The organism is Dongia sp. (genome assembly GCF_041910485.1).
Classification (GTDB): Bacteria; Pseudomonadota; Alphaproteobacteria; order Dongiales; family Dongiaceae; genus Dongia.
The window spans coordinates 1-55127 of record NZ_JAYRQR010000042.1 but is presented as its reverse complement, the minus strand read 5'-3'; the positions used below and the strand labels follow the sequence as shown (position 1 = coordinate 55127).

Annotated in this window: 61 protein-coding genes (1 of these 61 running past the window's edge); 53 read left to right on the top strand and 8 right to left on the bottom strand. The window is 62.8% G+C overall.

What is annotated here, in order from left to right; all coding sequences use genetic code 11:
- Window positions 1-618: the 3' portion of a hypothetical protein gene (locus ACE3PP_RS13115; RefSeq protein ID WP_374382974.1), read on the top strand. The gene continues 54 nt to the left of window position 1, outside the view; only the last 618 of its 672 coding nucleotides appear in the window; the start codon falls outside the window, past its left edge; it ends in the stop codon at window positions 616-618.
- A gap of 76 nt (window positions 619-694) precedes the next feature.
- Here ACE3PP_RS13115 and ACE3PP_RS13110 read toward each other — a convergent pair whose 3' ends face one another.
- Window positions 695-895 carry a YdcH family protein gene (locus tag ACE3PP_RS13110; RefSeq protein ID WP_374383150.1) on the bottom strand — a complete coding sequence of 67 codons (201 nt, stop codon included), beginning with the start codon at window positions 893-895 and terminating at the stop codon, window positions 695-697.
- Window positions 896-1097: 202 nt separating this feature from the next.
- Here ACE3PP_RS13110 and ACE3PP_RS13105 point away from each other — a divergent pair, with 202 nt between their 5' ends.
- Genes ACE3PP_RS13105 through ACE3PP_RS13095 form a run of 3 tightly spaced genes read left to right on the top strand, consistent with a single transcriptional unit; the run spans window position 1098 to window position 4619 of the window.
- Window positions 1098-2441, top strand: a complete 1344-nt coding sequence (locus ACE3PP_RS13105; protein WP_374382972.1) for a dihydroorotase — start codon at window positions 1098-1100, stop codon at window positions 2439-2441.
- Window positions 2442-2445: 4 nt separating this feature from the next.
- Complete coding sequence (locus ACE3PP_RS13100) at window positions 2446-3609, top strand: acetyl-CoA acetyltransferase (protein WP_374382970.1); 1164 nt, start codon at window positions 2446-2448, stop codon at window positions 3607-3609.
- 23 nt (window positions 3610-3632) lie between these two features.
- The gene (locus tag ACE3PP_RS13095; protein ID WP_374382968.1) at window positions 3633-4619 is read left to right on the top strand and encodes an MDR family oxidoreductase; all 987 of its coding nucleotides are present in this window, start codon (window positions 3633-3635) and stop codon (window positions 4617-4619) included.
- On the opposite strand, the gene ACE3PP_RS13090 is transcribed toward ACE3PP_RS13095, so the two are convergent.
- Together ACE3PP_RS13090 and ACE3PP_RS13085 are read right to left on the bottom strand one after the other, a co-directional pair.
- On the bottom strand, window positions 4616-4900 hold the full coding sequence (locus tag ACE3PP_RS13090) for a hypothetical protein (RefSeq protein WP_374382966.1): 285 nt from the start codon (window positions 4898-4900) through the stop codon (window positions 4616-4618). The genes ACE3PP_RS13095 and ACE3PP_RS13090 overlap by 4 nt on opposite strands.
- Before the next feature lie 141 nt (window positions 4901-5041).
- A complete protein-coding gene (locus ACE3PP_RS13085) occupies window positions 5042-5728 on the bottom strand; it encodes an XRE family transcriptional regulator (protein WP_374382964.1) in 687 nt (228 codons plus the stop codon).
- A gap of 196 nt (window positions 5729-5924) precedes the next feature.
- Between ACE3PP_RS13085 and ACE3PP_RS13080 the strand changes: the two genes are divergently transcribed.
- The 28 genes from ACE3PP_RS13080 (at window position 5925) to ACE3PP_RS12945 (ending at window position 27471) form a co-directional block, all read left to right on the top strand.
- The gene (locus ACE3PP_RS13080; protein WP_374382962.1) at window positions 5925-6140 is read left to right on the top strand and encodes a hypothetical protein; all 216 of its coding nucleotides are present in this window, start codon (window positions 5925-5927) and stop codon (window positions 6138-6140) included.
- Window positions 6127-6453, top strand: coding sequence for a hypothetical protein (locus ACE3PP_RS13075; RefSeq protein ID WP_374382960.1), 327 nt, complete (start codon window positions 6127-6129; stop codon window positions 6451-6453). Before ACE3PP_RS13080 ends, ACE3PP_RS13075 begins: the two co-directional genes overlap by 14 nt.
- Window positions 6450-6989 carry a hypothetical protein gene (locus tag ACE3PP_RS13070; RefSeq protein ID WP_374382958.1) on the top strand — a complete coding sequence of 180 codons (540 nt, stop codon included), beginning with the start codon at window positions 6450-6452 and terminating at the stop codon, window positions 6987-6989. The genes ACE3PP_RS13075 and ACE3PP_RS13070 overlap by 4 nt, the downstream gene beginning before the upstream one ends.
- A 13-nt stretch (window positions 6990-7002) precedes the next feature.
- Window positions 7003-7239, top strand: a complete 237-nt coding sequence (locus ACE3PP_RS13065) for a hypothetical protein (RefSeq protein ID WP_374382956.1) — start codon at window positions 7003-7005, stop codon at window positions 7237-7239.
- A 319-nt stretch (window positions 7240-7558) separates the two neighbouring features.
- Window positions 7559-8194 carry a hypothetical protein gene (locus ACE3PP_RS13060; protein ID WP_374382954.1) on the top strand — a complete coding sequence of 212 codons (636 nt, stop codon included), beginning with the start codon at window positions 7559-7561 and terminating at the stop codon, window positions 8192-8194.
- A 208-nt stretch (window positions 8195-8402) separates the two neighbouring features.
- Complete coding sequence (locus ACE3PP_RS13055) at window positions 8403-9662, top strand: terminase large subunit domain-containing protein (RefSeq protein ID WP_374382952.1); 1260 nt, start codon at window positions 8403-8405, stop codon at window positions 9660-9662.
- A gap of 7 nt (window positions 9663-9669) precedes the next feature.
- A complete protein-coding gene (locus ACE3PP_RS13050; protein ID WP_374382950.1) occupies window positions 9670-10194 on the top strand; it encodes a hypothetical protein in 525 nt (174 codons plus the stop codon).
- Window positions 10136-10360, top strand: coding sequence for a hypothetical protein (locus tag ACE3PP_RS13045; protein ID WP_374382948.1), 225 nt, complete (start codon window positions 10136-10138; stop codon window positions 10358-10360). The genes ACE3PP_RS13050 and ACE3PP_RS13045 overlap by 59 nt, the downstream gene beginning before the upstream one ends.
- A gap of 34 nt (window positions 10361-10394) precedes the next feature.
- Window positions 10395-12014 carry a portal protein gene (locus ACE3PP_RS13040; protein WP_374382946.1) on the top strand — a complete coding sequence of 540 codons (1620 nt, stop codon included), beginning with the start codon at window positions 10395-10397 and terminating at the stop codon, window positions 12012-12014.
- Window positions 12011-12298 (top strand): hypothetical protein, encoded by a 288-nt coding sequence (locus ACE3PP_RS13035; protein WP_374382944.1) that lies wholly within the window; start codon window positions 12011-12013, stop codon window positions 12296-12298. The genes ACE3PP_RS13040 and ACE3PP_RS13035 overlap by 4 nt, the downstream gene beginning before the upstream one ends.
- Complete coding sequence (locus ACE3PP_RS13030; RefSeq protein WP_374382942.1) at window positions 12288-13076, top strand: hypothetical protein; 789 nt, start codon at window positions 12288-12290, stop codon at window positions 13074-13076. Before ACE3PP_RS13035 ends, ACE3PP_RS13030 begins: the two co-directional genes overlap by 11 nt.
- A 231-nt stretch (window positions 13077-13307) precedes the next feature.
- Window positions 13308-14165: a phage capsid protein gene (locus ACE3PP_RS13025; RefSeq protein ID WP_374382940.1), complete on the top strand. Its 858-nt coding sequence runs from the start codon at window positions 13308-13310 to the stop codon at window positions 14163-14165.
- A gap of 80 nt (window positions 14166-14245) precedes the next feature.
- Window positions 14246-14671, top strand: a complete 426-nt coding sequence (locus ACE3PP_RS13020) for a hypothetical protein (protein WP_374382938.1) — start codon at window positions 14246-14248, stop codon at window positions 14669-14671.
- 63 nt (window positions 14672-14734) lie between these two features.
- Window positions 14735-15310, top strand: coding sequence for a hypothetical protein (locus ACE3PP_RS13015; protein ID WP_374382936.1), 576 nt, complete (start codon window positions 14735-14737; stop codon window positions 15308-15310).
- A 6-nt stretch (window positions 15311-15316) separates the two neighbouring features.
- Entirely contained in the window at window positions 15317-17584 is a 2268-nt protein-coding gene (locus ACE3PP_RS13010) for a hypothetical protein (protein WP_374382934.1), read from the top strand.
- Window position 17585: 1 nt separating this feature from the next.
- Complete coding sequence (locus tag ACE3PP_RS13005; RefSeq protein WP_374382932.1) at window positions 17586-18002, top strand: hypothetical protein; 417 nt, start codon at window positions 17586-17588, stop codon at window positions 18000-18002.
- An 11-nt stretch (window positions 18003-18013) separates the two neighbouring features.
- Window positions 18014-18520 carry a hypothetical protein gene (locus ACE3PP_RS13000; protein WP_374382930.1) on the top strand — a complete coding sequence of 169 codons (507 nt, stop codon included), beginning with the start codon at window positions 18014-18016 and terminating at the stop codon, window positions 18518-18520.
- Window positions 18517-19149 (top strand): hypothetical protein, encoded by a 633-nt coding sequence (locus ACE3PP_RS12995; protein ID WP_374382928.1) that lies wholly within the window; start codon window positions 18517-18519, stop codon window positions 19147-19149. Before ACE3PP_RS13000 ends, ACE3PP_RS12995 begins: the two co-directional genes overlap by 4 nt.
- A 12-nt stretch (window positions 19150-19161) precedes the next feature.
- The gene (locus ACE3PP_RS12990) at window positions 19162-20667 is read left to right on the top strand and encodes a hypothetical protein (protein ID WP_374382926.1); all 1506 of its coding nucleotides are present in this window, start codon (window positions 19162-19164) and stop codon (window positions 20665-20667) included.
- Complete coding sequence (locus ACE3PP_RS12985) at window positions 20664-21185, top strand: hypothetical protein (protein ID WP_374382924.1); 522 nt, start codon at window positions 20664-20666, stop codon at window positions 21183-21185. Before ACE3PP_RS12990 ends, ACE3PP_RS12985 begins: the two co-directional genes overlap by 4 nt.
- Before the next feature lie 8 nt (window positions 21186-21193).
- A complete protein-coding gene (locus ACE3PP_RS12980) occupies window positions 21194-21400 on the top strand; it encodes a hypothetical protein (RefSeq protein ID WP_374382923.1) in 207 nt (68 codons plus the stop codon).
- A gap of 13 nt (window positions 21401-21413) precedes the next feature.
- Window positions 21414-21662 carry a hypothetical protein gene (locus tag ACE3PP_RS12975; protein WP_374382921.1) on the top strand — a complete coding sequence of 83 codons (249 nt, stop codon included), beginning with the start codon at window positions 21414-21416 and terminating at the stop codon, window positions 21660-21662.
- Entirely contained in the window at window positions 21662-22033 is a 372-nt protein-coding gene (locus ACE3PP_RS12970; RefSeq protein WP_374382919.1) for a hypothetical protein, read from the top strand. The genes ACE3PP_RS12975 and ACE3PP_RS12970 overlap by 1 nt, the downstream gene beginning before the upstream one ends.
- Entirely contained in the window at window positions 22030-22221 is a 192-nt protein-coding gene (locus tag ACE3PP_RS12965; RefSeq protein ID WP_374382917.1) for a hypothetical protein, read from the top strand. Before ACE3PP_RS12970 ends, ACE3PP_RS12965 begins: the two co-directional genes overlap by 4 nt.
- 132 nt (window positions 22222-22353) lie before the next feature.
- On the top strand, window positions 22354-23148 hold the full coding sequence (gene cysD, locus ACE3PP_RS12960) for a sulfate adenylyltransferase subunit CysD (RefSeq protein WP_374383148.1): 795 nt from the start codon (window positions 22354-22356) through the stop codon (window positions 23146-23148).
- The gene (cysC, locus tag ACE3PP_RS12955; RefSeq protein ID WP_374382915.1) at window positions 23148-25040 is read left to right on the top strand and encodes an adenylyl-sulfate kinase; all 1893 of its coding nucleotides are present in this window, start codon (window positions 23148-23150) and stop codon (window positions 25038-25040) included. The genes cysD and cysC overlap by 1 nt, the downstream gene beginning before the upstream one ends.
- Before the next feature lie 357 nt (window positions 25041-25397).
- The gene (locus ACE3PP_RS12950; protein WP_374382913.1) at window positions 25398-27017 is read left to right on the top strand and encodes a peptidoglycan DD-metalloendopeptidase family protein; all 1620 of its coding nucleotides are present in this window, start codon (window positions 25398-25400) and stop codon (window positions 27015-27017) included.
- Window positions 27001-27471: a polymer-forming cytoskeletal protein gene (locus ACE3PP_RS12945; RefSeq protein ID WP_374382911.1), complete on the top strand. Its 471-nt coding sequence runs from the start codon at window positions 27001-27003 to the stop codon at window positions 27469-27471. Before ACE3PP_RS12950 ends, ACE3PP_RS12945 begins: the two co-directional genes overlap by 17 nt.
- A 24-nt stretch (window positions 27472-27495) precedes the next feature.
- Here the strand turns inward: ACE3PP_RS12945 and ACE3PP_RS12940 are convergent, their stop codons facing one another.
- Together ACE3PP_RS12940 and ACE3PP_RS12935 are read right to left on the bottom strand one after the other, a co-directional pair.
- Window positions 27496-28500, bottom strand: a complete 1005-nt coding sequence (locus ACE3PP_RS12940; protein WP_374382909.1) for a threonine/serine dehydratase — start codon at window positions 28498-28500, stop codon at window positions 27496-27498.
- Window positions 28501-28531: 31 nt separating this feature from the next.
- A complete protein-coding gene (locus tag ACE3PP_RS12935) occupies window positions 28532-30580 on the bottom strand; it encodes a lytic transglycosylase domain-containing protein (RefSeq protein WP_374382907.1) in 2049 nt (682 codons plus the stop codon).
- Between the two features lie 270 nt (window positions 30581-30850).
- Between ACE3PP_RS12935 and dapA the strand changes: the two genes are divergently transcribed.
- Entirely contained in the window at window positions 30851-31729 is an 879-nt protein-coding gene (gene dapA / locus ACE3PP_RS12930; protein ID WP_374382905.1) for a 4-hydroxy-tetrahydrodipicolinate synthase, read from the top strand.
- Window positions 31730-31739: 10 nt separating this feature from the next.
- On the top strand, window positions 31740-32216 hold the full coding sequence (smpB, locus tag ACE3PP_RS12925) for an SsrA-binding protein SmpB (protein ID WP_374382903.1): 477 nt from the start codon (window positions 31740-31742) through the stop codon (window positions 32214-32216).
- 122 nt (window positions 32217-32338) lie between these two features.
- Here the strand turns inward: smpB and ACE3PP_RS12920 are convergent, their stop codons facing one another.
- Both ACE3PP_RS12920 and ACE3PP_RS12915 read right to left on the bottom strand, forming a co-directional pair.
- Window positions 32339-32992, bottom strand: a complete 654-nt coding sequence (locus ACE3PP_RS12920; protein ID WP_374382901.1) for a uracil-DNA glycosylase — start codon at window positions 32990-32992, stop codon at window positions 32339-32341.
- A gap of 5 nt (window positions 32993-32997) precedes the next feature.
- Complete coding sequence (locus ACE3PP_RS12915; RefSeq protein ID WP_374382899.1) at window positions 32998-33606, bottom strand: NYN domain-containing protein; 609 nt, start codon at window positions 33604-33606, stop codon at window positions 32998-33000.
- A gap of 195 nt (window positions 33607-33801) precedes the next feature.
- Here ACE3PP_RS12915 and folK point away from each other — a divergent pair, with 195 nt between their 5' ends.
- The 15 genes from folK (at window position 33802) to ACE3PP_RS12840 (ending at window position 49002) form a co-directional block, all read left to right on the top strand.
- A complete protein-coding gene (gene folK, locus ACE3PP_RS12910) occupies window positions 33802-34317 on the top strand; it encodes a 2-amino-4-hydroxy-6-hydroxymethyldihydropteridine diphosphokinase (protein ID WP_374382897.1) in 516 nt (171 codons plus the stop codon).
- 136 nt (window positions 34318-34453) lie between these two features.
- Window positions 34454-34843 (top strand): DNA-directed RNA polymerase subunit omega, encoded by a 390-nt coding sequence (rpoZ, locus tag ACE3PP_RS12905; RefSeq protein ID WP_374382895.1) that lies wholly within the window; start codon window positions 34454-34456, stop codon window positions 34841-34843.
- Between the two features lie 108 nt (window positions 34844-34951).
- A complete protein-coding gene (locus ACE3PP_RS12900; RefSeq protein ID WP_374382893.1) occupies window positions 34952-37093 on the top strand; it encodes a bifunctional (p)ppGpp synthetase/guanosine-3',5'-bis(diphosphate) 3'-pyrophosphohydrolase in 2142 nt (713 codons plus the stop codon).
- A 19-nt stretch (window positions 37094-37112) separates the two neighbouring features.
- On the top strand, window positions 37113-37520 hold the full coding sequence (gene acpS, locus ACE3PP_RS12895) for a holo-ACP synthase (RefSeq protein WP_374382891.1): 408 nt from the start codon (window positions 37113-37115) through the stop codon (window positions 37518-37520).
- Window positions 37521-37696: 176 nt separating this feature from the next.
- The gene (gene lepB, locus ACE3PP_RS12890; protein ID WP_374382889.1) at window positions 37697-38494 is read left to right on the top strand and encodes a signal peptidase I; all 798 of its coding nucleotides are present in this window, start codon (window positions 37697-37699) and stop codon (window positions 38492-38494) included.
- A 5-nt stretch (window positions 38495-38499) separates the two neighbouring features.
- Complete coding sequence (gene rnc / locus ACE3PP_RS12885) at window positions 38500-39282, top strand: ribonuclease III (RefSeq protein ID WP_374382887.1); 783 nt, start codon at window positions 38500-38502, stop codon at window positions 39280-39282.
- 32 nt (window positions 39283-39314) lie between these two features.
- Entirely contained in the window at window positions 39315-40238 is a 924-nt protein-coding gene (gene era / locus ACE3PP_RS12880; protein WP_374382885.1) for a GTPase Era, read from the top strand.
- A gap of 6 nt (window positions 40239-40244) precedes the next feature.
- Complete coding sequence (gene recO / locus ACE3PP_RS12875) at window positions 40245-40970, top strand: DNA repair protein RecO (protein WP_374382883.1); 726 nt, start codon at window positions 40245-40247, stop codon at window positions 40968-40970.
- A gap of 76 nt (window positions 40971-41046) precedes the next feature.
- A complete protein-coding gene (locus tag ACE3PP_RS12870; RefSeq protein WP_374382881.1) occupies window positions 41047-42528 on the top strand; it encodes an RNase A-like domain-containing protein in 1482 nt (493 codons plus the stop codon).
- Between the two features lie 40 nt (window positions 42529-42568).
- Window positions 42569-42871: a hypothetical protein gene (locus tag ACE3PP_RS12865; RefSeq protein ID WP_374382879.1), complete on the top strand. Its 303-nt coding sequence runs from the start codon at window positions 42569-42571 to the stop codon at window positions 42869-42871.
- Between the two features lie 155 nt (window positions 42872-43026).
- Window positions 43027-43452 carry a hypothetical protein gene (locus ACE3PP_RS12860; RefSeq protein ID WP_374382877.1) on the top strand — a complete coding sequence of 142 codons (426 nt, stop codon included), beginning with the start codon at window positions 43027-43029 and terminating at the stop codon, window positions 43450-43452.
- Window positions 43453-43545: 93 nt separating this feature from the next.
- Window positions 43546-44787 (top strand): NAD(P)/FAD-dependent oxidoreductase, encoded by a 1242-nt coding sequence (locus tag ACE3PP_RS12855; RefSeq protein ID WP_374382875.1) that lies wholly within the window; start codon window positions 43546-43548, stop codon window positions 44785-44787.
- Window positions 44788-44801: 14 nt separating this feature from the next.
- Window positions 44802-45344, top strand: a complete 543-nt coding sequence (locus ACE3PP_RS12850; protein ID WP_374382873.1) for a GNAT family N-acetyltransferase — start codon at window positions 44802-44804, stop codon at window positions 45342-45344.
- A 108-nt stretch (window positions 45345-45452) separates the two neighbouring features.
- Window positions 45453-47699, top strand: a complete 2247-nt coding sequence (parC, locus tag ACE3PP_RS12845; RefSeq protein WP_374382870.1) for a DNA topoisomerase IV subunit A — start codon at window positions 45453-45455, stop codon at window positions 47697-47699.
- A gap of 133 nt (window positions 47700-47832) precedes the next feature.
- Entirely contained in the window at window positions 47833-49002 is a 1170-nt protein-coding gene (locus ACE3PP_RS12840; RefSeq protein WP_374382868.1) for a chloride channel protein, read from the top strand.
- Window positions 49003-49027: 25 nt separating this feature from the next.
- Here ACE3PP_RS12840 and ACE3PP_RS12835 read toward each other — a convergent pair whose 3' ends face one another.
- Window positions 49028-51340: a PAS domain S-box protein gene (locus ACE3PP_RS12835; protein ID WP_374382866.1), complete on the bottom strand. Its 2313-nt coding sequence runs from the start codon at window positions 51338-51340 to the stop codon at window positions 49028-49030.
- A 646-nt stretch (window positions 51341-51986) separates the two neighbouring features.
- Here ACE3PP_RS12835 and rpsL point away from each other — a divergent pair.
- The 4 genes from rpsL to ACE3PP_RS12815 all read left to right on the top strand — a co-directional run.
- Window positions 51987-52358 carry a 30S ribosomal protein S12 gene (rpsL, locus tag ACE3PP_RS12830; protein WP_133613816.1) on the top strand — a complete coding sequence of 124 codons (372 nt, stop codon included), beginning with the start codon at window positions 51987-51989 and terminating at the stop codon, window positions 52356-52358.
- Between the two features lie 13 nt (window positions 52359-52371).
- Window positions 52372-52842, top strand: a complete 471-nt coding sequence (rpsG, locus tag ACE3PP_RS12825) for a 30S ribosomal protein S7 (RefSeq protein ID WP_374382863.1) — start codon at window positions 52372-52374, stop codon at window positions 52840-52842.
- Window positions 52843-52861: 19 nt separating this feature from the next.
- Window positions 52862-54937, top strand: a complete 2076-nt coding sequence (gene fusA / locus ACE3PP_RS12820) for an elongation factor G (RefSeq protein ID WP_374382861.1) — start codon at window positions 52862-52864, stop codon at window positions 54935-54937.
- A gap of 49 nt (window positions 54938-54986) precedes the next feature.
- A partial coding sequence (locus ACE3PP_RS12815) for a GTP-binding protein (RefSeq protein WP_374383146.1) occupies window positions 54987-55127 on the top strand: 141 nt, incomplete at its 3' end.

Sequence of the window (55127 nt, the reverse complement as noted above, 5' to 3'; positions counted from 1 at the left end):
CTTTTGATCGGTGGGGGTCTGGTTCTGGGCGTAAAACTATGGTCCACAACGGCAACCCCATTGCCTTTGGTCAAACAAAGCGCTTCGGATGAAGGTAAGCGGCTCCGCCTGGAAGAAGCCGAGAAGGTCGGTGATACGGATACTTATTATGCCGTGTTGGTTTCCGACGCCGACACCAAATTCATTTCATCCGGCCCCTATGGACGTGTGGGCAGGAACATACTGTTCATTCAGAATGGCGCCGGATCGGCTTCGTGGCTCTTCCCAGCGAACGCGCAGATCTTGCGCAAGATCAAGCCGCTTCCCGAGGCCAAGGATGCCCAAACACCCTCGTCGCCGAAGGCGCTTTACATGGAAGTCGTCAGTGCCGATACAGATGGCGATGGTGGAATGGGGTGGAGCGACGCCATCGATATCGCCTTTACCAAGCCGGACGGGACGCAGTTTACGAAAACGCTTGCAGGCGTTTCGAGAGTGCTTGCATTCGATACGGCGATAGAAAATGAAATGAGGATCATCTACCAGATCGGCACAGAACTGTGGCAAGGCCAAATCTCCCTCGACGACTTCAAGCTCCTGTCGAGCCAGCGGGTCGCCGCCGTGCCGGAATCCCTCTAGGCGCATAGCGCGCCCATCAATGCCCGGGCCCTGCCGGGGCATGACGGTGGGAGAATGGGGGGCGTGAGTCAGCGTCTTAAGCGATAATGTCCGGGAGCAGTTTGCTCTCCAGTTTGATGATCTGGTCCTTCAAGGACAGCTTGCGCTTTTTGAGGCGCTGGATCTGCAGCTGGTTGAAGGGCGAAGCCTCGGCCATGGCGCGGATGGCCTCGTCCAAATCGCGATGTTCGGAGCGCAATTCTTCCAGCTGCACCCGCAGCTCGTTCAGGCCGATCATCACGGTCAGCTACACTCCCCAACCAGAGGCGATTCCAAGGGCGCCAAGCTTACCGCAAAATCGAACCGGCGTCACGGTTTAGCGGTGCCCAGGGTGAAGATTGCCCCAATCCGCCCGAAAGCGGGCGGTCCGGTCTTGCGCCCTTTTGCCTCAAAGGGATAGAGATCGTGGGAGAGCGTCTTTTGCGAAGAGGAATACCGTCATGCCGGGCTCGTTCGATCTCGTCCTTCGGGGCGGGGAGGTCGCGACACCCAATGGGGTGGAAAGGATCGACGTCGGGGTACGGGGCAGCCGAATCGCGGCCTTGGGGCTCCTGGGTGCCGACTTGGCGGCCGAGACGATCGACGCCACAGGTCTCACCATCCTCCCCGGCGTTATCGATACCCAGGTTCATTTCCGCGAGCCGGGGCTGACGCATAAGGAGGATCTGGCGAGCGGCACGGCCGGAGCGGCGCTGGGCGGTGTCACCGCCATCTTCGAAATGCCCAACACCAATCCCAATACGCTGACCGAGGCCGACCTCAACGAGAAGCTGGCGCGGGCCAAGGGGCGGGCCTGGGTCGACCATGCCTTCTTCATGGGGGCGTCGGACGAGAATGCCGACAAGCTCGGCGAGCTCGAACTGCTGCCTGGTTGTGCTGGCGTGAAGATCTTTATGGGTTCCTCGACCGGCTCGCTGCTGGTCGCCGACGACCAGACGCTGGAAGCGGTGCTGCGCCACGGCAGGCGGCGCGTCGCCATCCATTCCGAGGATGAGATGCGCCTGCGCGAGCGCCTGGCTTTGGTGAAGGACAGCAACGATCCGGCCTTGCATCCACATTGGCGCGACGTTGAAACCGCCGTGCGCTCGACCAACCGCCTTTTGAAGATCGCGCGGAAAGCCGGGCGGCGCGTCCATGTGCTGCACATCTCGACCGCCGATGAAATGGAGATCTTCCCGCATCACAAGGACATCGCGACGGTCGAGGTGCTGACGCATCACCTCACGCTCGCAGCCCCCGATTGCTACAAGCGTTTGGGCACCTTGGCGCAGATGAACCCGCCGGTCCGCGACCAGCAGCATCAGGACGGGATCTGGCGCGCGATCCGCAACGGAACGGTCGATTGCATCGGCTCGGACCATGCGCCGCACACGCTGGAGGAAAAGGCGCGACCCTATCCGACCAGCCCCTCCGGCATGCCGGGTGTGCAGACCCTGCTCCCCGTGATGCTCAACCATGTGCATGAGGGGCGCCTGACACTGCAGCGGCTTATCGATTTGACCAGTGCCGGACCGGCGCGGATCTACAATATCCGCAGCAAGGGCCGCATCGCGCTTGGCTACGATGCCGATTTCTCGCTGGTGGATCTGAAGGCGCGACGCACCATCACCAACGATTGGATGGCCACCAAAGCGGGGTGGACGCCCTATCACGGCATGGAGGTGACGGGCTGGCCGATCGCCACCATCATCCGCGGCCGGGTGGTGATGCGCGACGGATCCTTGATCGGCCAGCCCATCGGCGCGCCGGTCAGGTTCCAGGAAACGATCCAGCCGCAGGAATAGGCCGGTGGCATCGGGCGCGATCATCGGCTGGCATCATCTTCCCTTCGTCAAGGAAGAGGTGCGCAGCCTTGAGGAGATGATCGTCGCCGCGGGCGCTGGCGCACTGGATCACGCGGGCATTGCGGCCAGCGACATCGACGCGATCTTCATCGGCCATTTCAATGCCGGCTTCTCGAACCAGGATTTCCCATCATCGCTCGCACTCGGCATCGACCCCGCTTTGCGTTTCAAGCCGGCGACGAGAGTCGAGAATGCGTGTGCGACGGGGAGTGCCGCGATCCATCAGGGCCTCATGGCGATCAGGGCAGGTGCCGCACGGCACGTGCTGGTGATCGGGGCCGAGCAGATGTCGCGCGTGCCCCCCAAGGAGGTCGGCGCCAATCTTCTCAAAGCCAGCTACGTTGCCGAGGAAGGGGCGATTCCGGGTGGCTTTGCGGGTGTTTTCGGGCGCATTGCGGAGCTCTATTTCCAGCGCCACGGCGACCAGTCGGAAGCCTTGGCCGCCATCGCCGCCAAGAACCACAGAAACGGCGTCGCCAACCCGCTGGCGCAGATGCGCAAAGATCTGGGCCGCGATTTCTGCCGGACGATCTCGGAGAAGAATCCGCTGGTGGCGGGCCCTCTGAAGCGCACCGATTGCAGCCCGGTTTCCGACGGTGCCGCCGCCATCGTATTGGCATGCGACGATATTTCCGCCCCGCGCGCGATCAGCTTCCGTGCCGCGGTGCAGGTCAACGATTTCCTGCCCATGTCGAAGCGCGACGTGATCCAGTTCGAGGGCTGCCGGCTGGCCTGGTCGAAAGCGCTGGGCGAAGCGGGTGTCCTGCTTTCGGACCTGTCCCTCGTTGAGACGCATGATTGCTTCACCATCGCTGAGCTCATCGAATATGAGGCGATGGGGCTCACGCCAACGGGCGAGGGCGCCCGCGCGATTTTGGAAGGTGTGACCGAGATGGGCGGCAGCCTGCCGGTCAATCCGTCGGGCGGCCTCAAGGCCAAGGGCCATCCGATCGGCGCCACTGGCGTTTCCATGCATGTGCTCGCTGCCATGCAACTGATGGGCGAGGCGGGCGGCTTCCAGGTGAGGGATGCGGCGATGGCCGGCCTCTTCAACATGGGTGGCACAGCGGTTGCGAATTATGTGAGTATCCTGGAACGCACCAGGTAATCGAATCCAAGGGGAGTTCAGTTATGTTCAAGGCGCTGCTGCTGCAGGAGAAGGACGGCAAGGTCGTAAGCCAAGTCGAGGATCTGCCGGACGATAGGCTGCCCGCGGGCGATGTGCTGGTGCGCGTCCATAACAGCACGCTCAACTACAAGGACGGGCTGGTTCTCAACGGCCTCGGCAAACTGGTGAAAACCTATCCGCATGTGGGCGGCGTCGATTTCGCCGGGACCGTGCTGGAAAGCCAGCATGCCGATTTCAAGGCCGGCGACCAGGTGATCCAAACCGGCTGGCGCGTCGGCGAAGTGCATTGGGGCGGCTATGCCGAGAAGGCGCGCGTCAAGGGCGAGTGGCTGGTGCCGCTGCCCAAGGGCCTCTCTACCGAACGCGCGATGGCGATCGGCACGGCGGGCCTCACCGCCATGCTGTGCGTGATGGCGTTGGAAGAACATGGGCTGCGCCCCGACCAGGGAGAAGTGCTGGTGACAGGTGCGGCCGGTGGCGTTGGCTCAGTCGCGACGGCGATCCTCGCGCGCCTCGGCTACCGCGTGGTCTGCTCCAGCGGCCGCGCCGACCAAGCGGATTATCTCAAAAGCCTGGGGGCGGCCGAGGTGATCGACCGTGCCACGATCGCGCAGCCTTCCGGCAAGCCGCTGGAGAGCGAGCGCTGGGCGGGTGTCGTCGACAGCGTCGGCGGTGCCACGCTTGCCGCCATCCTGCCGCAGATGAAATACAAGGCGGCGGTCGCGGCCTGTGGCCTTGCCGGCGGCACCAAACTGGAAACCACTGTCATCCCCTTCATCATTCGCGGCGTCAGCCTGCTGGGCGTCGATTCGGTGATGGCGCCCTTGATGCGCCGCAAGGTCGCCTGGGCGCGGCTCACCAAGGATCTGCCGATGGAGAAGCTCGACGCGATGATCCAGCGCGTGACGCTGGAGGAACTGCCCGCCCTCGGCAAAGCGATCCTCGAGGGCAAGGTGCGTGGCCGCGTGGTGGTCGATCTCGGCGTCTAGGCGGCGCGCGAAAGCGTTGCGGGCTCGCTGGCGGCGACGAGATCGAGCGTGATTTGCCCCGGCGCGTCGATGCGCCGGACGACGAATTGGGCAAGGCCCGTCCCCGCCGGCGCGCCAAGATTGGCGGTGATCTGGTCGCCCGCCCGCAGCATGTCGGCGGCGGCTGAAAAATAGCCCGGTTGGCCGAGGATCTCGGCGAGCCGATCGTTTGTCCGGTAATGCCAATGGGTGAAGCCGTTGGCGTAGGCGAGGACGGCGAAATCGGTGGCGCGGAAGCTCATCTTTCAGGCCCTTTCCCTGAATTCCTGCCTATAGCTTACGCGATTATCGGGGATTTGTCAACGTAATTTACGTTATTTCGCGTCAAGGCAAAGGTCTGGCGTTCGCCCGGAACGCCGGCATCGGACCGTCACCTGGATGGGTCAGCCGGCCTCGCCGGAGCCGGTGATGCGGTAGATCCGCTTCACGTCATCGGCCTTGAGGGTGATGTCGCGGGACGGGTTGAACTGGTGCAGCACCACTTCTTCGTCGCTGCGCCGCACGAACTGCTTGATGAGTCCTTGCCCGTCATTGAGCTCGACCGCGACGAAGCAATTCTTGGTCACGGGGCGGTTCGGGTTGACGTAAAGCAGTTCGCCCGCGAAATAGCGCGGCTCCATCGAATCGCCGTCGACATAGAGCGCGAACGCGTTGAAGGCACCCTTCAGATTGGCCGGGCGCTCGACGAATTCCTTGGCCTCGCCTTCGTTGAAATAGAAGCCCTCGCTGCCGCCCTTCACCGCGCCGATGACCGGTAGATCGCGCTGGCTTTGCGCAGCACCGGCCGAGGTCGGGCGCGGCGTCACGGGCTCGCGCCGATGCGTCACCTGCTGGCCCTGCTCGATACCGGCGAGCTGCAGCACGGCGCCGGCCTCGGTGCCATGCTGGCTGAACAGGGCGTCAAGCTCGCGCGCCAATTCAAAGGGCAGGAAGCGGCGCTTGTAGCGGTCTTCGTAATGCTGATAGCGCGTCAGGCTCCAGCCCAGCGCCTCCGAGACGGAGCGCATGGTGAGGCCAGCTTGTTCGCGCAGTTCCTTCAGCCGTCGGGCGGCCTCAGAGATTTCGGTCATGGTGGAACTCCTCGCCTTGCTCCGCTCTGCCCCGGAAACGGGGGCCAAAGGCGGGCGGCCAAACTTCCCGACAATATATGTACGAATAATACGTTTTTAAAGCTTGACGGCGTAACCAAATTATGCGTATTATCGCCTAATTCCATAACGCGCAAAGCATGTCGCCGGCAATGACCGCCGCCCTCGGGGAGGAAAAATGGAACAAAACAGCAACAAACGCAAGATTGCGCGGGTCGGCATCGGCCATCCCGGCCGCATCCAGCGCCGCTGCCTGCAGTGCGGCGGCAGCTTCGTGACCCTCAGTCCTTTCCTGCGCGTCTGCCCGCTCTGCAAGGAGAGCGAGGAGTGGCAGAGCGGCAATGACGATGTCCCGTTCAATCATCCGAGGAGGCCAGCCAATGACAATGAATGAAGCTGTTGGGAATGACGCTGTTGGGAATGAAGCTGTTGGGAATGAGCCTGTTGGGAATGACGCAGCCGGAAATACCGGCACCGGCGGCGCCGAGATCTTCGACTTTCCGCCGCGCCCCACCATGCGGCCCGAACAGGCGGTTGGTACCTGCCAGAAGGCGCGCTGGTCGCAATTCATCGGCCTCGGCATCACCGAGGAAGGCGAGTTCGAGGTGATCAACAGCGACATGACGGCCGAGCGCGCCCTGTGGCTCATCAAATGGGCCGAACGCTGGGCGATGGGTCTCGATGAAATCGAAGAGGTGGAGGCATGAGGGCCTTCCAACCCACGCGGCGCGGCCGTCCACCCAAGCGGGGGAGGGGAGAAGCCGCCAACGACAATGAGCCGGATCGCGGCACGGCGGAAGCGCGCGCACAGCGTGCGCAGATGGCGCAAGGGGCGCGTTTGGAGGCAACCGCGCATCCCCTGGATCTGTTGCTGGCCCATGCGCTCATCGACGCGGGCCAGCATCGCGCGGGGATGCGCTATGCGGGCCTCTACCGGCGCCTCGTCGGCCGCACGGATGTGAGCTATCAGCGACTCTATGAAGGGCTTGCCGGCAGGATGGGGCGCGAGACCGGGGATGGCCCCGAGAATGTTGAAGAGGGGGCCGATCGGCAGCAGATCTTCCGTGCGGCGCAGGCAGCGCTCCGCGCCGAAGGGGCTGTCGTTGCCGGCATTATCGAACGGCTTGCCGTCTTCGGTGCCTTTCCCGATTGGCTTCTGGCGAAGACCGCCATCGCCCAGCGCGAGCGGGCACTGCTTGCCCGCGGTCTCGATGCGCTTGCCCGCGGCTTTCGCAATGCTTGATGGAGATGAGACGATGACTGAGAGAATTCCCCTGCCGCTGGAGAAGTTGGAAACGTTGGCGCAGCGCAATGCCAGGCGCGCCATCGCGGCCCTGGTCGCCGTGGTCGAAGACGAGGCGGCGACGCATGCGACACGTATCTCGGCCGCGACCGCGATCCTGCAATGGGGCTATGGCCGGCCCGGCGGCAAGGCGAAGCCCGGCGAGGGTGGCGAACAGATCGTCCGCCTGGTCTGGGGTTCTGAAGAGTAGGCACAGGCTGACTTACCGTTTGCAGTTTGGGTCGGTCATGACTTCGCCTGGCTTGACGGCAGATAGCGCAACGTGCCGAAGCGGGTAACACTTTTTGAGGCTATTTGGCAGATAAGTTGATGTCGCAGCGGGATCGCTGCGCTAGGCAAAAGCTGCCGAGACAACCGCCTAAATCTACATGTATTTCGACAACAAGTGCTCGAATGCGGTCACGACAACGGTACGCCTATTTAGTGTTTCGTTAAAGTTGAACGGTCATGATAGGGCTTGTGATCGAACGTCTCGAAATTGAACCAATCTGTCGCGTGGGAGAGCAACGATGGGCGGCGTTGAGAACAGCATCGCATCAAATACCGAAGTCAGCCGCGGCCTGTCGCGGATCTATGCGCAATTGCGTGAGGATGCGCAAAAGAACGATGGGAAGATTCAAGGTGGCTTCGAGCAAAGCTTCACCTCTGCCGATGGGTTGGTCACACTCACGCTCAGCGCTCAGGGTCTCGGCGCCTATGAAGGGAGCAAGGCCGACGATGTCGGGCTTGTGCTCACGACCTTCGTTCGATCCGGAACCGGTGCAGACGCCGCCACCTCTCTGGGACAATCGAGTACTGAAGCCATTGACAGCTTGGATGAGCTGAAAGCCTCCGAAGCCTTCTGGCAGCAGAATGTCTCGATCACGAAGTTCGTCGATAACAGGGGCAGCGATGCCGAAGCATTGCCGCAACCTTCCGCCGATACGCTTGAAGAAAAGGCCGCGGGCATTTCACGGGCGTCGACCGATGCTATTGCTGCGAAACAGCAGGAAGCCAATCGCCTGATCGATGCGCTGACGGCCTTTCTGCAAAGCCTCAAGAGCGACCGGTCGACCGCAACCAAATCCGCCCTCGATGATACGGCCACGAAAGATGGCGCGGCCAGGTCCAAGTCCCTGACCATCCGGGTCGATGTGAGGGCCTGAACCAGGGCGGTTCGCCTGTTCGATCGTTGAGGCGTCAAAAATAGAGCTTGACAAACTAGGAATATTTTGCTATTCTGCAAATATAGACTGCGATATCACGCCCCGGCCGCTTCAGCGCGCCGGGGTTTTTTGTTGGCGCGATTGCGCGCCGACACCCTTTCATCATCGGATCGAGGCGAGCATGCCGGCAGCGCGGACAGAGAAGGCCGTGAGCGTCCAGCTCTACGCGCCGCGTCCGCATCAGGCGGTGCTGCATCGGCGCCTGCAACGCTTCAACGTGCTGGTGGCGCATCGGCGGTTCGGCAAGACGGTCTTCTGCATCAACGAACTCATTGCCAAGGCCGCAGCCAATCCGAAGAAGGATGCGCGCTATGGCTATGTGGCGCCGCTGCTCAGCCAAGCCAAGGACATCGCCTGGGACTATCTGAAACGGTTCACGGCGCCCATTCCCGGAATCACTGTCAGCGAGAGCGAATTGTGGGTCGAGCTCCCCAACGGTGCGCGCATCCGGCTTTACGGCGCCGACAATGCCGACCGTTTGCGCGGTCTTTATTTCGACGGGATCGTGCTTGATGAATATGCGCAGATGAGCCCGCGCGTCTGGCCGGAGATCATCCGCCCAATGCTCGCCGACCGGCAAGGCTGGGCGCTTTTCATCGGCACGCCGCTGGGGCGCAATCATTTCTGCACGCTTTATGAACAGGCGAAGGCGGATCCCAGCTGGTTCGCGGCGAGCCTGCCCGCAAGCCAGACCGGCATCCTGCCGGAACCTGAGATCGCGGCGGCGCGGCGCGCCATGTCGCCGGAGACCTTCGCTCAGGAATTCGAATGCAGTTTCGCCGCCGGCGTGCCCGGTGCCTATTACGCGCGGCTGATCGAGACGGCGGAGCATGAGGGCCGCCTGGGGCGCGTGCCGTGGGAGCCGCGTCTTCCCGTGGTGACGGCCTGGGACCTCGGCATCGGCGATGCGACGGCGATCTGGTTTGCGCAAGCCTTGGGGCCGGAGGTGCGCATCATCGACTATTACGAAGCGAGCGGTGCCGCCCTGGCGCATTATGCCAAGCAGCTGGCCGACCGCCCCTATGTCTATGGGGAACATCTGCTGCCGCACGATGTGAGTGTGCGGGAGTTGAGTTCGGGCACCAGCCGGCTGGAGACGCTGCGCGGCTTCGGCCTCAAAGTGCGGGTGCTGGGAGCACAGCCGGTCGCCGAGGGGATCGAGGCGGCGCGCAATCTCATCCCGCGCTGCTGGATCGATTCGGAACGCTGCGCGCGCGGTCTTGATGCCCTGCGCCTCTACCGCCCCGATTTCGATGCCAAGCGGCAGGCCTTCAGCCAGCGGCCGCTCCATGATTGGACCAGCCACGCCGCCGATGCCTTCCGCTATCTGGCCCTGGGATTGCGGCGCCCGCTGCACCCTGTGGGCGAGATCGACCAGACGAGCCTCTATTCGCCCTTCACCTGGTAGCGTCGCGATGGACATCCGGAACCTCAACCGCGCCGATCTTCTGTCGGTCGCGGAACGCATGCGCATGGCCGACCATGACGAGATCTTCGCGACCCGCTTCGACGACGATCCCGATGCCCTGGTCGACGATCTGCTGGCGGGCGATCCGCTCGGCGTCGTCTTCGCCGATTCGAGCGGGCGACCCGTCGCCGTGCTGGGGGCCACCGAAATGTGGCCGGGCCTGTGGTCGCTGTGGATGTTCGCGACCGACGCATGGCCGCGGGTCGCGATGCCGGCAACGCGGTTTGCGCGCAGGCGTTTCTGGCCGCTGTTGAAGCGCTGCGGCCTCAGGCGCGGCGAATGCAAATCGGCGGCGGCGCATCACGCGGCGCATCGCTGGATCACCCATCTGGGCGGGCGGGCAGAGGCGGTGCATCCCGCCTTTGGCCGCGACGGCCAGGATTTCATCACCTTCGTCATTCATGGAGAGAAAGATGTGTGCAACACCCATGCGCCGGCGCCGGCCGACCAGCAGCAGCAACAGCAAGGCTGAGAGCAGCACCGTCCCGCAGACCACCGACATGGTGGCGGATGATGCGGCCGAGCAGGAGCTGCGGCGCCTGCGCGCCCAATATGGCCGGCGCGCCACGATCCTGACGCCGGAGCGCAACGCGCTGGGTCAGGCACCGACGGCACAGAAGAATTTGCTGGGCGCCTGAGAGTTTTCAGCAGAGCGAGAGGAAAGCGACCTTGATGCAGGATATCGCGGCCGATCTCATCCGCCGGCAGGAATCGCTGGCCGGCGAGCGCGCGACGCTCGATCAGCTGTGGCAGGAGATTGCCGAGCTGATGAAGCCGATGCGCGCCGATTTCACCTTTCAACGCGTGCCGGGCGACAAGCGCACGCAGAAGATCTTCGATGCGACGGCCGGTCTTGCCGCCGAAAATCTGGCGGCGGGGCTTTGGGGCATGATCACCAATGCCGCCAATGACTGGTTCACCCTGCGCTCGGATCTGCCCGAGGGCGAGGAGACGCAGGAGACGAAGGAATGGCTGGATGCGGTGACGCGGCGCATGCAGGGCGCCTTTGCCGCCAACGGCCAGCGCTTCTATGCCCGGGTCATGGAGCTCTATGCCGATCTCGTCACCTTCGGCACCGGCATCTTCTATTCGGAAGAGGATCTGGCGACGGGACGGGTGCATTATTCCTGCCGGCATCTCGCCGAATGCTTCATCGCCGAGAATGAGCGCGACGAGGTGGACACGGTCTTCCGCCGCTTCAGCTTCACCGCGCGCCAGGCGCAGAAGCGCTGGGGCGACAAATGCCATCCGAGCCTGCTGCGCATCGTCGAGAAGGAACCGGACCGGCGCTTCACCTTCCTCCATGCGGTGATGCCGCGCGACGATCTGGGAAGGGCGCGGCGCGAGGCGGGCGGAATGGCGTTCGCCTCCTTCTATGTCGATGTCGAAAATCGCTGGCTGCTGTCGGAAGGCGGCTATCACGACTTTCCCTATCAGGTGCCGCGCTGGTCGACCGCCTCGCGCGGGCTCTATGGCGACAGTCCGGCGATGCTGGCGCTCCCCGACGTCAAGATGCTCAATGCGATGTCGAAGACGACCATCGTCGCGGCGCAGAAGGCGGTCGATCCGCCGCTCCTCGCCGTCGACGAAGTGGCGGTGCGGGGTCTTCGGACCCATCCCGGCGGCATCATCTATGGCGGCCTCGATGAGAATGGGCGCCGGCGCTATGAGCCGCTGCATGCCGGCGGCAATGTCGGGCTGGGGCTGGAACTGGAAGAACAAAGGCGCGAGGCCGTGCGCCAGGCCTTCTATTTCTCGCTCCTCATGATGGTGCAGCAGCCCAACCAGACGGCGACCGAAGTGCTGGCGCGGCAGGAGGAAAAGCTGCGCCTGATGGGGCCGCATCTGGGGCGTATCCAGGCCGAGTTCCTGGACCCGCTCATTCGTCGCCAGTTCGGCATCATGCGGCGCGCCGGGCAATTGCCGGCGGCACCGAAGCAGCTGCGCGACGGTGGCATCCGCATCGAATATGTCTCGCCGCTCGCTCGCGCGCAGCGGGCGGGCGAAGGGGCCGCGATCGTGCGCGCCCTGGAATCGCTCGCCCCCCTGGGCGCGGTGAAGCCGGAGATCTACGACAATATCGATGCCGATGCGGCGGCAAGGCTGCTCGCGCAATCCTTCGGCATTCCCAACAATTTGCTGCGCACCAAGGCCGCCGTGGAGAAACTCCGCAAGGAGACAGCGAAGGCGGAAGCCAAGGCCGGACCGGGCGCTGCTGCGGGCGGCGGCATGGAAGCGGCGATGGCCGGCTTAGGCGATCTCGGCGCGATGCTGGGTGGGGGGCAGGCATGAAGGCGGGGATCGGGTGGCTCATCAGATTGCATGGCCGTCCGCGGGCGCGGCGGGTGGCGGCGGCTTATCGCGACATCTTTGCCGATGAGAGACAAGCGCGGCTCGTTCTTTCCGACCTCGCGCATTATTGCCGGGTGGGGCAGAGCAGCTTCATCGCGGGCGATCCGCACCAGACCGCGTTCAACGAAGGGGCGCGCGACGTCTTTCTGCACATTGCTGAGATGAGCGGCGTGACGCCGCAGGATTTTGCCGGCTTGGTCGAAGAGGTGATCCATGAACGATGACGCGATGAAGCAACTGCCGCCAGTCGAAGCCTGGCGCGACGGGCTCGATGACGGTCTTGCCGCCCTGGTGCAGCAGAAGGGCTGGCGCTCGGCCAAGGATGTGCTGAGTTCCTATCAGAATCTCGAAAAGCGGATGGGGGCGGAGCGGCTTGCGCTGCCGCCGCGCGATGCCGGGGCGGAGGCCTGGGGACCGGTCTGGGAGAAGCTCGGCCGGCCGAAGGAGGCCAGTCTCTATCAGCTGCAGGCGCCGGAAGGGCGGCCCTATGATGCCGATACTGCCGATTGGTACCGGCAGACGGCGTTCGACCTGGGCCTGACGCAGGAGCAGGCGGCAAGGCTCCACGATGCCTTGCTGGCACGTTTTCCGGCCGGGACTGGGGAGGCGCCGATTGAAGCTGCGGAACCGCCGCTCGATCTCAAGCGGCAATGGGGGCCCGATTTCGAGCGCAACCTCGCCGCCGCGCGGCGGGCCTATGCGACATTCATGGACAAGGGCGATGCGGAGTTCCACGCCATCGCTGACCAGCTGGGCGATGGGCCACTCATGGATCTCCTTGCCCGCGTCGGCCGTGCCACCGCCGAGGACAGCATCACCGCGCGGGCCGAATCGCGTAGCGGCGGTCCACGCTCGGCCGCCGAGGCGCGGGCCGAGATCGCCAAGCTGCAGCAGGCGGCGAAGAGCGACGCGCGGCATCCCTATATCAACAAGACCCACCCCGAACACGCCGCCACGGTGAAGCGCATGGAGGATCTCTTTGCGCAAGCCTATGGCGGCTGAGGGCCAACGATAGAGACCGGACAACCGCGTGCGATTCAATCGCCGCGCGGCCCGGCTGACGGCTCGGAAAGACGGCCGCGTCAGGATGCGCGACGGCATCCAGGTTTGAGGTCCTGATAAACGCCGCGGGCGACAGCCGCGACGCCAACCCTGTCGCCCGCGGCGAAACGGGGCAACCTCGCCGATCCAATCGAACCATCGACAATCAGAGACGAAAGGAAACGTGGACCCATGTCCTCGCAGATCCAGGTTGCGTTCAACAACCTCTACAGTGCCAACATCATGCTGCTGGTGCAGCAGAAGGGCAGCCGCCTCAAGGATGCGGTGCGCCAGGAAGTGGTCGAGGGCGAAATCGCCTATTTCGACCAGATCGGTGCCGGCAGCGCGGTGAAGCGCCAGTCGCGCCATGCCGACACGCCGCTTACCGAAACGCCGCACGCGCGGCGCCAGGTGATGCTGGAAGATTACGAATATTCCGACCTCATCGACCGCCTCGACCAGGTGAAGACGCTGACCGATCCGACCAGCGCCTACAGCCAGGCCGCGGCGCATGCGCTGGGCCGCGCCATGGACGATGTCATCATCGCCGCAGCGAACGGCACGGCGCGCACCGGCAAGACGGGCCAGAACAGCATCGCCCTTCCGTCGGGGCAGAAGATCGCCGCCGGCGGCACGGGCCTGACGCTCGCCAAGCTGCTGCAGGCGAAGGAAGTGCTCGACGCGGCCGAGAACGATCCGGACGAGCCGCGCTATGTCGCCTGTCCGGCCAAGGATATCACCGTGCTCCTTTCGACGACGCAGGTGACGTCCTCCGACTACAACACGGTGAAGGCGCTGGCGGCAGGGCAGATCGATACCTTCCTCGGCTTCAAGTTCGTCCGCACGCAGCGATTGGGCCTCACCGGTTCCGACCGGGCGTGTCTCGCCTGGCGCCAGTCGGCGCTGCTCCTCGCCATCGGCCAGACGCCGAAGGTGAAGGTCACCGAACGGCCCGACAAATCCTATGCCACCCAGGTCTATTGCGCGATGTCGGTCGGCGCCACGCGCATGGAAGAGGAAGGCATCGTCGAAATCGGGACGCTGGCCTGATTTTTAGCGTGGGCAACAGCCGCCACGCCAACCCTGTTGCCCACGCCAAGTTGGAGTCTGAAATCTAACAGGAGAAATATATGGCTACTCAATACGGCACCCAGATGGGGCGCCTGCGCAATACGCTGCCGGTCGATCTGCCGATGGCTGGCGACATTCACGGCCGCGTGCGCGTGTTCAATGAAAAGGTCGTGCTGGCGGCCCAGCCGACCAGCGACATCGTCGAGGTGGCGCGCCTCCCCAAGGGTGCCCGTGTGCTCTATGGGCTGCTCAACAGCACCGTGTCGCTGGGGTCGGCAACGCTCGCCGTCGGCATCGCCGGCAATACCGGCAAGTACCGAGCCGCCGCGGCCTTCACCGCGGTCGACACGCCGACCTTGTTCACGCCGGCCGCCGTTGCCGGCGAGGCGCTGACGAATGAGGAGATTGTCATCCTCACCATCGCCGCCGCCGCTTTGCCGGCCAGCGGCACGCTGCGCGTGATCCTGTTCTACACGCTGGATTGAGTGATCGCGCGGGCAGTCGCCGCCAGTCGGTGACCGCCCGCGCGATAACACTGGAGGGTGATCATGTCCATTTCGACCGTATCGATCTGTAACCGCGCCCTGGATCTTCTCGGTGCCGATCCGATCACCTCGCTGGAGGACGGATCGAAGGCCGCCAATTTGTGCCAGCGCAATTTCGAGCCGTCGGCGGATTCGGTCCTGCGCCTCTATCCGTGGAACGCTGCCTTGCGCCGGGCGCGCCTGCCCGCCCTCGCCGAAACGCCGGCCTGGGGCTATCGCTATCAATATCAGCTGCCGCAAGGGCCGGAGCCGGCCTTCTGCCTGCGCCTCCTGGAGGTCGACAGCGACGCGGATTACCGGGTCGAAGGGCGGCGAATCCTCTGCGACAGCGCGGCACCGCTCGACATTCTCTATATCGGCCGCATCGTCGACGCGGCGAATTATGACCCGCTGCTGGCGGAAGCCGTGGCAGCAAAGCTCGCCGTGCAACTCGCTGGCAATCTCACCGAAAGTGCGGCCCGCATCGAGGCGGCACGCGATTATCTGCGTGCGGTCCTCGCCGAAGCCAAGGCGACCGACGCGCAGGAAGGGTCGAGCGGCGATCTTGTCGTCGATGCCTGGCTCGTGGCGCGGAGCTGACCTGCCATGCCGCGCGCCTCTCATCTGCTCTCGACCTTCAATGCCGGCGAATGGTCGCCCGAACTCTATGGCCGCATCGATCTCGACAAATACCGCAATGCCTGCCGGCGGATCGAAAACTTCGTTCTGCTGGCGCAAGGGCCAGCGGCGCGCCGGCCGGGCACGCGCTTCGTCGCCCATACCAAAGCAGACGGTTCCGTGCGCCTGCTGCCGTTCGAATTCTCGACCGAGCAGGCCTATGTGATCGAAGCCGGGGACAATTACTTCCGCTTCTACATGAATGGTGGGCGGATCGAAACGGCGCCGAATGTCCCTTATGAGATCGCGACGCCCTATGGTGTGGGCGATCTTTCCGGCCTCAAATGGGCGCAGTCGGCGGATGTCCTTTATCTGACCCATCCCAATTATCCCCCGCACAAGCTGGCGCGGAGCGGTCATACCAGCTGGTCGCTCGGCCCCATCGACTTCCAGGACGGGCCCTATCTCGACGAGAATGTCGGCACGATCACCCTGGCCCCGGCCGCCGCGAGCGGCAGCAACATCACGCTCACGGCTTCGGCCAGTCTTTTCTCGGCCGGTGATGTGGGCCGGCTGGTGCGCTTGAAGCATGCCAGCAGCTGGGGTTGGGCGAAGATCGTCACCTTCACCAGCGCCACCCAGGTGAAGATCGACATCAAGAGCGCCTTCGGCGGGACCGGCGCGGTCACGGCCTGGCGGCTTGGCGCCTGGTCGCCGGGAACCGGCTGGCCGGGCACGATCACCTTCCACGAGGAGCGCCTGTTCCTCGCCAATTCGAAGCTGCAGCCGCAGACACTGTGGGCCTCGGTCGCCGGCGCCTATGAAAGCTTCCAGTCGACGGGCACGGATGGCGTGGTCAAGGACGATCATGCTCTCAATTTCACCATTGCCGACGACCGGGTGAATGCCATCCGCTGGATGAGCGCCGGCAAGACGCTGGCACTCGGCACGACGGGCGGCGAGTTCAACCTCACCGCAAGCTCGCTCAATGAGGCGCTGACGCCCGCCAACGTCACGGTGCGGCGCGAAACGACGAACGGCAGTGCCGATATCCGCCCCGAGCGGATCGGCGCCGCCGTCCTCTATGTGCAGCGCGCGGGTCGCAAGATCTATGAGATGGCCTACAGTTTCGAGAATGACGCCTTCAATTCACCCGAACTCAGTTTGCTGGCGCGGCACCTGTCACAGAAGGGCATCAAAGAGATCGCCTACCAAGCCGAGCCCTGGTCGATCGTCTGGGTGGTGCGCCACGATGGCGTGCTGCTGGGGCTCACATATATGCGCGGCCAAGATGTGGTCGGCTGGCATCAGCATCGCATCGCCGGCAAGAATGCCCGCGTCCTGTCGGTGGCATCGATCCCCGGCGACGGCCAGGACGAGGCATGGCTGGCCGTCGAACGCGAGATCGGCGGCGTCACCCGGCGCTCGGTCGAGCGCATGGCCGCTGCCTTTGCGCCGGACGACGCTTTCGACAAGAAGCAGGCGTTCTTCGTCGATGGCGGCCTGACCTATGACGGGTCGGTCAACGCGACGCTGGTTCCAGGACCCGCCGCCGCAACCACAGGCGCGGTCAACGTGCCGTTCGCAGCGGGTGCTGCTGCCTTTGCCTTAGGCGACGTGGGGCGCGACATCCACCACGCCTACCCGGCCCCGGGTGGCGGGTACAATGTGGCGCGGGCACGGATCACGGGATTTGTCGACGCGCTCAATGTGACGGCAACCATCCTGGCACCCTTTCCGGATGCCGCACCGCTTACCACTGGCAATTGGTCGCTGTGCAGCACAAGCATCGGCGGGCTCGACCATTTGATTGGCGAGACGGTGACGATCCTCGCCGATGGGGCAACCCATCCGACCCGCGTGGTTGCCCCTGACGGGTCCGTCGCGCTGGAGCGGCCGGCGGCACTGGCGCATATCGGGCTCGGCTTCACCAGCCGCCTCACCACGATGGATATCGAGGCAGGCGGCATGGACGGAACGGCGCAGGGTAAGCGCCGGCGTGTTCACCGGGTCATCGTGCGCCTCGATGCCAGCCTTGGCATGCGCGTGGGCACCGAAGGCGGCGCCACTGAGGACGTCATTTTCCGGGCCGCGGCGACGGCGATGGATCAGAGCCCACCGCTTTTCACCGGCGACAAGGTCGTCGCCTTTCCCAAGGGCTGGGACAGCAACGCCACCGTGACCGTGCTGCAGGAGCAACCGCTCCCCTGCACGATCGTCGCCCTCATCCCGCAACTGACAACGATGGATGGTTGAAATGTGCAACCCCACTGCTGCGTTGGCCGTGACCTCGATCGTCTCGGCCGGCGCCAAGATGGCGAGCGATGCGCAAGCGGCGCGCTATCAGAGCAACGAAGCCGAGCACGACGCCAAGCTGCTGCGCGCCCAGGGGCTGGAGCAGGAGCGACAGCTTCGTCAGAAATCCGCCCGCGAGCAGGCGCAACGCCGCGTCGCCATCCTCAAAGGCGGCGTCACCACCGAAGGCTCACCCACCGACATGCTGGTCGATGCTGCGCGCGAGGACGATGTCGCCGCGCGCTGGGCTCGGTTCGATCGGACCGAGGCCGCAAGAGCCAAGGAACGCGAAGCCGGCTATCGACGCCGCCAATCGGTTCTCGACCAGCTCAACAACACCAACGCGTTGGGCGCCGATCTCATCCGCCTCAAATCCTGAAAGGACAGAACATGAAAGACCTTGAAGCCGCCATGCGCGCGGCATTGCAGGCGCGTGGGCTCGCCGCGCCGGAAGCGCCTCAATCATCGACCCCGATGACACAAGCGGAATGGGGCGGGGCTCTCAGCGCACCGCCGGACCCGGCTTCCTACCAGATCAACGTCCCCAAGGGCTTCGACCGCGACGATGCATTGGAAGCCAAGGCGCGGCAATGGTTCCACCGGGCCGGATTGCCGCAAGGCGCCGTCAGCGGAATCGTCGATGCCTATTGCCGCAGCCTGTGCGGTGAGGAAGGCGGGGCCGATGCCGGATCCCGCACCGAGGCCGAACTGCGTCAAGAATGGGGCCCCGACTATCCGCGCAAGATTGCCGCGGTGCAGGCACTCATCGACAAATGCGGCGGGGCGGAGGAGATGGGCCATCTCCTCAGCGGGACGGGTCTTGGCAACGATGCCTGGCTGATCCGCACGCTGGCGGCGATTGCCGAGATGCAGCCGCAGACCGGTGGGTCGCGATGAGCGGGAACCAGATGGTGCCGGCAATACCGGCCAGCCTCGATGAATGGCGGCAATGCGTCGCCGATTTGATGCAGCGGCAGGCGCGCAATATCGGCGACAGAGAACAACTGGCGCAGCAGCGGCGCGGGCTCGACCTTTCCGCAGCACGGGGCGATCCGCGCGCCCAGCGGAAGGTCGCGCAATATTCCACGCAGGACGCGGTGTTGGCCGACGAGGCCCGCAATATCGAAGCCGCCCTGGAGCGCGGCCACCGCGAAATCGCCGCTGCCGAAGCGACGGCCGCGGCAGTGGCGCGAGCAACGGCGCGCGATCGCTATCGCCGGCACTTGGACGATCGGCTGGCGCTGGTAGCGGGTATCGAGGATGCCTTGCGCCAGATCGTGCCACAGCTTTCGGCGCTGGAAGCGGCAACCCGCGATATCGAAGCGTCGCATCAGGCATTGGGTGGAGCGCGGGCAACTTTGCCGCCGCTGGCGGCAGAAGCGGTCGGTGGGCGCCTGGCCGAATTCATGGCGGGCATCGGCTTCTCGCATTTTCTGCCGATTGCGCGGCCCGAGATCCGGCCGGCCATTGCCTCCTGGGTCGAGGCCGAGGCGCTGGCGCAGCGGAACTATCAACTTGGCGATTGAGGAGGTCAGGCCATGACGATCTCTACCACCTTGTCCCGTATCACCTATGCGGGTGACGGGCTGACCGTCAATTTCGCCGTGCCCTTCATCTTTTTCGGCGCCGACGAAATCGATGTCATCGAGCGCAGTCTGGCGAGCGGCGCCGAAGCCCAGAAGATTTTGAGCAGCGACTACACGGTGAGCGGCGGCAACGGTGCTGGCGGAACGGTGACGGCCGCAAGCGCGCCTGGTGCCGACAAGAGCTGGACCATCGCGCGACGCACCAACCGCACGCAGATGGTCGATTATACGCCGAACGATCCTTTTCCGGCGGAAACCCATGAACGGGCGCTCGATCGGCTGACGGCCCTGGTGCAGGAGCTTGACGACAAGGTCGGCCGGTCCGCGTCGCTGAGCCCCACCAGCCCAGCGGCGAGCATCACGTTGCCCGATCCGGAGGCCGGCCGCTTCCTGAGTTGGAAGAGCGATCTCAGCGGCCTTGAGAATCGCAATGTGCCGGCCGGCACCACGGTGTATGCCAGCATCTCGACCGCCCGCGATGGCGTTGTCGGCAACGAGGCGGTGACGCCGCTGGCGCTTGCCGCGCTGTGGCGCAAGGGCAGCGATATCGGCAGTGCCGCGACTTTGGCAAAGCCAAGTGATGCCGGACTTGGCGGATATCATCTGGTGACAGGCACCACGAGCATTGCGGCCCTTTGGACGGGTGAGGCGGCAGGCGCGGAAGTCGAACTGCGCTTCTCCGCCGCGCTGACGCTCATCCACAATGTGGGCAGCCTGATCCTGCCCGGTGGCGCCAACGTCACGGCGACGGCCGGAGATGTCGCTAGATTCCGCTGCGAAGGCAGCAATGTTTGGCGCTGTGTCTCAGGTCCGCCCGGCTGGTTCGGCGGGGCGGCTGGCGGTGTTTCCCTGCCCGTCGGCACGAAGACGACCAGTTATACGATGCTGGCGGCAGATCGGGGCGGCGAGATCCAGTTCACGACCGCGGGCGCTACGTTGAGTCTGCTGCCGGCGGCGACGGCCGGCAATGGCGCCGCCTTGTTCGTGCGCAACGCGGCCGCGAGCGGCGATGTCACCATCGACCCCAATGGCAGCGAGACGCTGGACGGGCTGGCGACCCGCGCCTTGCGGCCCGGCGACCGCGTACTGATCCGCAGCGACGGTGCCAATTGGGCGACGGTCCTGGGTGAGTACAGCTATACGACCGCAGAGGTTTCCATTGCGATCGGAACGGCCAGTGTGGACGCGCACGGGCTGGGCGGTCTGCCCGACCGCATCAAGACCATCATCCGTTGCAAGACGGCGGATCTCGGCTATGGCGTCGGGGACGAGGTCGAAGTTGCCTACGCCTTCTACAACGGCTACGAAAGCAACAACGTTCAAATATCTGCCAACGCCACCAACCTGCGCGCCTCACAAGGTGCAACGCGCTGGTGGATTGCGCACGCCACGACGGGGGCTGTGACGCTGATCACGCCCGCCAGTTGGAAGCTGGTCGTCAAAGCCTGGAGGAAATGATGCGCGCTTTTTATGCAGATGCAGCCAGCGGTCGCTGGCTTGGTGTCTATACCGGAGGTCTGGAGACGCCGCCCGGCGCTATTGCCGTGCCGAGCGGACCCGATGATGGAAGGCAGGTCTGGAACGGGACTGCCTGGGAATGGCCAGTCGATATCATCCGTGCCGAGAAAATCGCGGCGATCGAGCGGCGCTTTGAGAGGGCGCTGGAAGCAGGCCTGGCCTTTGGCGGGAAGGCCCTGCAGATCCGGCCGCAGGACCAAATCAACCTGACGACGATGGGCAATGAAGCACGCTGGTCGGTGGCGGCGAATGCGCCCTGGCCGGCGGGGTTTGCCTGGCGCATGGCGGACGATTCGTTTCTGTCCGTGCCGGACGCGGCGACGATGATCGCACTCGCCGAGGCGGAGAAGGCCGAGGTCTATCGGCTCAATCAGGTGAAGTGGCAGCACATCGACGCCGTGCGTGCCCTGACCGAGGCCGGTGTGATCGCCGACTATGACATCAATGCTGCATGGTGAGGCGCATCATGGGTGGATTGCATGAAACGTCCCAGGCGATCGGCCGCTTGCAGGCCAGCGTCGAAAAGCTGGAGCACGCCGTGGCGCGGCTCAGCGAGCGTATCGAGGAATTGCAGCGCCTGCGTTGGCTGATGATCGGCGCGCTGGTCGTGCTGTGTGGCCTGTCGGGGGCGAGTTCCGGCTGGTTTGCCAGGCTGATCGACCTCCATGTCTGAAGGGGATAGAGAGATGGCTCAAGAAGGTACTCTGAAGCAAAGCGTGCTGGCGCTGGGAGGCCTCAACAAGGCCTGGGCCGCCGCCGTGGCGGCGCCGCTGGCCGACTGGCTGATCGGCATTATTGCGGATCAGCTGTGGGCGCAATGGCATATCGCCATGCCCGACAGTGCGGCGATGGCGTTGACCTCACTCATCGTCGGCCTGATCGTCTACCGTGTTCCCAATCTGCCGCAACCGTCGACAGAAGCGGGGGGCGTCTGATGCGCCGGGTCATTCTTGCGGCGGTGGTGAGCATCGCCCTATCGGCCTGCATGGTGGAAGGCGAAGGGGTGCAGAACGCGCTGTGGGCGCGGCTGGCCGCTGCCAATCTCCTGGCTGGCAGTGTTGCCCAGGGATTGGCGAGCAGCATTGGAACGGAGGACGGCCAGGTGGCCTTGGATCCCTCCCGGGCGGCCCTCATCGCCAAATCGCTCGACGCCGTCGAACTTTCATTGGATGCCGCGGGCGATGCTTTGCGCGGCGGATTGCCGGCGGTTGCAGCGGGTCAGATCGGCGCCGCGGAAAGCCAGCTCGACGATCTGGTGCCGCTGCTGCCAGCCAAGGCAGATTCCACGACGGGAGAAACCGAATGAACGCAGCCACGATTGCCGTCATCCTGCAGGGCATTGCCGACCTCGCCCCCTATCTCGCCCAACTGGGCAGTCTTGCCGCCAAGGCCCGGGCCGGCGGCATCGTCACGGAGAATGACCTGCGCCTCGCCGAGGCGGCGCGGCAGCGAGCCTTTGCCGCCCTTCGGACCAAGCTGCTGCCGGAAGGCTGATCGGGGGTGCCTGGTCTTGCGGCAATTGGACATTCCGCGCTGTGGAATATTGCCTCACCGGTCGACATCCTATAATGACGGGGGCAACATCGAAGCTTCCACCGAACAGATCCGGGCAATCCGACCGACGTGATGGACCATCTCGACCAGCTTGAGGCGCAAAGCGTCTATATCCTGCGCGAAGCCTTCAACCGCATCGACAAGCTCGGCATGCTGTGGTCGCTGGGCAAGGACAGCAACGTCATGGTGTGGCTGGCCCGCAAGGCCTTCTTCGGCCATGTCCCCTTTCCGGTCCTCCATATCGATACCGAGAAGAAATTCCCGGAGATGTATGCCTTCCGCGAGCATTATTCGCGGGAATGGGGCGTCAATCTGATCGTCGAGAAATGCCCGCCGGTCGAAGCCACGGACCCGACCCTGCCGCCGGCCGCACGCTCGGCCGCGCGCAAGACGCTGGGCCTCAAGGACACGCTCGCCAAATACGGCTTCACCGGCATCATCGCCGGTATCCGCCGCGATGAGGAAAGTGTCCGCGCCAAGGAGCGCGTCTTCAGCCCGCGCGGCGAGAGCGGCGCCTGGGACTTTCGCGACCAGCCGCCGGAATTCTGGGACTATTTCAACACCGACCTGCCGGAAGGCACGCACTTACGCGTGCATCCGCTGCTCTCCTGGACCGAACTCGACATCTGGCGTTATACGCAGCGCGAGGGTATTCCGACCGTCGAGCTCTATTTCGCCAAGGACGGCAAGAGATACCGGTCGCTGGGCGACAGCGACATCACCTTCCCCGTGGCGAGCGATGCCGCGACCATTGCCGAGATCATCGCCGAACTGGAGGCGACGCGCACACCCGAACGCGCCGGCCGCGCCATGGACCGCGAGACCGAGGACGCTTTCGAGCGCCTGCGCGCGGCAGGCTATATGTGATGAGTGACGATATGAAAGCCGCGCGCGAATTGATGCGCATCGTCATCGTCGGCCATGTCGATCATGGCAAATCGACGCTGGTGGGGCGGCTCTTCCACGAGACCGGATCGCTGCCAGAAGGTAAGTACGAGGCCATCAAGGCCATGTGCGAGCGGCGCGGCATGCCGTTCGAATGGGCCTTTCTGATGGATGCGTTCCAGTCGGAGCGCGACCAGGGTATCACCATCGACACCGCGCAGATCTGGTTCAAGACGGCGTTGCGCGATTACACGATCATCGATGCGCCGGGCCACCGCGAATTCATCAAGAACATGATCACCGGGGCATCGAGTGCGGAAGCCGCCCTGATGCTGATCGATGCGGGCCAGGGCATCCAGCAGCAATCGCGCCTGCACGCCTTCCTGCTCAACCTGCTGGGCGTGAAACAGATCGCGGTGCTGGTCAACAAGATGGACCTGGCCGATTTCGACCAAGGCCGCTTCGACGCGATTGCCAGTGAATATCGTGCCTATCTTGCGACGCTCGGCATCACGCCCAACTATATCATTCCGCTGGTGGCGCGCGACGGCGACAATATCGTCGGCCGGTCGGATCGCATGACATGGTACAAGGGGCCGACCCTGGTCGAGGCCCTCGACAGTTTCAAGCCGGCGGCGCCCTTGTCCGCCCTGCCGCTGCGCCTGCCCATCCAGGATATCTACAAGTTCGATGACCGGCGCATCCTCGCCGGCCGCATCGCCAGTGGCACGCTGAAAGTGGGCGATACGCTGCTCTTCTCGCCGTCCAACAAAACGGCACGGATCGCCTCGATCGAAGGCTGGTCGGCGCCGGCGCGCACAGATGCGGAAGCCGGGGAGTCGGTCGGCGTGACGCTCGACGAGCAGTTGTTCATCGAGCGCGGCGAGATGGCGAGCCATGTCGATGGCGCGCCCATCGAAAGCAATGTCTTCAGGGCGCGGATCTTCTGGCTGGGCAAGGCGCCGCTGGAGGTGGGGCAGAGCTATCGCCTGCGCCTGCAGACGCGCGAAGTGCCGGTGACGGTCGAGCGCATCGAGAACCTGTTCGATCCGGACACGTTTACGACGCGGCCCGGCGACAAGGTCGGCCGCAACGACATCGCCGAGCTGGTGCTGCGCTCGCCTTCGATGCTGGCGCTCGATGCGGCCGAGAGCAACGGCAAGACCGGGCGCTTCGTGCTCTCCGACGGGCGCAACATCCTGGCAGGTGGCATCATCTCGCTCGACGGCTGTCCCGACCAGCGCCGACTGGTGACGGTGAAGTCGCAGAATCTGACGGCCGTTGCACACGGCATCACCACCGAGCAGCGCAACCGGCGCAACGGTCATCCGGGCGGGGTGCTGTGGCTCACCGGCCTTTCCGGTGCCGGCAAGTCGACCATCGCCATGGCGCTGGAACAGGAACTGTTCCGCCGCGGCTTCCATGTCTTCGTGCTGGACGGCGACAATGTGCGGCGCGGCCTCAGCGCCAATCTGGGCTTCGCGCCGGAGGATCGCGCCGAGAATATCCGCCGCATCGGCGAGGTCGCGGCACTCTTTGCCGAATCCGGGCAGATCGTCATTACCGCCTTCATCTCACCCTACCGGGCCGATCGGGACCGGGCACGGGAAGCGGTGGCGCGGGCGTTGCCAGGGGCGGAGAGGAGCTTTCACGAGATCTATGTGAAGGCCGATCTTGCTACTTGTGAAGGGCGCGATCCCAAGGGGCTTTACAGGAAAGCCCGCGCCGGCCAGATCGCGGAATTCACCGGCATCGACGCGCCCTATGAACCGCCGGCGGTGCCCGAGCTGGTCATCGACACGGAATCGCTCGATATCGACCAGGCCGTGGCCTTGGCTGTGCGTTATGTCGAAAGTCATTTCCGGCGCTATTGAAGAATGCGTCAAATTGCCACTAATGCTTTGATATACCATATAAAACTGTGACAGATCGACCGTCGGCGCCGAGCTTGGCCTGATTCGGCTTGCGTCCCTATTTTTGTCCGCCTAAGGTACTCCTGATAACAATAAATTAACGATTGACCGAGCCGGCCAAGATCGCGTTATTCGAGGCTAGTTCAAGGGGTAATCGCAGGGGGGCCAAGTCAGCTTGGTCCGGTACGTGTCACGCGCCGTTTGTCGGCGACCATTCGAGGGGGTTTGCGGATGGCCGGAAGGCAAAAGGCGGCTAGGGTCAATTGAGCGTCCTACCGTGGGGATGGGATCGTGGTAACCGGAAGAAACTCTGAAAAATTGTCGTCTCGTAATTTCGGCGCGCGTATCGCAGCCGCCCTTTCCAAGCATTTCGCGCCGCGCGAACTCATCGTGCGCAGCGACGGCAAAATCAAGTATGTGCGCCTTTCGACTCGCAGCCAGTTGGTGGGCGTGGGTCTTGTGGGCGGCATTGCCGTTCTGTCGCTGGCGACCTCGCTCGGTCTTGCCATGCAGCAGGTGACGCTGCACGGCCGCGACATCGCCGTGCGCGAGGCCGAAGGTGCCTATACCGGCCTCCTCGCCGAGGTCGCCGACTATTTCGACCAGTTCAAGGGCAGCACGGAGAAGCTCGGCGACGATGAGGCCTATCTCCTCGGTCTTTCGGGTGAGAATGCCGGCATGCGCGACGGGCTGCGTTCGATCGCGACGCAGATCGAAGGGCCGGCCCCGCTCGACGGCAATGCGGCGCGCAAGGGCGATGCCGTGGATCCGCTGCGCGCCAAGTTGCGCGATGCCTTGAAGAACCGCCTCATCGCTTTCGACAGCGATTTGAAGCGCATCGCTGCCCGCAACCAATCTCTCACCAACCAGATTGCCGATCTGAAAACCGAGATTCGCGGCATCGAGGGCGATCGCCGGCGCATGGCGGCCGAACGTGACGAATTGACAGCCCTCCTAGACCAGAGCCGCCAGAGCAACGGCAAGCTCGCGGGCGAAGTGGCCGATCTCACCGGCCGCCTCAACATTCTGCGGCGCGACCATCAGGCGGCGACTGAACAGGTGGCAAGCCTCAGCGCCAAAGTCACGTCGCTTGAAAGCGAGTTGCAGGTGGCGCAGGCGAACAATGCCGATCTCACCCGGCAGGTGGCGCAGACCAAACTGGCCCTCTCGACCGTGATCAGCCAGCGCAATGCGCTGCAGCTTGGCCGTTCCGACCTCGGCCGCACCATCGACGAGCTGCGCGACAAGGTTGCCTCGGTGCAGGAAAGCCAAGCGAATTTCGTGGCGAGCGTTACCGAGCGCACGCGCAACAGCCTCGAGGAAATGGAAAAGACCCTCGACATGACGGGTCTCGACGTCGAGAATCTCATCACGGCGGCCGAGCAGAACGGGATCGGCAAGGGCGGTCCCTTCATTCCCGACCCCGCAACCGGCGCCGACGAGACCGAGCAGAAGCTTCTGGCCAATGTCGCGACGCTCGACGACGAAGTGGCGCGTTGGGAGAAGATGCAGGTCGTGCTGCGTTCGGTCCCGCTCGCAGCCCCTGTCGACCATTATTACATCTCCAGCGGCTTTGGTGCCCGTGTCGACCCATTCAATGGGGCACGGGCGCGCCACGAAGGCCTGGACATGGTGGGAACGCTGCGTTCCGACGTGCTGGCGACGGCACCGGGGACGGTCATTTATTCGGGCTGGAAGGGTAATTACGGCCGCGTGGTCGAAATCGACCATGGTCTTGGCATACATACGCTTTATGCCCACCTGGATTCGGTTGCCGTGAAGGTCGGGGATGTGGTGGACTACCGGCAGCTGGTCGGCAAGCTCGGTTCATCCGGGCGGTCGTCCGGCCCGCACTGCCACTACGAAGTGCGCTATAACGACAAACCGCTCGATCCCATGGGCTTTCTGAAGGCAGGTCGCTATGTTTTCAAAGGTTAACAAGTCCGGTCAACCGGCGCCGATGCATGAATCGCCGCGCCCCAGCGTGAAGGCCGGCATCCCCTCGATCATCAGTGCCGATCTGCGCATCACGGGCGATCTGGTCTGCAGCGGCGACGTGCAGATCGACGGCTGGGTCGAAGGCGATATTCAGTCACGCAACATCACCATCGGCGAAGGTGCCACCGTCCAGGGCGGCCTGCAGGCAGAATCGGTCCGCATCTGCGGTCTGGTCAATGGCGAGGTGCGCGCCGACATGGTCGTCCTCGAAAAGACTGCCCGCGTCACCGGCGACATCCTGCACAAATCCTTGGCGATCGAGCAGGGCGCCTATCTCGAAGGCATGTGCCGCCGCACCGACACGCACCCGGTTTCGGCCGTGGCGACCGGTGCCGAACCGGTGAAGGAGCCCGTCAAGGAGTCGGCCGTCGAGAAGAAGGCCGCGACGGCCTAACTGGCCCCGGACATCTCTGGTAATTCAGGCAAGCGGGTCGCCCCGGTCGGCGGCCCGCTTGATCATTTCCGGGTCGGCGTTGCCGCCCGAGCAGACGATGGCGACTGTTTTACCGGCCAGCTCGTCGCGCATGGCGAGGATTGCTGCAAGACCCGCAGCACCGCCGGGTTCGACCACCAGCTTCAGATGGCGCTGTGCAAAGCTCATCGCATCAAGGACGGCCTCGTCACTGACAACACGCGAACCGGCCAGCAGTTTGCGGTGAATGGGGAAGGTGAGGGTACCGGGCTTCTCCGCCATCAGCGCATCGCAAATCGAGGGAGTGCCGGGCTTGTTGGCGAGACGCTCGCCGGCGGCCAATGACCGGTTGAGATCGTCGAACCCTTCAGGTTCGGCCGCATAGACTGCCGCCGCCGGGAAAGCGCTCTTCACGGCGAGCGCCACGCCACCCACCAAGCCGCCACCGCTGCAGGGCGCTATGACGACGTCGGGGGCAAGGCCCAGTGCCTTGCTCTGCGTCGCGATTTCAAGTCCCGCCGTGCCTTGTCCGGCGATGATGAACGGATCGTCGTAAGGCGGGACGATAAGCCCACCGTCCCGTGCCGCGATCTCCCGCGCGATGGCCTCGCGATCTTCCTTGTGGCGTTGGTAAAGAACAACTTCGGCGCCGTACCCTTTCGTGTTCGCGACCTTGATGGCCGGTGCGTCCGAGGGCATGACGATGGTGGCTTTGAGGCCGAGGAGCTTGGCAGCAGCCGCCACACCCTGTGCGTGATTGCCGGATGAGAAGGCGACGACGGCGCGCAAGTTCGGATCGGCGGCCACACCAGCCGTCAGCCGGTTGCAGGCGCCGCGGAACTTGAACGAGCCGGTCAGCTGCAACGTCTCCGCTTTGATAAGAAGGCGGAACCCAAGCCGCTCGCTGACCAGTGGATAATCGAGAAGCGGCGTAATGACGGCGCGGCCACGCAACCGTTCCGCCGCCGCACGAATGTCGGCTACGCTCGCGGCCAACTCCAAATCGCTCAAGGCATCCCCCTCTATGGCACCCACTGCGCCGTCAGTTGATTGCTGGACGGTGGAGATCTTCCTCCAGGGCGATCCGCGCGCCATTTTCTGAAAGTCGGCTGCGGTAGATCTGCAAGTTCTCCATTACGCGCTGCACATAGTTGCGCGTTTCTTCGAAGGGGATGTTCTCGACCCAATCGATGGCATCGATCTCGGCCATGCGCGGATCGCCATAAAGGGTGGTCCAGTCGCGCACCCGGCTGGGGCCGGCATTGTAGGCCGCCACCGCCATGATGTAGGAGCCGTTGAAGCGGTCGATCAACTTTTCAAGATAGAGCCGACCCAGCTTCACGTTGAAGCCCGGATCGCTGGTGAGCTGCTGTTCCTGCAGCTTCTTGACGCCCAATTCCTTGGCCAGCGGCCGCGCCGTTGACGGCATCAGCTGCATCAGGCCCTTGGCACCGGCGGGCGAGCTGATCTTCGCGTCGAAGGCGCTTTCCTGCTTGATGATGGCAAGGACCAGCGCCGGTTCCGGGACTGCGCCGGCCGGCAGCTTGATCGTGGGGAAAAGATACTCGGCCAGCTCATAGCCTTTCTGCCGCGCATCCTTTGCCACCGCAATCGCCAGATCCTCGCGCTTGGCCGACTTGGCGAGGCTGGCCAGCAGGACATAGTCGGTGGCCTTGGTTGCGCGCGCCGTCATGGTCATGAGGAAGGGGCGAATGCGGTCGGATTCGCCGACCTTGGCGAGAAGCTGGACGATGCGCACCATCTCGCGCTTGTTGAAGGCTGTCTTCTCCGCGGCCGTTGGTCGGACGCCGCTGTCGAGCACCAGATGCTTGGGGTCGGTGAGGCGCGCTGCTGCCAGCTGGCCGTAATAGACGCTCAAATTCTTGGCGGCATTGCGGTACCAGTCGGTGGCGGCAGCCATGTCCCCCTTGGCTTCGGCGGAGCGGCCGATCCAATAGGCGGCGCGCGTCTTGCTGATGATCGATTTGGCGCCGTTATAGAGGTTGCTGAAATGCTTCATCGCGACGTCGGGTTCGTCGAGATAGCGCAAGGCAATCCAGCCTGCGAACCATTCGCCCTCGACGAAGGCGTCGCCCGTATCGGCGTTGTGGGCGGCGGCCAGACGATAGGCGGCACTGACATCACCATTGCCCAGCAACTCGCGCGCGGCGCGGTAGAGCTCGTCCCACATCAAATCGGGTCGGGCGACATTCGCTGGTGGCGGATCAAGCAGCTGCAGCGCCCGTTCGATCTTGCCGTCCTTGCGCAGCGCCCGCGCCATTTCATAGATGAGGCCGGCGTCATCGCGGAGCGCCAGCGGCACCAGTCCCTTGGCGGCTTCGGGCGACATCTTGCGGTCGGCGAGGCGAATGCGCGCGCTGGCGAGGGCTGCATGGGCGGCATCGACCCGCTTCATCATCCGCACGGCCTGTTCGCGATCGCCTTCCCACAGCAGATTGTCGAGCCGCACGACATGGTCGGCCATCGTGATCATGTCGCCGAAGCGGAGCATGAAGGTGTTTTCCTGCTCCTTGCTGAAATCCTCGGTGGTCCAGGCAAGGACGGCGATCTTCTTGGCGCGGTCGTATTGGTGATCGGCGCGCAGTGCGCCCAGCAGTTTGATGGCGCCATCGGCCGTGAGCGGCAGGCGCTCGCCGAACCAGCTCAGCACCGAGGCGGTCGGATAAACGTCCGGCATTGCCCGTTCGGCCTGGGCCGTCAGCGTGTCGCGCAGGGGCCAATCCGGGTTGGCTTTCAGGAAGAGGGTCATCTCGTTGAAATCGCGGCCGGGGCCCGGGCGCGTCAGATCGAGCCAGCGGATGACTTTGGCCAGGGTCTCGTCCTGGGCGTCGTCAGCAAGGCGTCGCGCTTCCTTCCAGCGGTCCTTTTCGATCGCCTTGAAAGCCTGCTGGTAGAGCTTCTTGTCGCGGGCAGTGAGGCTTGGCTCGTCGGCGCGGCTGACCGAGGCGAAGACACCGAGAAGAAGAAGGAAGCCGAGGACAAGGGTCGTCGCCGACCGGCGCAGCCCAGACCAGAGACGGGCGGAAGTGGCGACCCCAATTGGGTCGGAATTCAAACGGAAGTGCGTCATTGCCTCGCTCGGGAAGCTCCGCGACTCGATGCGGATGGTCACAGGATTGTATGAGGTGTGCCTGTTGAACTCAATGGATTCAACGTGTTGGCGATCACACACTGATGCAGTACCTGCATGAATCGGCGTAACTGACTCAGAAATGCAACAGGTGGCGAATCGCCGGGTTTGTCGGCAGAACGCTTGCGGCGGCGCGCAAGTGCGGCTATTTTCCGGGCCCGCTTGCAACCGCCCGGCCACGGAAAGTGCCGGCATTTCATGGAGTCAGTCATGTTCAAGGGTTCGTTGACCGCTTTGGTCACCCCATTCCGCAACGGCGCGGTGGACGAGGCTGCCTTCCAGAAATTCGTCGATTGGCAGATCAAAGAGGGGATCGACGGGGTGGTCCCGGTGGGGACCACCGGCGAATGCCCGACGGTGAGCCACGAAGAGCATCACCGCATCGTCGAACTGGCGATCGAGGTCGCGAAGGGCCGGGTTCCGGTCATCGCCGGTACGGGGTCCAATTCGACCCAGGAAGCGATTGACCTCACCCGCCATGCCGAAAAGGCCGGCGCCGATGCAGCGCTGGTGGTTCTCCCCTATTACAACCGGCCGACGCCGGAGGGACAGTTCCAGCATTTCAAGGCGATCCACGACGCGACCAACCTGCCGATCATCATCTACAACGTGCCGCCGCGGAGCGCCGTCGACATGTCGATCGACACGATGAAGCGCTGTGCCGAACTGCCGCGCGTTGTCGGCGTCAAGGACGCGACCGCGGATCTCGCCCGGCCCGCGCGCACGAAGCTCGCGATCGGCGCGGATTTCTGCCAGCTCTCGGGTGAGGATGCGACGGCGCTCCCCTTCCTGGCGCAAGGCGGTGTGGGCTGCATTTCAGTGACCTCGAACGTGGCGCCGAAGCTCACTTCGGAGATGCACAAGGCCTGGCGTGCCGGCGATCTGAAGAAGGCCATGGAAATCAACGAGCGGCTGATGCCGGTCAATGATGCCATGTTCTGCGAAACGAGCCCTGGACCGGTCAAATACGCCCTTTCCATCATGGGCCATATCCTGCCGGACCTGCGGCTGCCGCTGGCGCCGATTTCAGACGTTTCGAAGCAGAAGGTCGAAGCGGCCTTGAAAAAGGCAGGCCTGATAGGGCAATAACAGGGCCATTATGGCCCGTGACCTATCGACCAACCGCTTCGCCGCCCAGAACAGGAAGGCGCGCCACGACTTTTCGATCACCGATACGCTTGAGGCCGGCCTCCAGCTGATGGGGTCGGAGGTCAAGTCGTTGCGCCTCGGCCGCTGCTCGATCAACGAGGCCTATGCGGCCGAGCGCGGTGGCGAGTTCTGGCTCTTCAACGCGCATTTTCCGGAATACGAACCGGCCAAGCGCTTCGGTCACGAGCCGGGGCGGCCGCGCAAGCTGCTGCTGAAGAAGCGGGAAGTCTCGAAACTGATCGGCGCTACCCAGCGCGACGGCATCACGCTGGTGCCGCTGTCGATCTATTTCAACGAGCGCGGCCGCGCCAAATGCCAACTCGGCATCGCCAAGGGCCGCCGCATGGTGGATAAGCGCGCCGCCATCAAGGAACGCGACTGGAAACGCGACCAGGCCCGCATCGTCCGCAACCGCGGCGGGGATTGAGCGGGATTTTTTCTTGATGTCATGGTCCGCGAAGGCGGGCCATCCACGAATTTGTCGGCGACACGAAGATTGCAACTCGTGGATCCCCCGCCTTCGCGGGGGATGACAACCGATCTTGGTCGTTACAACCCGGCCGCTTCTTTCACCTGCGCCATCGCTTCCTTGAACATTTGCGGCGTCAGCACACCCGTATTCGTGTTGTAGCGCGAGCAGTGATAGCTATCGATGAGGATGCGGCCGTCTGAGAGGTCGTGGCGGCGGTTGTGGCCGAACTTGAAGGCGCTACGCCTCTCGCCCAAGGCCATCAAGGCCGCGTCATGGGCAATCGAGCCAAGCGCCAGGTAGCAGCGTGCGGGTGAGGCCGCAATCTCAGCCTTCAGAAACGTATTGCAGGTCTTGATTTCGGCCGGTGTCGGCTTGTTCTGCGGCGGCACGCAGCGCACGCCGTTGACGATGCGGCAGCCACGGAGGGTCAGCCCGTCATCGGGCCGCTCGTCATAGGTGCCGGTGGCGAGCTTCAGTTCCAGCAATGTGCCAAAGAGGAGATCGCCCGCCCAGTCGCCGGTGAACGGTCGACCCGTGCGGTTGGCGCCATGAAGGCCGGGGGCAAGGCCGATGATGAGGAAACGCGGCTTATCATCCCCGAAGGCCGGTACCGGACCATTGAAATAGTCCGGCAGCTTCTGGCGGTTCTCGGCGCGGAATTCGGCGAGGCGCGGACAAAGCTGGCAATCGTGCCCGGGTTGGGCGACGGCTGACGGGGCGATCGCGGGCATGGCGCTCAGACGGCGCTGCCGGGCTCATCGTCGGGGAGGTGCGGATCGCGCGGGGCATTGTCACGCGGGGCGCGCGGATTGTGGGCGCGGGCGACAACCGATGCCAGTTCCTCCAGTTCGACGAACATATCCGCCTGGCGGCGCAGTTCATCAGCCACCATCGGTGGGTTGGAGCGCACCGTGGAGACGACCGAGACGCGCACGCCGCGACGCTGCACGGCTTCGACCAGGCGGCGGAAATCACCGTCACCCGAGAACAGCACGACATGATCGAGATGGGCCGACATCTCAAGGACGTCGATGGCAAGCTCGATATCCATGTTGCCTTTGATCTTGCGTCGGCCGGTCGCGTCGGTGAACTCCTTGGTTGGCTTCGTCACCATCGTGAAGCCGTTATAGTCGAGCCAATCGACCAGAGGGCGGAGCGGGGAATATTCCTGATCCTCGACCAGCGCCGTGTAATAGAAGGCGCGGATGAGGCGGCACTGCTCCTGGAAATGCTTGAGAAGGCGCTTGTAATCGATATCGAAGCCGAGTGCCCGGGCGGCGGCGTGCAGATTGGCGCCGTCGATGAAAAGGCCAACCCGTTCCTGGGCGTAAAAGCGAAGGGGCATCGTAAACCTCGCGCGCGGGAATATGACTGAATGAATGTTGGTTTGTGGAGGCCGCCCCTGTATGAGGAGCGGATGCGGGGGACCTTAGTGCCGTTGCCCGGCGGGTCGCAAGAAATAATGCGACCTGCCACAGGGCGGAGCGGTACGACGTGGCGGGGTTGGGGCCGCTGCGGCAAAAGACGGAAGAAAGTGCCTTTGAGCGACAAGCGTTTCACCGAACAGGTCTATATCGGTCTTGGCGCCAACCTGCCGAGCGGCGCCGGCCGGCCGGTGGAGACGCTTGAGAAGGCGGTGGCCGATATCGCGGCCTTGAACGGTGTGGCGCTCCGCCGCCGCTCGCCTTGGTTTGAATCGGCGCCCGTTCCCCGTGCCGACGACCAGCCCTGGTACGTCAATGGCGTGATCGAGGTTGCCACAAAGCTGACGCCCGCCGATTTGCTGGCGGCCTTGCAGCGGCTGGAGGCGGAAAGCGGCCGGGTGCGGACCGTCGTCAACGCGCCACGCCCGCTCGACCTCGATATCGTCGCCTTCGGCGCTCATGTGGCTGTGACGGGAACGCCCCTTGTTCCGCACCCCCGCATGGTGGAGCGGGCCTTCGTCCTGCTGCCGCTCCAGGCCATTGCGCCCGGATGGCGGCATCCGGTCTCAGGCCGCTCGGTTGCCGAGCTTATCGCCGCCTTGCCGGCGGGCCAGGAAATCCGTTTGCTTTGAAGGTGTTGCAGGGCTTGCGCCGACATGCATTCCGGACATGCGGACAGCGCGCCGCAGGCGCGGCCCCAATCCTTGAACCCCCAAAATCAATATAGTAGGTTCAGCCCATTAGACGAATTCCTGGAGACTATCGAAAATGGCGCGCGTAACAGTTGAAGATTGCGTAGAGAAGATCCCCAACCGCTTCGATCTGGTCATGTTGGCCGCTCAGCGGGCGCGGGAGATTTCCGCCGGCGCCCAGCTCACCATTGACCGCGACAATGACAAGAACCCCGTCGTCGCCCTGCGCGAAATCGCGGACGAGACGGTGGTGCTGGCGCAGCTCAATGACAATTTGATCACCGGCCTGCAGCGCCATGTCGAGAATGACGAGCCGGAGGAAGAAGGCACGGGCTTTGGCACCGGCGCTGGCGATCTTTTGGCCGAGATGCAGCAGGCGCAGATTTCCGACGACGAAGCCGAAGAGGCCGACATGGCCATCGACGGCGAATTCGAGGACGCTTCGGAGGCCGATGACGGCAACTGAACCGGCATCTTTTTCGTTCGTCACCTTCTTCCTGAACAAGGGAAAGGATTGGTTTCACCCGCATGTAGAAAAGGCCGCTGAAGCGGTCAGAGGTACATCGAGGACCGCATGATCCGGCAATTCGAACTGGTCGAGCGGGTGAAATCTTACGATCCGGGCGCGGATGAGGACCTCCTCAACCGCGCCTATGTTTTTTCGATGAAGGCGCATGGCAGCCAGTCGCGCGCCTCGGGCGATCCCTACTTCTCGCACCCGCTGGGCGTTGCCGAGATCCTGACGCGCCTCAAGCTCGATTCCGCGTCGATCGCGACCGGCCTTCTCCATGACACGGTGGAGGATACCGAGGCGACGCTGGAGCAGGTCCAGGACGTCTTCGGTCAGGAAGTGGCACAGCTGGTCGACGGCGTCACCAAGCTCTCGCGCCTGGAACTGCAATCCGACAACACCAAGCACGCGGAAAATTTCCGCAAGCTGGTGCTTGCCATGTCGAACGACATCCGCGTGCTGCTGGTGAAGCTTGCCGACCGCCTGCACAACATGCAGACGCTGCATTTCATTAAGAACGCGGACAAGCGCCGGCGCATCGCCGCCGAGACGATGGAAATCTATGCGCCCTTGGCCGAGCGCATGGGTATGCATCAGCTGAAGGACGAGCTCGAGAATCTCGCCTTCGCCGAGCTCAACGCGGATGCCTATCAGTCGATCATCCAGCGCCTTTCCTATTTGCGCGAGCAGGGAACGGACATCTCTCTCAAGATCATCGCCGAACTGTCGAAGACGCTGAAGGATGCCGACGTCATTGCCGAGGTCTCGGGCCGCGAAAAGACGCCCTTCTCGATCTGGCGCAAGATGCAGAAAAAGCGCATGGAGTTCGAGCAGCTCTCCGACATCATGGCCTTCCGTGTCATGGTGAAGGATATCGGCCAGTGCTATCAGGCGCTGGGGGCGCTTCACGGCAAATATTCGATGATCCCGGGGCGCTTCAAGGATTACATCTCGACGCCCAAGCCCAACAATTACCAGTCGCTGCATACCGGCATCATCGGCCCGCAGCGCATGCGCATCGAAGTGCAGATACGCACCGAGAACATGCACGAGATCGCCGAAATGGGCGTTGCCGCGCATTGGGGCTACAAGCAAGGCGCCACCAAGATCGATGGCCGCCAATATCGCTGGCTGCGCGAGCTTCTGGACATTCTCGAACATGCGGCGGGACCTGAAGAATTCCTCGAGCACACCAAGCTCGAAATGTTCCAGGACCAAGTCTTCTGCTTCACGCCGAAAGGCGATCTCATCGCCCTGCCGCGCGGGGCGACGCCGGTCGACTTTGCCTATGCCGTGCACTCGCAGATCGGCGACACTTGCGTCGGGGCCAAGATCAACGGGCGCATCATGCCGCTCCGGACCGAGCTGCAGAACGGCGACCAGGTTGCGATCGTCACCTCGAAGGCGCAGACGCCGTCGCCTGCCTGGGAACGCTTCGTCGTCACGGGCAAGGCGCGCGCTTGCATCCGCCGCTTCATCCGGACGCAGCAGCGCGCGCAATATCTGGAACTTGGCCGGGCGATGCTGCAGAAGGAATTCGCCCATGCCGGTTATGAATATACCGACAAGGCGGTCGAGGGCGTCCTCAAGAAGTTCAAGGCCGACGAGATCGAAGATCTGGTGACGCAGGTCGGCGAAGGCATCATCGGTGCCCGCGAAGTCGTCAACGCGATCTTCCCCGGCAACAAGACGCAAACGCCGAACGACAAGATCGTGCCGTTGAAACGCGATGCGAAGAAGGGCAAGGGCAATCACGCCATCCCGATCCGCGGCCTCATTCCCGGAATGGCGATGCATTTTGCTGGCTGCTGCCATCCGTTGCCCGGCGACCGCATCGTCGGCATCGTCACGACGGGTAAGGGTGTCACCATCCACACGATCGATTGCGAGACGCTGGAAAGCTTCGCGGATACGCCGGAGCGCTGGCTGGATGTTGCCTGGGACCAGGACAAGAACGCGGTCGAGCAGCATACCGGCCGTCTCGACGTGGTCATCACCAACAAGCCGGGCAGCCTCGGCTCGCTGACCACGGTCATCGGCAAGAATCTGGGCAACATCTCGAACTTGAAAATCATCAATCGCTCGATCGACTTCTTTGAGATCATCGTCGATGTCGAGGTGGCCGATTTGAAGCACCTCACCAATATCATCGCCGCCTTGCGCGCGACGCCGGCTATCAATTCCGTCGAACGGGCGCGAGGCTGAGTGCAACGATGATGCAGTCATGATCCTGGGCATCGGCAACGACCTCATCGATATCCGGCGCATCGAGAAATCGATCGAGCGGTTCGGCGACCGGTTCATCCAGCGGGTCTTCACCGAAATCGAGCAGAAGAAATCGGACCGCCGCGCCCAGCGGGCCGCCAGCTATGCCAAGCGCTTTGCCGCCAAGGAAGCCTGTTCCAAGGCATTGGGGACCGGGTTTCGGGACCAGGTCTTCATGAAGGATATGGGTGTGGTGAACCTGCCCTCGGGCAAGCCGACCTTAAGTCTCACCAACGGCGCCTTGAAGAGATTGGAAGAGATCACGCCCCCCGGCATGGTGGCGCAGATCGACCTCACCATTACCGATGACTTCCCGCTGGCCCAAGCCATTGTCATCATTTCGGCAGTGCCGGCGCCCAAGACTTAAGCAGCTTCACCTAAACCAGCGGAAAGACAGGCAAAAATCGTTCTGCTGGCCGCCCAAACGGACCCGAAAGCCTTGACTTTGCTGGGGCTGGCTGTCTTGATCCGCCCGAGCCGCATGCCGCAAGGGCGTGCCCATTATTCTGCCCGAATCGGACGAAAAAGGCCCTCTTATCCACCATGGCGCGCAAGACAGAAACCGAGCCCAGCCAGATCCTTGAGACCGTCAAGACCATCTTCTGGGCGGCCGTGATCGCCGTGGTGATCCGGACCTTCGCCTACGAACCCTTCAGCATCCCGTCGGGTTCGATGATCCCGACCCTGCTGATCGGCGACTATCTCTTCGTTTCCAAGACGGCCTATGGCTATAGCCGCTTCTCCTTTCCCTGGGGCGCCGTGCCGCTGGAAGGCCGCGTCTGGGCCGACGAGCCGGAGCGCGGCGACGTCATTGTCTTCCGCCCGCCGGGAGAGCCGCAGACCGATTTCATCAAACGCCTCATCGGCCTGCCCGGCGATACCGTCCAGGTCAAAGAGGGGCTGCTCTACATCAACGGCGAGCCGGTGAAGCGCGAGCGGATCGAGGATTTCGTCAACAAGGATAACGGCCTCGCTTCGCCGCAATATATTGAGACGCTGCCGGGTGGCGTCGCTCACCACATCATCGAGACGCGCGGCGATCAGGGTGAGCTGGACAATACGCCGATCTACGTGGTGCCGCAGGGCCACTATTTCATGATGGGCGACAACCGCGATTCCTCCAGCGACAGCCGCGTGCTGGCGGGCCTGATGCCGCAAGACCTCAACACGCGCATCACTGACCCGGCCCAACTCGGCAATGTCGGCTTCGTGCCGGCCGAGAATCTCATCGGCCCGGCCAAGATCCTGTTCTGGTCCTATGACAACACGCTGAAGATCGCCAATCCGGTCACGTGGGTGACGGCGCTGCGCTGGCGACGCCTCGGCGACCTCGTGGAGTGAGCGGGGTGGCGAAGGCTACCCCAGAGGATCTGTCGGCGCTCCTCGGTCACACATTCGCGCGGCCGGATTTGCTGGAAACGGCGCTCACGCACCCCAGCGCCACCGGGCGCAATCGGACCAAGCGGGCGCGCCGGCCAACCAAGGCTGGTGGCGATACGCGGGCAAATGCGGCGCGCCTTGCCGACAACCAGCGCATGGAATTTCTCGGCGACCGGGTGCTGGGCCTGATTGTCGCCGAGATGTTGTTCGAGAGTTTTCCCGACGAGGATGAAGGGGCGCTGGCGAAGCGCCTCGCGTCCCTCGTGCGCCAGGATGGGCTCGCCCTTGTCGCCCAAGCATTGGGGCTCGGCCGCTTTCTCGTCCTCTCCAAGGGCGAGGAGGAAAGCGGTGGGCGCGACAATCCAGCGACGCTCGCGGATGCGTGCGAGGCGGTCATCGGCGCGCTCTATCTCGATGCCGGCATTGATGCAGCGCGGCGTTTTGTTGAAGCGCATTGGCGGCCGATGATGAGCGCCGACCTGGCACCCCCGCAGGATGCCAAGACGGCCCTGCAGGAATGGGCGCAGGCGGCCGGCCTTAACCTGCCGCGCTACAAAGTGATTCGCAGCGAGGGCCCGCCGCACGACCCGGTCTTTGAGGTCGAGGTGGCGGTCGAAGGCCATTCCGCGAAAAGCGGGACGGGGCGGTCGAAGCGTGCAGCCGAACAGGCGGCGGCGAGCCAGCTCCTCAATCTGGTGCGCGATGAAGCGGCGGATGGCAAAGTGAAGGCTGCGGTGCGGCCGGCTTGATGCCGCCGCTCTTCGCGGAAGGTGGAAAGACCATGAATATGGAAACGGCATGCGGCTTCGTCGCGGTCCTGGGTGCCCCCAATGCGGGGAAGTCGACGCTGGTCAATCGCGTGGTCGGGCAGAAGGTCTCGATCGTCAGCCCAAAGGTGCAGACGACGCGCGCCAAGGTGCTGGGTATCGTCATGGACGGTCCCGTCCAGATGATCTTCGTCGATACGCCGGGCATCTTTGCGCCGAAACGTCGCCTCGACCGCGCCATGGTGGCTGCGGCCTGGACTGGTGCCGGCGATGCCGATCAGGTTCTCCTCATGGTCGACGCCAGCCGCAAGAATATCGACGACGATACGCGCCGTATCATCGAGGGGCTGAAGCAGCACAAGCGCAAGGCGGTCCTCGTCCTCAACAAGATCGACCAGGTGAAGGAGCGCGAGCGGCTGCTGGCCAAGACCGCCGATCTCAACGCGCTGGGGAGCGATGACGGCGAACCGCTCTTCACCGACACGTTCATGATCTCGGCCGAGAAGGGCGACGGCGTCGACGATCTGGTCGCTGAACTGGCGCGTCGCATGCCCAAGGGGCCGCATCACTATCCGGAAGACCATATCACCGACGCGCCGCAGCGATTCCTCGCTGCCGAAATCACGCGCGAACACCTGTTCCGCCAGCTCCACGAAGAGGTGCCCTATGCCCTCACGGTCGAAACGGAGGCCTGGGAGGAATTCAAGGACGGTTCTGTCAAGATCACGCAGGTGATCTTCGTCGCCAAGGAAGGCCAGAAGGCGATCGTCATCGGCAAGGGCGGCAGCAAAATCAAGGCCATCCGCGAGGCGGCGCAGCGCGAGATGCAACAGGCATTCGAACGCCAGGTGCATCTCTTCCTCTTCATCAAGGTGCGCGGTTCCTGGGCCGACGATCCTGAGCGCTACCGCGAAATGGGCCTCGATTTCGAGGAATAGTGCGCGGTGGATTTCACCGACACAGGCTTCGTTCTTTCGGCACGCCGCCACGGCGAAAGCGACATCATTCTGTCCTGCCTCACGCGGGCACATGGCAGGCATCTGGGTCTGGTCAAGGGTGGGGCGGGGCGCAAGAACCGGCCCCAGTTCGAGATCGGCAATCTGCTGGCGCTGAATTGGCGGGCGCGCCTTGCCGAACAGCTGGGTCATTTCCAGGCAGAACTCATCGAGGCCAACATCGCGCATCTTATCGACGATGCCGACCGCCTGGCCGCCTTGAGCGCCGCCGCCGCCGTGATCGATGCGACGCTGCCCGAGCGCGAGCCGCACCAGGATGTCCACGACGATTTCGCCGTTCTGGTGCAAGGCCTCGTCGCGGGGGTGCCGGATTGGGCGGGGCTTTACTTGCGCTGGGAGCTGAAGCTGCTCGCCGATCTAGGCTTCGGCCTCGATCTTTCGCGCTGTGCCGTGACGGGGGCGACCGAGGACCTTGTCTTTGTCTCGCCCAAAACGGGGCGAGCGGTCAGCCGGCAGGGAGCCGGCCGCTATGCCGAGCGGCTGCTGCCGCTCCCGGCCTTTCTGCTCCAGGACAGCCTCACCACCGATCCCACCTCGCTGGCGCAAGGGCTGCGCCTCACCGGCCATTTCATCCACGCCCATCTGCTTCCCACGTCGAGTGCCGAGAAGCGCCTCTCAGCCCGGGATCGTCTGGTAGAACGTCTTTTGCGGTAAAATTCTCCATTTGTTCTTAACAGAATTACGCTTTATATGTTATACGTAAATCTGTCTGAGCAGTTTGGAGCGCGCCATGCCGCTTGTATCCCGCAATCACACCGCAAAGCGCCCCGATGCTTCAGGGGACGAATCATTGGGCGAATGGCAAGACGGTGCCTTTCATTTCCATTCGCCGGAGGCCGAGCGGCAATGGCAGGTCGAGGCCTATCGGAGCGGCGTTCACGCCGACGATTGGCATCATGGTCAAGTTCTGGATCCCAAGACACGTGATGTGGTCCTCAGTGGCCTCGGTGGGCCAACCCCGCCTTACTACCGCGGGCCGGACGGCGCCTACCGTTTTGCCAACCGGCAGACGATCGAGCCTCCGGACGTGCGCGAGCTGCGCCGACAGTCGCTGCAGAATGTAGGGGCTGATGATCTCAAGGGGCCGACAATGCCAGGCGAGGATGTGATCGCCGCGCGTTTTGCCGCCAAGCAACAGCGCCAATCGGCCAACGATAACACCTTGCCCCCGGCCAATGACAATTCGCCGCCGGCGAAAGAAGGGGTGCCCAAACCACAACCCAAACCGGTGCCTGGGACCATCGGTCGCTTTGCCGACATGGCGACGGCGCAGAAGAAAGTGCCGCATCCCTCGCTTGCGGAGACCGTGCAGGCGATCGACGATAGCATCCGCCGCTTTGCCAACGGCGCCACTAATGGTCACGCGGACAACTTCGCTGCTGCCGCCAATGCGCTCTTTGGTTCGGGGGAATTCACCGAGGATTACGAAAAGAACCTCGGCGAAGAGAGGGGCCAAACGGAAGCGGCGCGTCAGCGTACCGGCACGATTGGCGCCATGATCGAAGCGGCGCCGGGGCTCATTCCGGGTTATGGGGACGGACTCAGCCTCCTCAGTGATGCAGAACAGTATATCGAGCATCCGGAGACCGCGACTGTTGGCAATGTCCTGGGGACAATTGTCACGGCATTGCCCGTTACACCCAACGCTTTGGGTGTTGTCGGCAAGATCGAGAATACGGCCGAGGATGCCGCTAAGCTCGAAGCAAAAGTTGCTGGGAAGATCGACGACGTTGTGGAAAAGCCCCGGCTGGATGCTGGAACACCCGCGGAAACGCCGGCAATCAAACCGGACCAGATCCGGATCGATATCAACGATCCTGCATCGATCGACGCTTACTTCAAGCGGCCGATCAAGGGGAATGAAGGCTCGGATGGCCATGTTATCGAACGACATATCGGAAAGACCGATCAAGAATTGATGCAGCGCATGCAATCGGATCGACGAATCAACAAATCGTCCAGCTTTCCAGACGAAGCTACCGCTGAACGTGTCATTCATGACGGGCTACAACAGAACCGTCAGAAAGTCCTTGATTGGCTTAGGGATCCCGAAGGTAGAGACAAACTATCGATAATGTACACCGGCTCTGAGCCTATTGGCGGGACTGTGTTCAGGCGAGGTCACGTTAGCGCGCAGAAAAGTGCGGTCATCATTCTTATGCGAGACAAGGCTGGCGGATTCCATTACCACACGGCTTATCCAAGTGATTGAGGCGGGCGGTTGAGATTTCGGCAATAGAAGGAATTAGAATGTGAGCGACCGCGTCATCGAGCAAATCGAAAACGACTTTCCCGATTTTCATCAATTGCTCCTCAACGTGATGTTGGGGCAATACGCGGCTGATCCCGTGTCCGACGCGTTGAAGAACTATCTTGCTACTGCTCGACCTCAGCATTTGGCAGCAGCCATTCGCGAGATCGACCTAGCGAGCGATGTCTTTGTCAAGAACTACGAAGCCATGAGCGACTCCCTCAACTACCGCTTAGACTCAGAAGCCGAGGCTCGAGACTTGCTGGATCAGCTGAAGCAAGGCTTGCTTGCGAAGGCCCCCTGAAAACTCGCGACGGCCGAAGCACCATTTGCGCAGATCGATTGCTTGACATGCGCGCGGCACATGTCCGCGAGATTACACGCTCCGGTGCCGACTGTGGATACAATCAAATCAAGTTATAGCGTGCGAATGAGCCCCCAAGCGATAGAGGTCTCAAGATGAACTATGGCTTGATCGACCCGGAGAAGCTCTCGAAGGGATTCCGCTATCCTGCGAGTTTCAAAAATTCCTGCACTGTGACCGGGGAAACAGATATCAAGCCGTGGTCAATCCTTGAAATGCAGGGCGATGTCGAGGTCTGGCTGGAGATTTTCCGGGAGTGGTATCCGACACGGTCGCTCATTCCTTTGGCGCAGCATGACGTGACGGGCGACGATATTGCCTGTTTCGATGGAGATGACCGGGCGGGAGATCCCAGGGTGCATCTTTCCCCGACCCTTGAGGTGGCCTTGGAAGTCGGGCGCAGCAAGGCTCGCCAACCTTCCATGCTGATCGTCGCCGCCAACGATGCATTCGCAAACGGCATTCGCTACTATCGCGGCAACGAGTTGATCTGGCTGGCCGACGCGATTCCGCCCGGCTAGATTCGCCAGGAATGATAGGCCCGGCGGCCCCTTGATTTGGTCCGGCCAGCACGCCATGCTCCGGCAAATCAAAACGGGGTATTTCGGGGAATCATGGGTAATCGGCATTTCATCGTCATCGGCGCCGGCATTGTCGGCATTTCGGCCGCACTCTATCTGCAGAAAGACGGCAACGCCGTCACGGTGATCGACGGGCGTGATCCGGGTGAGGGGACGTCGAAGGGCAATGCCTCGGTCATCGCGACCGAATCCTGCATCCCGGTGGCGACACCCGGCATCCTGTGGGACGTGCCGAAGATGCTGATGGATCCGCTGGGGCCACTGGCCATCCGCTGGGCCTATCTCCCCAAGATCGCGCCGTGGCTGCTGCGCTTCATTGCCAACAGCGGCGAGAAGCGGGTCGAGCAGATTTCCATCGCCTTGCGCGCGGCGCTGGTGCAGGCGCTGGCCGCCCACAAGGAATTGGCGGGCCTCGCCGGCCAACCCCTGATGATCAAGGACACCGGTTGGTTGGGGGTCTTCGAAAGTGACAAGAAATTCGAAGGCTATCAGTGGGATCTGGCTCTGCAGAAGCGGCGCGGCGTCGACTTCCAGATTCTGAGGCAGGAAGAGATCCGCCAGTTCGAACCCAGCCTGCAGCCGATCTATCGCCATGCCGTCTATTATCCGGAGAATTCCTTCGTCACCGACAATTTCGCCCTGGTGCAGCGCCTGGCGCAGCATTTCGTGGCAAGCGGCGGCAAGATCGTGAAGGCGGACGTCACTGGCTTCTCATTCGGTCCCGATGGACCCAATGCGGTCGAGGCCGGTGGTGAAACCTATGTGTGTGACGCGGTGGTGGTCGCCGCCGGTGCCTGGTCGAAGAAACTCACCGCCATGCTGGGCCACAAGGTGCCGCTCGATACCGAGCGGGGCTATCACGTGACGCTGCCCAACGCGCAGAAGCGGCCACGCATGCCGCTCTATTCGGGCGATCATTCCTTTGCCATCACGCCGCTCGATGTCGGCCTGCGCTTTGCCGGCACGGTGGAACTGGGCGGGCTCGAGGCCGAGCCCAACTATGCCCGCGCGCAGAAGCTGATGAACCACGGCAAGCGCATGTTCGGCGAGCTTGACGAGACCGGGCGCAGCGACTGGATGGGGTTCCGTCCGTCGATGCCGGATTCGGTCCCCGTCATCAGTCAGGGCGAGCGTTTCAAGAACACGTTCTTCGGCTTCGGCCACGGTCATATCGGCCTGACGCTGGGTCCGGTGACCGGCCGTATTATCGCCGATCTCGCCGCCGGTCGCGATCCGGGCCTCGACATGGCACCCTTCCGCGTCGACCGGTTCTAAGGAGAGCGCGCTGCATGGGGGCGCCGGAGAAATCCAGCGAAGGTGGCTTCCTGCTGCGCTTGATGCTGCCTTCCGACGCGCCGCAATACCGATCATTCCGACTCAGCAATCTCAAGCTCTATCCCGCCCTCTTTCGGGCCGATGCGGCGGAAGAGGCGCTGAAACCGCTTGCCTCATCCGAGCGGCGCCTCAAACCCAGCCCACTCAACCGCTGGGTCGGTGCCTTCGATCAGGGCGGGACCTTGGTCGGCGCCGTGGGCTTTCGCCGCGAACCCGGGGCCAAGCGCCAGCATATCGGGCAGATCATCGGCCTTTCCGTGGCGCCCGATTGGCAGGGGAAGGGCATTGCCACGGCCTTGATGCTGGATGTCATCGATTATGCGCGCGCTCTTGGTGGGCTGCAGCAGCTGCAACTCACCGTCACCATCCCCAACCCGGCGGCGGAACAGCTCTACGATCGGCTCGGCTTCAAGGTGTTTGGGACCGAAGAAGATGCGCTGAGGATCGGGACAGAGTCGCACCCCAAACAGCACCGGCAATTGTTCCTCGATCGCTAACCGGTTGATGCAGTTCGAAAGATGGGTAGAGCCCCAGGCTTGACGCGCGGGGCTGACTGCCTAGGATGGCGCCCGATTCACTGCCTCTTCTGAAAGCCGATTCATCGCATGGCCAAGAAAGCCACTTCGACCACGCCGCCGCCCGTCGGCGAGATCAAGATCACCAACCTCGCCGAGGCCCTGGGCGAACGGTACCTTTCCTATGCGCTCTCGACCATCATGTCCCGCTCGCTGCCCGATGTGCGCGACGGGTTGAAGCCGGTGCATCGGCGCATTCTTTTCTCCATGCGGCAATTGCGCCTCGATCCCGGCGCGGGCTTCAAAAAGTCTGCCCGCGTCGTCGGCGACGTCATGGGTAAGTTCCATCCCCACGGCGACGCCTCGATTTATGACGCCATGGTGCGTTTGGCCCAGGATTTCGCCGTGCGCTATCCTATGGTCGAGGGCCAAGGCAATTTCGGCTCGATCGACGGCGATAACCCGGCGGCCATGCGCTATACCGAAGCGCGGCTGACCGAGGCCGCCTCGCTCATGTTGCAGAATCTCGACGAGGATACGGTCGACTACCGGCCTTCCTATGACGGTGAGAACCAGGAACCGGTGATCCTGCCGGCGGCTTTCCCGAACCTCCTTGCCAATGGCGCGCAAGGCATCGCGGTCGGCATGGCGACCAGTATCCCGCCGCACAATGTCGCGGAAATCTGCGACTGCCTGCTGCATCTGCTGAAGACGCCCAACGCCCGTATCGAAACCCTGGTGGGTCTCATGCCGGGGCCGGATTTCCCGACCGGCGGCATCATCGTCGAAAATCGCGAGACGATCGTCGAAGCCTACCGCACCGGCCGTGGCTCCTTCCGCGTGCGCGCCAAATGGGTGAAAGAAGACCTCAAGGGCGGCGGCTACCAGATCGTCGTCACCGAGATTCCCTATCAGGTCGCGAAATCCCGCCTCATCGAGAAGATCGCCGAGCTGCTGCAGGACAAAAAGCTGCCGTTCCTCGACGACATCAACGATGAATCGACCACCGATATCCGCCTCGTGCTGACGCCGAAATCGCGCAACATCGAGGCCGAGCATCTGATGGAGCAGTTGTTCCGCCAGACCGATCTCGAAACGCGCTTCAGCCTCAACATGAACGCGCTCGATGCCAACCAAACACCGCGCGTCATGGGGCTGCCCGAAGTCCTGCAGGCCTATCTCGACCATCGCCGCGTCGTGCTGCAGCGTCGTTCGAAGTTCCGCCTGGGCGAGATCGAACGGCGGCTCGAAATCCTCGAAGGCTACCTCGTCGCCTATCTCAACATCGACGAGGTGATTCGCATCATCCGCTTCGAAGACGACCCCAAGGCCGTCATGATGAAGAAGTGGAAGCTGTCGGATATCCAGACCGACGCCATTCTCAACATGCGCCTCAAATCCCTGCGCAAGCTTGAGGAGATGGAGATCAAGGGCGAGCACAAGGAACTGACTGCGGAGAAGAAGAGCCTCGAGGCGTTGCTCGCTTCCGATACCAAGCAATGGGAAGCGGTCGGCGGCGAGGTCCAGGAGCTGAAGAAGCTCTATGGCCCGAAGACGGCACTCGGCAAGCGCCGCACCGATCTTGGCGATGCGCCTTCGGCCGTGGTCATTCCGCTGGAATCGCTGATCGAGCGCGAGCCCATTACCGTCGTGTGTTCATCCAAGGGCTGGATCCGCGCCATGAAGGGCCATGTCGAGCCCGGCACCGAGATCAAGTTCAAGGAAGGCGATTGGGGCAAGTTCCAGCTTCATGCCGAAACCACGGACAAGCTGGTCATCTTCTGTACCAACGGTAAGTTCTACACGATCCCGTGCGACAAGCTGCCGGGTGGCCGGGGCCACGGCGAACCGGTGCGGCTCTATATCGACCTCGGCAATGAGCATGACATCATCGCCATGATGATCCACCGCCCGGATGAGAAGCTGCTGGTGGCAAGCCATGATGGGCGTGGCTTCGTTGTCTCGACCAATGAGATCCTGGCACAAACTAAAAACGGCAAACAGGTCCTGACCGTGCCGGAGGGCGAAGAAGCCAATGTCTGCGTGCCCGCCAATGGCGACATGGTGGCGGTCATCGGCGACAATCGGAAGCTGCTCATCTTCAAGCTCAATGAAGTGCCGGAGATGGCGCGCGGCCGCGGTGTCTTGCTGCAGAAATACAAGGATGGGGGCCTTTCGGATGCCAAGGTCTATACCAAGGCAGAGGGTTTGACGTGGCGCCTTGGCGACAAGATCCGCACCGAGACCCACAGCAATCTGAAAGACTGGATCGGCGAGCGCGCCCAGGCCGGTCGTTTGCCGCCAACAGGTTTCCCAAAGGCCAACAAGTTCGGATGATCCGGAGCAAAGCGCATTGAGCATCGATCCCCTCCGGCTAAGAAGGCGCTTGTTCAGCATCGGCTTTTGGCGGAGGAAGATGGTCTTTGCGCTTGGTGCTGCCCTGGTCGGGTTGGCTGCGGCCGGCTTCGCCTTGGCCGCCGATTTGATGCAGCACATTTTCGCTGCCGTCCGGACCGAGAGCGGAGTTGCCGCGTTCCTGTTGACGATCATCGGCTTCCCCTTGCTGGCGATGGCCACATATCGCTGGTCGCCTGCAGCCAAGGGCAGTGGCATTCCCCAGGTGATTGCGGCGCGCCGACATACCGATGTTGCAACCCGATTGAAGCTGATCGGCCTGAAGACCACGGCGTGGAAGGTGTTGGCCACGATTCTGGGGCTGGGTGTCGGCGCTGCTGTCGGTCGTGAAGGACCGACGGTGCAGGTCGGTGCCAGCATCATGTACGTGCTGGGCCTAGGGGCCGGACTGAGGCGTCCTCAAGGATTGGTTCTTGCCGGGGCCGCAGCGGGCATTGCGGCCGCCTTCAATACACCGCTTGCCGGCATCATGTTCGCCATCGAAGAAATGGCGAAAAGTTATGAAAAACGCATCAGCGGCCTGTTGATCGCCGCCGTTGTGATTGCGGGTGCCGTCAGCATCTCGTTGCTCGGAAACTATAGATATTTCGGTGAAAGCGTCGTCACGGCGGGCTTCGTCACAGCCCTGGTATGGTCGGTGATATGCGGCCTCGTCTGCGGCCTCGCCGGGGCAATCTTCAGCTTCTCCGTCGTTCAGCTGGGCCGGCTAACAACGCGCGCTACGCATCAGTGGCCCAACCGTCGGCGATGGATATTTCGCATCGCCTTTCCGGCACTTTGCGGGCTTGTCGTGGCGGTTGCCGGATTGATGACCGACGGCTATGCCAACGGCACAGGGTATGAAGAGACGCGCACCGCCCTGACGCTTGGTTCGACCATGCCGTGGTTCCACGGCCTCTGGAAACTTCTGGCCACACTGGCTTCCTCGGTCAGCGGCATCCCGGGTGGCCTGTTCGCGCCATCGCTTTCGGTTGGGGCGGGACTCGGGGCGGGATTGGCGCAGTTGATGGGGGCCGTCGATGTGCGCGCTGTCATGTTGCTTGGCATGGCGGCCTATTTCGCCGCCGTCGTGCAATCGCCGCTGACAGCCTTTGTGATCGTGACTGAGATGAGTGTCAGCAATCAGCTTCTGGTACCACTGCTCAGTGCAACGTTCATCGCGACGGGCGTCTCCCGCCTGATCATGCGTGAACCCCTGTATCACGCTCTATCTCGGCAATATTAGAACGCACAGGCGACCCTAAGCAGCGCTAGCCGCGGCCAGCGGTCAGACGCAATGGCAAGCTCAGCGTCACCATCGTGCCGATGCCGGGCTGCGAGGTTATGGCGACTTCACCGTCCAACAGTGCGCTGAATCGCTGCACCAGCGTGAGGCCAAGTCCGGTGCCCTCCGAACTGCGATTATATGCTGTCTGTATCTGCGCGAAGGGCTGCAACGCGAATTCAATCTCCTCGGCAGTCATGCCGATGCCTGTGTCTTCGACGCAGATGGCAATGCGATCGGCACTGGGAAGAAGGCTGGCGAACAACGTGATCTGTCCGCCCGTGCGATTGAATTTGACGGCATTCGATAGAATGTTCAGGAGCAGCTGCTTCAGAAGGCGACGATCGGTGCGCAAGGTGGTCCGTGGCACTTCGACTTGAATTTCGATCGACCTGCTGCGTGCCGTCGGCTCGACATAGCTGACGCATTCCCGCGCGATCTCGACCAAGGAGACATCGGTAAGAACGAGCTCCAATCGACCGGATTCCACCTTCGCCAGATCCAGGATATCGTTGATGACGCTCAGCAGATGACGGGCGCTTTGCAGGATGATGCCTTGATATTCGGTCTGTTTTTCCAATTGCAGCTCGGAGCCCAGCCTGATCTGCAATTCCGAAAATCCGATGATCGCGTTGAGCGGCGTGCGCAGTTCATGGCTCATTGTTGCCAGGAACTGGGATTTGGCCTGGTTTGACTGCTCGGCCAATTGCGCAAGCCGCGCTGACTCTTCCATCAAGCGACGCAATTCAGCCTCGGTGTTCTTGGAGTCCGTAATGTCCTGGGTAACACCAATGGCCCACAGCATACCGGTCGCCGGATTTTTGAATACGTGGCCGACTTCGCGGAACCAACGGATGTCACCTGACTTGGTGCGGCCGCGAAACTCTTCCTCGTAGTGCCGGCCGAGGTCGGTAAGTCCCCGCTCGTCATCTTCAGCACGATAGTCGGGCAGCGGGTCGATGCGTATATCCCTGTCGCTGCCGCGCTCTCTGACGAATTCGTCGACGCTCATTTCGAACAGAGCCGCGAGTTCGTCCGAGCAAACCAGGCAACGATCCCTGGTGACGTCCCACATCCAAGTCCCGAAGCGACCGATCCGTGCGCCTTGACGCAGCAGGTTTTCACGCTCGCGGAGCGCTTCCTCGGCAAACTTCCGTTCGGTGATGTCGATAACGGCGCCAATTGTGCGGATTGGGCGTTGATGGCCATTTTCTTCGACGAAAAAGGTTTGTGACCTGTTGTCGACCCACCTTAAAGAGCCGTCGCGCCGGACAACGCGATACTCAACGTCGAAGCGTCCGTCGCTTGCGGGGTCATGCGCGCGGTAGAGTGCGGACATGACGCGCGTCTGATCGTGTGGATGAACCTGCTGGCTGATCTTGGGAATTGTGACGGCCTCGTCCATGTCCCAGCCGAAGATGCGCCGTTGTTCGGGCGACCAATAGATCGTGTCGCTGGTATGATCATGATCGAAGACGCCGATATGCGACAATCGCGCCACTTCCTGGATCAATTGCTCATTGTGGAGAAGCGACTTCTGCGTTCGCAACATATCGCTGACGTCATGACCGATCGCCAATAGTGAGACGAGGTTTCCCTCTTCGTCACGGATGGCAGTGTCGGACCATTCGAAGAAGCGTTCGATTCCATTGCGCAGGATCAATGGCGAGATATAGCCGCGCGTGGGGCGGCCGCGGGCAGCGCGTTGAATGTTCTGTCTTACCTCGGCATGCACGCGTGCGGGAAGCAATGTATCAACCAGATTTTTCCCGCGAAGATAGTCCAGGCGGTAACCCGTCATCATTTCGAAGTACGGGTTTACTCGTTGGATGGTACCGTCCGGGGCGAAGATGACGATGGCCGCGGGGACAGCGTCGATAAGGGCGTCGGTGACTGCGCGGGCATTTGCCAACGCGCTTTCCTCAAGCTCTGGTCGACTGGCTTCATTCAAAACCACACATACCGACCAGATTCGCCCATCTGTGTGGGCTTGCGGCACGCAATCGACCTTGATCGACCTTGTGGCGCGCTCGCGGAAGGCAAGCGCGAACCTGCGACTGGTGCGGTCGCCATGAAACGCTTCATCGAGGGAGGCCAGAAGCCTCATCCGGTCCGGCGTGGCCGACACCAAGTCGGGAAGATGTCTGCCGACCAAACTCTGGGCGCTGGCGCCGGCAAATTCCGCCCAGGCGGCATTGAGATAAAGGATGTTCAATTCGGGATCGACGATGGCCACCCCCGATGGAAGCGAATCCAAGGCGACGCTCTCAAGCGCAATATCCAACGCATGTTCCCGCATAGCCCGTAACCTAGCCAAAGGCGGCTTAAATTTGCTTTAAATGATCGGTGGCGAAATGGACAAAGTCGGAACAGGAATGTTGTCTCTCGCCCACGGTGTGGGTCCGGTATCAACGGTCCGGTGCCAGCCACCCCGGACTCGGAAACGTCGTGTCAGGTGCGTTGAGAGTCGGACACAACGATCTGGTAACTTTATTGCTCAAGATGCCGACGCCACGGATTGGAAAGATCGATGCTTCCCAGAAATAGGGGCTCGATCCCGTAGCGACCCCATCGTATGGTAGCTATGCACCCTTGGTCGTATAGTAGTTAAGTCCTTGAAAAATCCGCATTTCAGGCCGGATTCTTCTGCTTGACCCAGGGTGGGGGAATCAATATATTCCGCCCGCCTTTAAGGGGGCTGGTGGTAGACCTTTGGCGCGCAAGCGCCCCTTCAGTCTAAACGCTGTCCCCGCTTAAGCATCCGAACGACATATGGCTCCTCTGCCTATGAGCATGAGCAATCTGGCGTTTTTAGCGACCGCATCGAGACGTGGATAACGTCAGGTTCGATGAGGTCGCGTTTGCATATGGGCAAACATTTGCAATTCGCAAATCTCGCGCCAATGGGCTCGGCCCGGACGCGCGAATGAGGTGAGGAAGAAGTAATGCCGACGATTAACCAGCTGATCCGCCAGGGTCGTGAGCCCTTGAAGGCCCGTAACAAGGTCCCGGCGCTTGAAGCCAGCCCGCAGAAGCGTGGCGTTTGCACCCGCGTCTATACCACGACGCCGAAGAAGCCGAACTCCGCGCTGCGTAAGGTCGCGCGCGTGCGTCTGACCAACGGTTTCGAAGTCACCTCTTACATCCCCGGCGAAGGCCATAACCTGCAGGAGCACTCGGTCGTCATGATCCGCGGTGGCCGCGTGAAGGATTTGCCGGGCGTTCGCTATCACATCATCCGCGGCACGCTCGATACCCAGGGCGTGAAGGACCGCAAGCAGCGCCGTTCGAAGTACGGCGCCAAGCGGCCGAAGTAAGGAGACCTGAGAGATGTCGCGTCGTCACGCCGCTGAAAAGCGCGAAGTTCTGCCGGATGCCAAGTTCGGCGATATCGTGCTCACCAAGTTCATGAACAGCCTTATGTATGCCGGCAAGAAGTCGACGGCAGAAACCATCGTCTACGGCGCTCTCGCCAATGTCGAGAAGAAGGCCAAGGCCGATCCGGTGAAGCTGTTCCACGAAGCCCTCACCAACGTGAAGCCGCACCTTGAAGTGCGTTCGCGCCGCGTCGGTGGTGCGACCTACCAGGTCCCGGTCGAAGTTCGTCCGGACCGCGCCCAGGCGCTGGCGATCCGCTGGATCATCGCGACGGCCCGCGGCCGTTCCGAGCAGACCATGACCGACCGTCTCGCCGCCGAGCTTCTCGACGCCGCCAACAACCGCGGCGCCTCGGTGAAGAAGCGCGAAGACACCCACCGCATGGCAGAGGCCAACAAGGCCTTCTCGCATTATCGCTGGTAAGAGCAAGGAAGCAGCAATCATGGCGCGCACTACTCCGCTCGAGCGATACCGCAATATCGGCATCATGGCCCACATCGATGCCGGCAAGACCACAACGACCGAGCGCATCCTCTATTACACCGGCAAGTCCTATAAGATCGGCGAAGTGCACGAAGGCACGGCGACGATGGACTGGATGGAGCAGGAGCAAGAGCGCGGCATCACCATCACCTCGGCCGCGACAACCTGCTTCTGGAACGACCACCGCATCAACATCATCGACACCCCGGGCCACGTCGACTTCACGATTGAAGTCGAGCGTTCCTTGCGCGTGCTCGACGGTGCCGTGACGGTGTTCGACTCGGTTGCCGGCGTCGAGCCGCAGTCCGAGACCGTGTGGCGCCAGGCCGACAAGTACGGCGTGCCGCGCATCTGCTTCGTCAACAAGATGGATCGTATCGGCGCCGACTTCTATCGCTGCGTCGACATGATCGTCGACCGTCTCGGTGCCAAGCCGCTGGTCGTTCACCTCCCGATCGGTTCGGAGAGCGATTTCGTCGGTATCGTCGACCTCGTCGCCATGAAGGGCATCATCTGGAAGGATGAAAGCCTCGGCGCCGAATTCGTGATTGGCGACATCCCCGCCGACATGAAGGAAAAGGCCGAAGAATACCACGCCCGCCTCGTCGAGATGGTCGTCGAGACCGATGACGCGGCCATGGAAGCCTATCTCGAAGGCAAGCAGCCCGACGTCGAGACGCTGAAGAAGCTCATCCGCAAGGGCACCATCTCCAGCACTTTCGTGCCGGTGCTGTGCGGCTCGGCCTTTAAGAACAAGGGCGTGCAGCCGATGCTGGACGCCGTGGTCGATTTCCTCCCGTCCCCGCTCGATGTGCCGGACGTCAAGGGCGTCGCCGTTGACGGCGATGCGGAACTGACCCGCAAGAGCTCGGATGACGAGCCGTTCTCAGGGTTGGCGTTCAAGATCATGACCGATCCGTTCGTCGGCTCGATCACCTTCGTGCGCATCTATTCGGGTATCCTCAACTCGGCCACCTCGGTCCTGAACACCGTGAAGGAAGAGAAGGAGCGCGTTGGCCGCATGCTCTTGATGCATGCCAACAGCCGCGAAGACATCAAGGAAGCCCGCGCCGGCGACATCGTCGCTCTGTGCGGCCTCAAGGGTACCACCACCGGCGATACGCTCTGCGATCCCGCGCACCCGATCATCCTGGAGCGCATGGAATTCCCCGAGCCGGTCATCGAAGTGGCCGTCGAGCCGAAGTCGAAGGCCGACCAGGAAAAGATGGGCGTGGCCTTGAACCGCCTCGCTCAGGAAGATCCCAGCTTCCGCGTCAATTCCGATCCGGAAAGCGGCCAGACGATCATCAAAGGGATGGGCGAACTCCATCTCGAGATCATCGTCGACCGCATGAAGCGCGAATTCAAGGTCGAAGCCAACGTCGGCGCCCCGCAGGTCGCCTATCGTGAGAGCATCACCAAGAAGGTCGAGCACGACTACACCCACAAGAAGCAGACCGGTGGTTCGGGCCAGTTCGCCCGCGTCAAGATCCGCTTCGAGCCGCTTGAGCCGGGTTCGGGCTTCGTGTTCGAGAACGCCGTTGTCGGCGGTGCGGTGCCGCGTGAATACGTGCCGGGCGTTGAAAAGGGCCTGAAGCTCGCCAAGGAAACGGGCGTCATCGCCGGTTTCCCGCTGATCGACTTCAAGGCGACCCTGATCGACGGCGCCTACCACGACGTCGACTCGAACGTGCTGACCTTCGACATCGCGGCGCGCGCTTGCTTCCGCGAAGGCATTCCGAAGGCCGGTCCGAAGCTTCTCGAACCGATGATGAAGGTCGAGGTCGTCACCCCGGAAGATTACATGGGTGACGTGATCGGCGATCTGAATTCGCGTCGTGGCCAGGTTCAGGGCATGGACAGCCGCGGCAACGCCCGTGTCATCACGGCGATGGTGCCGCTCGCCAACATGTTCGGCTACGTGAATACCCTGCGCTCGATGAGCCAGGGCCGCGCCCAGTACACCATGACTTTCGACCACTATGAGCAGGTCCCGCAGGCGGTGGCGGACGAAGTCCGCGCCAAGATGGCCTAACCGGCCAAGACCTGATCGGAACCAGCTAAGACAGACGGAGTAAATTAAGATGGCGAAGGCTAAATTTGAGCGTAACAAGCCGCACTGCAACGTCGGCACGATCGGCCACGTTGACCACGGCAAGACGTCGCTGACGGCGGCGATCACGAAGGTTCTGGCGGAAACGGGCGGTGCGACGTTCACGGCCTAT

What these genes read in the sequence shown, in the direction of transcription:
- ACE3PP_RS13060 (WP_374382954.1), top strand. Translation starts at nt 7,559, where the DNA reads ATGGGCGGCGTTGAGAACAGCATCGCATCAAATACCGAAGTCAGCCGC.
- ACE3PP_RS12985 (WP_374382924.1), top strand. Translation starts at nt 20,664, where the DNA reads ATGATGCGCGCTTTTTATGCAGATGCAGCCAGCGGTCGCTGGCTTGGT.
- ACE3PP_RS12965 (WP_374382917.1), top strand. Translation starts at nt 22,030, where the DNA reads ATGAACGCAGCCACGATTGCCGTCATCCTGCAGGGCATTGCCGACCTC.
- ACE3PP_RS13080 (WP_374382962.1), top strand. Translation starts at nt 5,925, where the DNA reads ATGGAACAAAACAGCAACAAACGCAAGATTGCGCGGGTCGGCATCGGC.
- cysD (WP_374383148.1), top strand. Translation starts at nt 22,354, where the DNA reads ATGGACCATCTCGACCAGCTTGAGGCGCAAAGCGTCTATATCCTGCGC.
- ACE3PP_RS12995 (WP_374382928.1), top strand. Translation starts at nt 18,517, where the DNA reads ATGAGCGGGAACCAGATGGTGCCGGCAATACCGGCCAGCCTCGATGAA.
- ACE3PP_RS13065 (WP_374382956.1), top strand. Translation starts at nt 7,003, where the DNA reads ATGACTGAGAGAATTCCCCTGCCGCTGGAGAAGTTGGAAACGTTGGCG.
- cysC (WP_374382915.1), top strand. Translation starts at nt 23,148, where the DNA reads ATGAGTGACGATATGAAAGCCGCGCGCGAATTGATGCGCATCGTCATC.
- ACE3PP_RS13030 (WP_374382942.1), top strand. Translation starts at nt 12,288, where the DNA reads ATGAACGATGACGCGATGAAGCAACTGCCGCCAGTCGAAGCCTGGCGC.
- ACE3PP_RS13015 (WP_374382936.1), top strand. Translation starts at nt 14,735, where the DNA reads ATGTCCATTTCGACCGTATCGATCTGTAACCGCGCCCTGGATCTTCTC.
- ACE3PP_RS13005 (WP_374382932.1), top strand. Translation starts at nt 17,586, where the DNA reads ATGTGCAACCCCACTGCTGCGTTGGCCGTGACCTCGATCGTCTCGGCC.
- ACE3PP_RS13090 (WP_374382966.1), bottom strand. Translation starts at nt 4,900, where the DNA reads ATGAGCTTCCGCGCCACCGATTTCGCCGTCCTCGCCTACGCCAACGGC.
- acpS (WP_374382891.1), top strand. Translation starts at nt 37,113, where the DNA reads ATGATCCTGGGCATCGGCAACGACCTCATCGATATCCGGCGCATCGAG.
- fusA (WP_374382861.1), top strand. Translation starts at nt 52,862, where the DNA reads ATGGCGCGCACTACTCCGCTCGAGCGATACCGCAATATCGGCATCATG.
- ACE3PP_RS13095 (WP_374382968.1), top strand. Translation starts at nt 3,633, where the DNA reads ATGTTCAAGGCGCTGCTGCTGCAGGAGAAGGACGGCAAGGTCGTAAGC.
- ACE3PP_RS12850 (WP_374382873.1), top strand. Translation starts at nt 44,802, where the DNA reads ATGGGGGCGCCGGAGAAATCCAGCGAAGGTGGCTTCCTGCTGCGCTTG.
- ACE3PP_RS13025 (WP_374382940.1), top strand. Translation starts at nt 13,308, where the DNA reads ATGTCCTCGCAGATCCAGGTTGCGTTCAACAACCTCTACAGTGCCAAC.
- ACE3PP_RS12935 (WP_374382907.1), bottom strand. Translation starts at nt 30,580, where the DNA reads ATGACGCACTTCCGTTTGAATTCCGACCCAATTGGGGTCGCCACTTCC.
- era (WP_374382885.1), top strand. Translation starts at nt 39,315, where the DNA reads ATGAATATGGAAACGGCATGCGGCTTCGTCGCGGTCCTGGGTGCCCCC.
- ACE3PP_RS13010 (WP_374382934.1), top strand. Translation starts at nt 15,317, where the DNA reads ATGCCGCGCGCCTCTCATCTGCTCTCGACCTTCAATGCCGGCGAATGG.
- smpB (WP_374382903.1), top strand. Translation starts at nt 31,740, where the DNA reads ATGGCCCGTGACCTATCGACCAACCGCTTCGCCGCCCAGAACAGGAAG.
- rpsG (WP_374382863.1), top strand. Translation starts at nt 52,372, where the DNA reads ATGTCGCGTCGTCACGCCGCTGAAAAGCGCGAAGTTCTGCCGGATGCC.
- ACE3PP_RS13040 (WP_374382946.1), top strand. Translation starts at nt 10,395, where the DNA reads ATGCAGGATATCGCGGCCGATCTCATCCGCCGGCAGGAATCGCTGGCC.
- ACE3PP_RS12945 (WP_374382911.1), top strand. Translation starts at nt 27,001, where the DNA reads ATGTTTTCAAAGGTTAACAAGTCCGGTCAACCGGCGCCGATGCATGAA.
- ACE3PP_RS12920 (WP_374382901.1), bottom strand. Translation starts at nt 32,992, where the DNA reads ATGCCCGCGATCGCCCCGTCAGCCGTCGCCCAACCCGGGCACGATTGC.
- ACE3PP_RS12900 (WP_374382893.1), top strand. Translation starts at nt 34,952, where the DNA reads ATGATCCGGCAATTCGAACTGGTCGAGCGGGTGAAATCTTACGATCCG.
- ACE3PP_RS12835 (WP_374382866.1), bottom strand. Translation starts at nt 51,340, where the DNA reads ATGCGGGAACATGCGTTGGATATTGCGCTTGAGAGCGTCGCCTTGGAT.
- rpsL (WP_133613816.1), top strand. Translation starts at nt 51,987, where the DNA reads ATGCCGACGATTAACCAGCTGATCCGCCAGGGTCGTGAGCCCTTGAAG.
- ACE3PP_RS12970 (WP_374382919.1), top strand. Translation starts at nt 21,662, where the DNA reads ATGCGCCGGGTCATTCTTGCGGCGGTGGTGAGCATCGCCCTATCGGCC.
- ACE3PP_RS13020 (WP_374382938.1), top strand. Translation starts at nt 14,246, where the DNA reads ATGGCTACTCAATACGGCACCCAGATGGGGCGCCTGCGCAATACGCTG.
- ACE3PP_RS13110 (WP_374383150.1), bottom strand. Translation starts at nt 895, where the DNA reads ATGATCGGCCTGAACGAGCTGCGGGTGCAGCTGGAAGAATTGCGCTCC.
- lepB (WP_374382889.1), top strand. Translation starts at nt 37,697, where the DNA reads ATGGCGCGCAAGACAGAAACCGAGCCCAGCCAGATCCTTGAGACCGTC.
- ACE3PP_RS12915 (WP_374382899.1), bottom strand. Translation starts at nt 33,606, where the DNA reads ATGCCCCTTCGCTTTTACGCCCAGGAACGGGTTGGCCTTTTCATCGAC.
- ACE3PP_RS13085 (WP_374382964.1), bottom strand. Translation starts at nt 5,728, where the DNA reads ATGACCGAAATCTCTGAGGCCGCCCGACGGCTGAAGGAACTGCGCGAA.
- ACE3PP_RS13070 (WP_374382958.1), top strand. Translation starts at nt 6,450, where the DNA reads ATGAGGGCCTTCCAACCCACGCGGCGCGGCCGTCCACCCAAGCGGGGG.
- dapA (WP_374382905.1), top strand. Translation starts at nt 30,851, where the DNA reads ATGTTCAAGGGTTCGTTGACCGCTTTGGTCACCCCATTCCGCAACGGC.
- ACE3PP_RS13105 (WP_374382972.1), top strand. Translation starts at nt 1,098, where the DNA reads ATGCCGGGCTCGTTCGATCTCGTCCTTCGGGGCGGGGAGGTCGCGACA.
- ACE3PP_RS13035 (WP_374382944.1), top strand. Translation starts at nt 12,011, where the DNA reads ATGAAGGCGGGGATCGGGTGGCTCATCAGATTGCATGGCCGTCCGCGG.
- parC (WP_374382870.1), top strand. Translation starts at nt 45,453, where the DNA reads ATGGCCAAGAAAGCCACTTCGACCACGCCGCCGCCCGTCGGCGAGATC.
- ACE3PP_RS12990 (WP_374382926.1), top strand. Translation starts at nt 19,162, where the DNA reads ATGACGATCTCTACCACCTTGTCCCGTATCACCTATGCGGGTGACGGG.
- ACE3PP_RS12975 (WP_374382921.1), top strand. Translation starts at nt 21,414, where the DNA reads ATGGCTCAAGAAGGTACTCTGAAGCAAAGCGTGCTGGCGCTGGGAGGC.
- ACE3PP_RS12860 (WP_374382877.1), top strand. Translation starts at nt 43,027, where the DNA reads ATGAACTATGGCTTGATCGACCCGGAGAAGCTCTCGAAGGGATTCCGC.
- ACE3PP_RS12855 (WP_374382875.1), top strand. Translation starts at nt 43,546, where the DNA reads ATGGGTAATCGGCATTTCATCGTCATCGGCGCCGGCATTGTCGGCATT.
- ACE3PP_RS13000 (WP_374382930.1), top strand. Translation starts at nt 18,014, where the DNA reads ATGAAAGACCTTGAAGCCGCCATGCGCGCGGCATTGCAGGCGCGTGGG.
- ACE3PP_RS13050 (WP_374382950.1), top strand. Translation starts at nt 9,670, where the DNA reads ATGGACATCCGGAACCTCAACCGCGCCGATCTTCTGTCGGTCGCGGAA.
- ACE3PP_RS12980 (WP_374382923.1), top strand. Translation starts at nt 21,194, where the DNA reads ATGGGTGGATTGCATGAAACGTCCCAGGCGATCGGCCGCTTGCAGGCC.
- ACE3PP_RS13075 (WP_374382960.1), top strand. Translation starts at nt 6,127, where the DNA reads ATGACAATGAATGAAGCTGTTGGGAATGACGCTGTTGGGAATGAAGCT.
- ACE3PP_RS12870 (WP_374382881.1), top strand. Translation starts at nt 41,047, where the DNA reads ATGCCGCTTGTATCCCGCAATCACACCGCAAAGCGCCCCGATGCTTCA.
- rpoZ (WP_374382895.1), top strand. Translation starts at nt 34,454, where the DNA reads ATGGCGCGCGTAACAGTTGAAGATTGCGTAGAGAAGATCCCCAACCGC.
- ACE3PP_RS13045 (WP_374382948.1), top strand. Translation starts at nt 10,136, where the DNA reads ATGTGTGCAACACCCATGCGCCGGCGCCGGCCGACCAGCAGCAGCAAC.